The organism is Paenibacillus sp. Y568 (genome assembly GCF_059445545.1).
On sequence record NZ_JCAIUM010000019.1, the window covers coordinates 1 to 57,671 of the forward strand.

The 57,671-nt window shown below is 40.7% G+C and carries 45 protein-coding genes (1 of these 45 running past the window's edge); 18 read left to right on the top strand and 27 right to left on the bottom strand.

The features are described 5' to 3' along the window. Window positions 1–175: 175 nt before the first annotated feature. From AC1D7X_RS21335 to AC1D7X_RS21370, 8 genes are all read left to right on the top strand, one after another. Window positions 176–1,348: a glycoside hydrolase family 130 protein gene (locus AC1D7X_RS21335; protein WP_495456827.1), complete on the top strand. Its 1,173-nt coding sequence runs from the start codon at window positions 176–178 to the stop codon at window positions 1,346–1,348. A gap of 207 nt (window positions 1,349–1,555) precedes the next feature. Next, entirely contained in the window at window positions 1,556–2,398 is an 843-nt protein-coding gene (locus AC1D7X_RS21340) for a GNAT family N-acetyltransferase (RefSeq protein ID WP_495456828.1), read from the top strand. After that, the gene (locus tag AC1D7X_RS21345) at window positions 2,395–2,832 is read left to right on the top strand and encodes a GNAT family N-acetyltransferase (protein WP_495456829.1); all 438 of its coding nucleotides are present in this window, start codon (window positions 2,395–2,397) and stop codon (window positions 2,830–2,832) included. Before AC1D7X_RS21340 ends, AC1D7X_RS21345 begins: the two co-directional genes overlap by 4 nt. 496 nt (window positions 2,833–3,328) lie before the next feature. Continuing rightward, the gene (locus AC1D7X_RS21350; protein WP_495456830.1) at window positions 3,329–3,889 is read left to right on the top strand and encodes a pyridoxamine 5'-phosphate oxidase family protein; all 561 of its coding nucleotides are present in this window, start codon (window positions 3,329–3,331) and stop codon (window positions 3,887–3,889) included. Window positions 3,890–3,955: 66 nt separating this feature from the next. Beyond that, window positions 3,956–4,216: a DUF3953 domain-containing protein gene (locus AC1D7X_RS21355; protein ID WP_495456831.1), complete on the top strand. Its 261-nt coding sequence runs from the start codon at window positions 3,956–3,958 to the stop codon at window positions 4,214–4,216. Window positions 4,217–4,338: 122 nt separating this feature from the next. Next, the gene (locus tag AC1D7X_RS21360; RefSeq protein ID WP_495456832.1) at window positions 4,339–5,277 is read left to right on the top strand and encodes an acetamidase/formamidase family protein; all 939 of its coding nucleotides are present in this window, start codon (window positions 4,339–4,341) and stop codon (window positions 5,275–5,277) included. A gap of 643 nt (window positions 5,278–5,920) precedes the next feature. Then, the gene (locus AC1D7X_RS21365) at window positions 5,921–6,754 is read left to right on the top strand and encodes a YitT family protein (RefSeq protein ID WP_495456833.1); all 834 of its coding nucleotides are present in this window, start codon (window positions 5,921–5,923) and stop codon (window positions 6,752–6,754) included. A gap of 344 nt (window positions 6,755–7,098) precedes the next feature. Further along, window positions 7,099–7,449: a YmaF family protein gene (locus AC1D7X_RS21370; RefSeq protein ID WP_495456834.1), complete on the top strand. Its 351-nt coding sequence runs from the start codon at window positions 7,099–7,101 to the stop codon at window positions 7,447–7,449. Between the two features lie 152 nt (window positions 7,450–7,601). Here the strand turns inward: AC1D7X_RS21370 and AC1D7X_RS21375 are convergent, their stop codons facing one another. After that, window positions 7,602–8,660, bottom strand: coding sequence for a LacI family DNA-binding transcriptional regulator (locus tag AC1D7X_RS21375; protein WP_495456835.1), 1,059 nt, complete (start codon window positions 8,658–8,660; stop codon window positions 7,602–7,604). A gap of 220 nt (window positions 8,661–8,880) precedes the next feature. Between AC1D7X_RS21375 and AC1D7X_RS21380 the strand changes: the two genes are divergently transcribed. The 3 genes from AC1D7X_RS21380 to AC1D7X_RS21390 are packed head-to-tail and all read left to right on the top strand — an operon-like array spanning window position 8,881 to window position 13,023. Continuing rightward, window positions 8,881–9,381: a hypothetical protein gene (locus AC1D7X_RS21380; RefSeq protein WP_495456836.1), complete on the top strand. Its 501-nt coding sequence runs from the start codon at window positions 8,881–8,883 to the stop codon at window positions 9,379–9,381. 11 nt (window positions 9,382–9,392) lie between these two features. Continuing rightward, window positions 9,393–11,174, top strand: a complete 1,782-nt coding sequence (locus AC1D7X_RS21385; protein ID WP_495456837.1) for an ABC transporter ATP-binding protein — start codon at window positions 9,393–9,395, stop codon at window positions 11,172–11,174. A 40-nt stretch (window positions 11,175–11,214) separates the two neighbouring features. Next, the gene (locus AC1D7X_RS21390; RefSeq protein ID WP_495456900.1) at window positions 11,215–13,023 is read left to right on the top strand and encodes an ABC transporter ATP-binding protein; all 1,809 of its coding nucleotides are present in this window, start codon (window positions 11,215–11,217) and stop codon (window positions 13,021–13,023) included. A 203-nt stretch (window positions 13,024–13,226) separates the two neighbouring features. Here AC1D7X_RS21390 and AC1D7X_RS21395 read toward each other — a convergent pair whose 3' ends face one another. Then, window positions 13,227–14,159 carry an alpha/beta hydrolase gene (locus AC1D7X_RS21395; protein WP_495456838.1) on the bottom strand — a complete coding sequence of 311 codons (933 nt, stop codon included), beginning with the start codon at window positions 14,157–14,159 and terminating at the stop codon, window positions 13,227–13,229. Window positions 14,160–14,382: 223 nt separating this feature from the next. On the opposite strand from AC1D7X_RS21395, the gene fumC reads away from it, so the two are divergent. After that, complete coding sequence (gene fumC / locus AC1D7X_RS21400) at window positions 14,383–15,774, top strand: class II fumarate hydratase (protein ID WP_495456839.1); 1,392 nt, start codon at window positions 14,383–14,385, stop codon at window positions 15,772–15,774. 107 nt (window positions 15,775–15,881) lie between these two features. On the opposite strand, the gene cydC is transcribed toward fumC, so the two are convergent. From cydC to AC1D7X_RS21445, 9 genes are all read right to left on the bottom strand, one after another. Continuing rightward, complete coding sequence (cydC, locus tag AC1D7X_RS21405; RefSeq protein WP_495456840.1) at window positions 15,882–17,675, bottom strand: thiol reductant ABC exporter subunit CydC; 1,794 nt, start codon at window positions 17,673–17,675, stop codon at window positions 15,882–15,884. After that, on the bottom strand, window positions 17,672–19,402 hold the full coding sequence (gene cydD / locus AC1D7X_RS21410; RefSeq protein WP_495456841.1) for a thiol reductant ABC exporter subunit CydD: 1,731 nt from the start codon (window positions 19,400–19,402) through the stop codon (window positions 17,672–17,674). Before cydD ends, cydC begins: the two co-directional genes overlap by 4 nt. Beyond that, entirely contained in the window at window positions 19,402–20,418 is a 1,017-nt protein-coding gene (gene cydB, locus AC1D7X_RS21415) for a cytochrome d ubiquinol oxidase subunit II (protein WP_495456901.1), read from the bottom strand. The genes cydD and cydB overlap by 1 nt, the downstream gene beginning before the upstream one ends. Beyond that, complete coding sequence (locus AC1D7X_RS21420; protein WP_495456842.1) at window positions 20,405–21,805, bottom strand: cytochrome ubiquinol oxidase subunit I; 1,401 nt, start codon at window positions 21,803–21,805, stop codon at window positions 20,405–20,407. Before AC1D7X_RS21420 ends, cydB begins: the two co-directional genes overlap by 14 nt. A 567-nt stretch (window positions 21,806–22,372) precedes the next feature. Beyond that, window positions 22,373–22,858: a hypothetical protein gene (locus AC1D7X_RS21425; RefSeq protein WP_495456843.1), complete on the bottom strand. Its 486-nt coding sequence runs from the start codon at window positions 22,856–22,858 to the stop codon at window positions 22,373–22,375. A 113-nt stretch (window positions 22,859–22,971) separates the two neighbouring features. Continuing rightward, window positions 22,972–24,621 carry a hypothetical protein gene (locus tag AC1D7X_RS21430; protein WP_495476092.1) on the bottom strand — a complete coding sequence of 550 codons (1,650 nt, stop codon included), beginning with the start codon at window positions 24,619–24,621 and terminating at the stop codon, window positions 22,972–22,974. 3 nt (window positions 24,622–24,624) lie between these two features. Next, on the bottom strand, window positions 24,625–25,413 hold the full coding sequence (locus tag AC1D7X_RS21435; RefSeq protein WP_495476093.1) for an ABC transporter ATP-binding protein: 789 nt from the start codon (window positions 25,411–25,413) through the stop codon (window positions 24,625–24,627). Between the two features lie 199 nt (window positions 25,414–25,612). Then, window positions 25,613–27,241 (bottom strand): glycoside hydrolase family 9 protein, encoded by a 1,629-nt coding sequence (locus AC1D7X_RS21440; RefSeq protein WP_495456846.1) that lies wholly within the window; start codon window positions 27,239–27,241, stop codon window positions 25,613–25,615. A gap of 125 nt (window positions 27,242–27,366) precedes the next feature. Continuing rightward, window positions 27,367–28,149 (bottom strand): YheC/YheD family protein, encoded by a 783-nt coding sequence (locus AC1D7X_RS21445; protein WP_495456847.1) that lies wholly within the window; start codon window positions 28,147–28,149, stop codon window positions 27,367–27,369. 228 nt (window positions 28,150–28,377) lie between these two features. Between AC1D7X_RS21445 and AC1D7X_RS21450 the strand changes: the two genes are divergently transcribed. Next, entirely contained in the window at window positions 28,378–29,475 is a 1,098-nt protein-coding gene (locus AC1D7X_RS21450; protein ID WP_495456848.1) for a glycosyltransferase family 4 protein, read from the top strand. Between the two features lie 45 nt (window positions 29,476–29,520). Here the strand turns inward: AC1D7X_RS21450 and AC1D7X_RS21455 are convergent, their stop codons facing one another. The 7 genes from AC1D7X_RS21455 to AC1D7X_RS21485 form a co-directional block, all read right to left on the bottom strand. Then, entirely contained in the window at window positions 29,521–33,879 is a 4,359-nt protein-coding gene (locus AC1D7X_RS21455) for an acyl-CoA dehydratase activase-related protein (protein WP_495476094.1), read from the bottom strand. Next, window positions 33,866–34,441, bottom strand: a complete 576-nt coding sequence (locus AC1D7X_RS21460) for a TetR/AcrR family transcriptional regulator (protein WP_495476095.1) — start codon at window positions 34,439–34,441, stop codon at window positions 33,866–33,868. Before AC1D7X_RS21460 ends, AC1D7X_RS21455 begins: the two co-directional genes overlap by 14 nt. Before the next feature lie 208 nt (window positions 34,442–34,649). Next, the gene (locus tag AC1D7X_RS21465; RefSeq protein ID WP_495456852.1) at window positions 34,650–34,901 is read right to left on the bottom strand and encodes a hypothetical protein; all 252 of its coding nucleotides are present in this window, start codon (window positions 34,899–34,901) and stop codon (window positions 34,650–34,652) included. A gap of 63 nt (window positions 34,902–34,964) precedes the next feature. Then, window positions 34,965–35,969 (bottom strand): siderophore ABC transporter substrate-binding protein, encoded by a 1,005-nt coding sequence (locus AC1D7X_RS21470; protein WP_495456853.1) that lies wholly within the window; start codon window positions 35,967–35,969, stop codon window positions 34,965–34,967. Window positions 35,970–36,089: 120 nt separating this feature from the next. Continuing rightward, on the bottom strand, window positions 36,090–36,848 hold the full coding sequence (locus AC1D7X_RS21475) for an iron ABC transporter ATP-binding protein (RefSeq protein WP_495456854.1): 759 nt from the start codon (window positions 36,846–36,848) through the stop codon (window positions 36,090–36,092). Then, a complete protein-coding gene (locus AC1D7X_RS21480; RefSeq protein ID WP_495456855.1) occupies window positions 36,845–37,789 on the bottom strand; it encodes an iron chelate uptake ABC transporter family permease subunit in 945 nt (314 codons plus the stop codon). The genes AC1D7X_RS21475 and AC1D7X_RS21480 overlap by 4 nt, the downstream gene beginning before the upstream one ends. Beyond that, complete coding sequence (locus tag AC1D7X_RS21485) at window positions 37,789–38,739, bottom strand: ABC transporter permease (protein WP_495456856.1); 951 nt, start codon at window positions 38,737–38,739, stop codon at window positions 37,789–37,791. The genes AC1D7X_RS21480 and AC1D7X_RS21485 overlap by 1 nt, the downstream gene beginning before the upstream one ends. 260 nt (window positions 38,740–38,999) lie before the next feature. Between AC1D7X_RS21485 and AC1D7X_RS21490 the strand changes: the two genes are divergently transcribed. The 3 genes from AC1D7X_RS21490 to AC1D7X_RS21500 all read left to right on the top strand — a co-directional run bounded on the left by AC1D7X_RS21490 (window position 39,000) and on the right by AC1D7X_RS21500 (window position 42,336). Beyond that, window positions 39,000–41,087, top strand: coding sequence for a peptidoglycan D,D-transpeptidase FtsI family protein (locus AC1D7X_RS21490; protein ID WP_495456857.1), 2,088 nt, complete (start codon window positions 39,000–39,002; stop codon window positions 41,085–41,087). 123 nt (window positions 41,088–41,210) lie between these two features. Continuing rightward, window positions 41,211–42,104 carry a C40 family peptidase gene (locus tag AC1D7X_RS21495; RefSeq protein ID WP_495456858.1) on the top strand — a complete coding sequence of 298 codons (894 nt, stop codon included), beginning with the start codon at window positions 41,211–41,213 and terminating at the stop codon, window positions 42,102–42,104. Window positions 42,105–42,204: 100 nt separating this feature from the next. Continuing rightward, window positions 42,205–42,336 carry a DUF4023 domain-containing protein gene (locus AC1D7X_RS21500; RefSeq protein WP_495456859.1) on the top strand — a complete coding sequence of 44 codons (132 nt, stop codon included), beginning with the start codon at window positions 42,205–42,207 and terminating at the stop codon, window positions 42,334–42,336. A 57-nt stretch (window positions 42,337–42,393) separates the two neighbouring features. Here AC1D7X_RS21500 and AC1D7X_RS21505 read toward each other — a convergent pair whose 3' ends face one another. The 3 genes from AC1D7X_RS21505 to AC1D7X_RS21515 form a co-directional block, all read right to left on the bottom strand. Next, window positions 42,394–42,630 carry a Spo0E family sporulation regulatory protein-aspartic acid phosphatase gene (locus tag AC1D7X_RS21505; RefSeq protein ID WP_495456860.1) on the bottom strand — a complete coding sequence of 79 codons (237 nt, stop codon included), beginning with the start codon at window positions 42,628–42,630 and terminating at the stop codon, window positions 42,394–42,396. A 251-nt stretch (window positions 42,631–42,881) separates the two neighbouring features. Then, window positions 42,882–44,309 carry an alanine/glycine:cation symporter family protein gene (locus AC1D7X_RS21510; protein WP_495456861.1) on the bottom strand — a complete coding sequence of 476 codons (1,428 nt, stop codon included), beginning with the start codon at window positions 44,307–44,309 and terminating at the stop codon, window positions 42,882–42,884. A 150-nt stretch (window positions 44,310–44,459) separates the two neighbouring features. Beyond that, window positions 44,460–46,148, bottom strand: coding sequence for a PucR family transcriptional regulator (locus AC1D7X_RS21515; RefSeq protein ID WP_495476096.1), 1,689 nt, complete (start codon window positions 46,146–46,148; stop codon window positions 44,460–44,462). A gap of 432 nt (window positions 46,149–46,580) precedes the next feature. Between AC1D7X_RS21515 and ald the strand changes: the two genes are divergently transcribed. Then, on the top strand, window positions 46,581–47,708 hold the full coding sequence (gene ald, locus AC1D7X_RS21520; RefSeq protein ID WP_495476108.1) for an alanine dehydrogenase: 1,128 nt from the start codon (window positions 46,581–46,583) through the stop codon (window positions 47,706–47,708). Window positions 47,709–47,802: 94 nt separating this feature from the next. On the opposite strand, the gene AC1D7X_RS21525 is transcribed toward ald, so the two are convergent. The 6 genes from AC1D7X_RS21525 to AC1D7X_RS21550 form a co-directional block, all read right to left on the bottom strand. Further along, window positions 47,803–48,750, bottom strand: a complete 948-nt coding sequence (locus AC1D7X_RS21525; RefSeq protein ID WP_495476097.1) for a prenyltransferase — start codon at window positions 48,748–48,750, stop codon at window positions 47,803–47,805. Between the two features lie 237 nt (window positions 48,751–48,987). Then, on the bottom strand, window positions 48,988–50,079 hold the full coding sequence (locus tag AC1D7X_RS21530) for a glycoside hydrolase family 88/105 protein (RefSeq protein WP_495456864.1): 1,092 nt from the start codon (window positions 50,077–50,079) through the stop codon (window positions 48,988–48,990). A 60-nt stretch (window positions 50,080–50,139) separates the two neighbouring features. Then, window positions 50,140–51,015 carry a carbohydrate ABC transporter permease gene (locus tag AC1D7X_RS21535; RefSeq protein WP_495476098.1) on the bottom strand — a complete coding sequence of 292 codons (876 nt, stop codon included), beginning with the start codon at window positions 51,013–51,015 and terminating at the stop codon, window positions 50,140–50,142. A gap of 21 nt (window positions 51,016–51,036) precedes the next feature. Further along, the gene (locus AC1D7X_RS21540) at window positions 51,037–52,005 is read right to left on the bottom strand and encodes an ABC transporter permease (RefSeq protein ID WP_495476099.1); all 969 of its coding nucleotides are present in this window, start codon (window positions 52,003–52,005) and stop codon (window positions 51,037–51,039) included. Window positions 52,006–52,135: 130 nt separating this feature from the next. Beyond that, window positions 52,136–53,692: an extracellular solute-binding protein gene (locus tag AC1D7X_RS21545; protein ID WP_495456867.1), complete on the bottom strand. Its 1,557-nt coding sequence runs from the start codon at window positions 53,690–53,692 to the stop codon at window positions 52,136–52,138. A 200-nt stretch (window positions 53,693–53,892) separates the two neighbouring features. Beyond that, the gene (locus tag AC1D7X_RS21550; protein ID WP_495456868.1) at window positions 53,893–55,419 is read right to left on the bottom strand and encodes a type 2 periplasmic-binding domain-containing protein; all 1,527 of its coding nucleotides are present in this window, start codon (window positions 55,417–55,419) and stop codon (window positions 53,893–53,895) included. 162 nt (window positions 55,420–55,581) lie between these two features. Between AC1D7X_RS21550 and AC1D7X_RS21555 the strand changes: the two genes are divergently transcribed. Beyond that, on the top strand, window positions 55,582–57,671 hold the 5' portion of the coding sequence (locus AC1D7X_RS21555) for an AraC family transcriptional regulator (RefSeq protein ID WP_495456869.1). The gene runs 229 nt beyond the window's last position; 2,090 of the gene's 2,319 nt are visible here — the first part of the coding sequence; the start codon lies at window positions 55,582–55,584; its stop codon lies beyond the right edge, outside the window.

Genomic DNA, 57,671 nt, shown 5'->3' on the forward strand with positions numbered 1-57,671 from the left:
TCTGGTTCAAACGAAGACAAAAAAGAATAAAACGTCTGTTTTTTGTCAACTACAAGAATGGATCTCTAGTTTGCCCAGCTATATCAAGGGTTTGTTTAAAGATTTAAGCTGCGAAAGTTGAGTCAATAACTAAAGTAATGCTTCCGATGTAATAAAAATTTTAGGAGGAATACGCATGAATTCATTATTTAATACTCGTAAACAACAGCTAACAGAGCGTTATGAGGCGCTAGTCAATCGTAAGAATGAGAAGGTTCCTTATGGGAATGGGATATATGATCGGTATCAACATCCTGTCCTAACGGCAGAACAGACACCACTGATCTGGAAATATGATTTCAACCCCGAGACTAACCCTTACTTCATGGAACGTTTAGGTATTAACTGTGTGTTTAACGCAGGAGCTATCCATCTCAACAATAAGTTCTATCTTGTTGCACGTGTGGAAGGATTAGATCGTAAGTCATTCTTTGCTATTGCTGAAAGTGACAACGGTGTAGATGGCTTCCGCTTCTGGGATCACCCTGTTGTGCTACCTGAGACAGAAGATCCGGACATCAATGTCTATGATATGCGTCTCGTACAACATGAAGATGGTTGGATCTACGGTCTCTTCTGCACAGAACGTAAGGATCCAGTTGCACCAAGAGGAGACCTCTCTAGTGCTACTGCTCAGTGTGGAATTGTACGTACCAAGGATCTCATTTCTTGGGAGCGCCTAGCTGATCTTAAGACAGCTTCGGCTCAACAACGAAACGTCGTATTACATCCTGAGTTTGTTGAAGGTAAATATGCCTTCTACACTCGTCCGCAAGATGGATTTATTGACACAGGTTCAGGCGGTGGAATTGGCTTCGGATTATCCAGTACGATTGAGAATGCAGTCGTTGACCAAGAAATTATTATCGACGAAAGACATTATCATACGATTAAGGAAGTTAAGAATGGTCAAGGACCCGCTCCAATTAAGACAGATAAGGGCTGGTTGCATATTGCACACGGTGTAAGAAATACTGCAGCAGGCTTACGTTATGTACTCTATGTTTTCTTATCTGAATTAGATAACCCACAAGTCGTTACACACCGTCCAGGCGGACATTTCATTGCCCCTGAAGGCATCGAACGGATCGGTGACGTATCGAACGTAGTCTTCTCCAATGGTGTCATCGCTCTAGACAATGGGGAAGTATATATCTACTATGCGTCATCAGACACAAGACTCCATGTTGCTACAACAACTGTTGATCAATTGTTGGATTACGCTATGAATACGCCAGAAGATCCACTGCGCTCCTATGCTTGTGTTCAACAACGGATCGACTTAGTGAATCGGAATCTGAACTTATAATTTCTTCTTAATAAATATTATGAACTCTCAATGAAGAGGTGATTGCATATCCTGTATGACAGGATATGCAATCACCTTTTTGTTTTCCTAGGACTAGTAAGCGGAATGACATTAATCACAGTTTTATTTGAACCAAAGACCAATACTTATATAAATCATCTAACAACGATTAGGCGAACTATATAACTATTTGGGGAGAAGATATAGATGGAAGAACTATTTAAGAAGACTACGGATTTCAAGTACAGTTCACTGAAATATTTGAATCTTGAAGAGTTTCAAACCATTTTACCTGAAGATATTATTATTGATAAACCAGGGGTTTTTGCCCTATGTAGATTCATTGATCATCGTCACAATATCTTCTGGGCCGCTGATTCTGAACAGGCATTTATGAATACGTTATTAGACTTAATAACTAGGCTTAATCAATTGCATACGGATGGATTAGAGACAATATATATCGAGTTTATACATCCGGATTTCATTCCTGCAATGGAGGCTGTTGGATTTACTGTTGTTAGTGAGTTTATTGACTTTTGGAATAAGGATATATCAACATGTGTTACTAGCGCGAGCGTGGTGGGATCATCAATATCCATTAGGAAGATTGAGCCTCATGAATACAAACAGGCTAGTCTGATAACACAAGCATGCAAGGATGTTTCAAGGGGTTTTTACGGTGAAGAGTTGGAATTCATACAAGAATGGAATGAAGCGGACCATTCCTGCGTTCTTGTAGCAGAGCTACATAAGGAAGTTGTTGGCGTATGTTTATTAAATATTTACGGATTCGAAAGTGAGAATGGCCCAATCCTATGGCTAAGGCAATTAGCTGTAGATCCCAATTATCACAATAAGGGTATCGGTACCCTTTTATTTACGGAGGGCCTACGCTGGGGTGTAACTAACGGTGCGAAGCGAAGTTTCCTAGCAGTAGATAAAGAAAATAAGAACGCAATAAAAATTTACATTAAATCAGGCTACACGTATAACGATACCTTGGGACAGATCAATATGGCTTTCGTCCAGAAAGTAGGATTGCATTGATCACTATAAAACCCATTAGTTACGATGATCTTTCACAATTATGCCATCTATATGATGGTCTTGCGGATAGGAAGACAAATCCCACAAAGCTAATGGAAGTTTATCAGGCTATTAAGGATAATGATCATTATGTTATCCTCGGTGCATTTCATGATCATGTATTAGTGGGCTCACTTATGGGGATCATTTGTCACGATCTTGCAGGCGAATGTAAACCTTTTATGGTCATCGAGAATGTCATTGTCTCCCATCGTGTCAGAAGACAGGGAATTGGAAAAGATCTTATGCTTACCATTGAAAAGATCGCTAAAGATTGCGGGTGTTACTACATCATTTTTGTCTCAGGAGAGCAACGCAAGGAAGCACATCTATTCTATGAGAAGCTAGGATTTAAGGATGAGAATGTTCAAGGATATCGCAAACATTTTTATTGAGAATACCTTACATGATGTATTACCTATATAATGCACTCACTCTCCCCTTTTTGTCGCATGCCCAGCATTACTGAGCATGCGACTTTTATTTTACTACATCGTCCAATTGATCGCTTTCATAACTTCTCGCCAACATTCTAGTGATAAACAAAAATGAAATATAATACCAACTAAGTCGAATGATCGTTTATAATGTGATTACCATTGCAAAATCAAATATAACGATACTTATCGGAAAGAAGGTTATTTAACATGGATTTCAACCCTTCGTATGCTATCTTTTCCATTCTCCCCATCCTCATGTCCTTCATCTATTTATTACTTACTGGTCTCGGCATTTATTGTTTAATTTTGTTTATTAAGCTTGCTCGTCGAGGAATCAAAGCACTCGATATTTACATTAATGAGAAAAAGAATGGACCATTATAAATGAACTCACCTTATCTATTAGTTGAAATTCAGTGAGAATATACAGATAACAACGGAGGAGATCTCAATGGCTACTAATTATGAAAGCTTATTACCACAGCATGAAACGTTTATTAAAGAGCAGCATATGTTCTTCGTTGGAACAGCTGCGTCGGATGGCCATGTGAATATATCACCTAAGGGACATGATGTATTTAGAATATTATCCCCCAACAAAGTGGCTTATCTGGATCTGACTGGAAGTGGTAATGAGACGAGCGCCCACATCTCTGAAAATAATCGAATGACCTATATGTTTGTTTCTTTTCAAGGTAAACCCTTAATCCTACGACTTTATGGCAATGGAAGAGTTATATTACCAAGTTCAGATGAATGGAATGAATATGCGGGGCTTTTTACAACTTATGTTGGATATAGGCAAATCATCATCTCTGATATTGACCTTGTGAAGACTTCGTGCGGATATAGCGTTCCATTATACAACTATGAAGGTGATCGAGACGTACTCCTGAATTGGGCCACTAATAAAGGTGAGGACAAATTAGTCGAGTACAGACAAGAGAAGAATTCAACCAGTATGGACGGAATACTTACACCGATTGGCAAAGAATTTATTAATAAAGAATAATGGCCTAACTCGTAATCATATTCTAAAACTGAATTAACTATGGCGTCATAGGAAGGAAGACTTTATATGTCGAGGAAGTTAAATGTTTTTCGAATTATTTCGTTCTTATTCGCGATCATTACCATCATCTTCGCAAGTTATAATCTATTAAATCCAGATAGCACTAAATTAACACCACGCTCTACTCAACTTTTTCTAGGGTGTATGGTGTTCTTCTCGAGTCTGTCGAGCTTCAAAGAGAAACAAAAGCTACAGGGGATCATCAGCCTATTAGTCTCCTTATTTGTATTCACCGTTTTGACTTGGACACTTATACAGCACAACTAGGAAGAGCATCTTCATTAACTGAACTTTTCTACGAAAATAGCAACCATCCCGGATCACTTCTCGTAATAACGAATACACACTATATTCAGTGTGAATCCATTAAATATTCGGAGGGGATTTCCATGACCATTCATCAAATCAGCCTTTCACAAGAAACGCTTATTGGTTCTTTCAGTACAGAGGTTAAACCCATACTAACAATAGATTCAGGTGACACCATACGTTTCCAGACCCTAGATGCTGGCTGGGCGTTGGGACCGACCAATGCTGGTCGTGTGAAGCCCTTCCCAAGAAGGGACAATCCTCTAGATCAAGGTCATGCTTTGATCGGACCTATTGCTATACAGAATGCCAAACAAGGAATGACACTAGAAATACATATTAATGATATTATCCCAGGAACTTATGGCTGGACAGCAGCTGGTAAATATCCCAATTGGCAGAACCTGATGCTTCACTTAACTGATGAAAAAGAAATCATACTCGATTGGACACTTGATCCAATCACCATGGATGGATCTTGTGAGATCAACGGAAGTACATATACCGTTTCTTTACGCCCCTTTATGGGCGTCATGGGCATGCCTCCTGAAGTAGGCGGCGTACACTCGACTTGGCCTCCTCGTTTCTGTGGGGGAAACATTGACTGCAAGGAACTCGTGAAAGGCAGCATATTATACTTACCCATTCCCGTAGATGGTGGATATTTCACAGTCGGCGATGGACATGCAACACAGGGTGATGGCGAGGTTAGCTGTCAGGCCATCGAATGTCCTATGGACTTAGTGGATTTAACGTTACATTTAAGAGAGGATATGACGTTATCTACGCCTAGAGCCAACACCCCTTCTGGATGGCTTACTTTCGGGTTTGACGAGGATCTAAATGTAGCTACGATTCAAGCCTTAGATGCAATGTTAACTTTGATGGGCGAACTATATGGATTAGATCGTGTCGAATCCATTGCATTAGGTAGCACCGTCATAGACTTAAGAATCACACAAATCGTCAACGGCGTGAAAGGTGTCCATGCCTGTCTGCCTCACGGGGCGATTAGATAAGCGAGTAGAAAACGATAACGCATCATTTTATTAAATGACTTAAACCAGAAAGGAGATTACCTAATTGACCATTGTTTGGGGAATATTTTTATATCACTCATTCCTATCGCCTTAGTAATATTATTCTTTTTTAGCCTATATAAATTTGCTCGACGAATGATGATACACACTCAGACAACCGAGGAAATCTTAAGGACGTTAGTACGGATAGAGAATAAGTTAGATTCGGACACTATAAGGATGAATCAGGATTGAACTATCTCGAGTGTTTTTTTGGGGACAATTATGTGATAACTGGAATTTTTCCTGTTATACGTGCGATATCCGAAAATTGTTGATGGAGCTTCGTTTATTTATAGAATTATGTATTTATTAGCCATAACGTGTCTTGCCTTAGATGGATATGACTTCATAGAAATTGCTGATCTTCCTAGAGAGACAATTACGACTTTAAAAACCTCTCATATACATGTCTATTTGTTAAATATGTGTGAAAATTTGTCTTATTTTGTATCCAACTGAGGATAGTATTTACTATTTACTATTTATTACTTTCAAAGATGTGCTAAAATTAAGCGCGTCTTTTATTTTGCCTATTTTTATTTATATATATTATACCAACTCATTATGAGGAGTCTTGAAATTGAAGAAAGCTTGGCACGTATTTGTAATTATTTTTGGTTCATTACTTATTTCTATGGGGTACAATTTGTTTCTAGTAGCCCACGGATTGTTGTCTGGAGGGGTAACTAGTCTTGCATTGATCCTGAATTACTTAACCAGTGTAAATATGCTTATATTTTACTTAGGTATCAATATTCCACTATTAATTGTAGGTTGGTTCATGCTAGGACGAAGATTTATTAGCTATAGTATTTTATCCGTCGTAGCTACCACTCTATTCCTACACTATATACCTGTGGTAACATCAGCAACCGACCCTTTACTAGCCGCTATATATGCAGGGGTGCTGACTGGAGCTGGTAGTGGCATCTGTCTGAAGGTCGGTGGCTCCTCTGGGGGATTTGATATTTTAGCAGCAATCATAAGTCGGTTTAAGGACGTGTCCATCGGTAATATACTAACGATATTAAATGCATTAATTGTATTTCTATTAGGGTATACTTCTAACGACTGGAATATCGCCTTAGCATCTGCATTAAGTTTATTTATTTCCGGTAGGGTCCTGAACTTCATACACACGGAGCACGAGAAGGTTACGGTATACATCATTACTAGCAAACCTACAGAGATCATTGCTGAGTTATTTAAAGTGCATAGAAGAGGGATTACCAAGCTATCCTATGAGGGTGCCTATTCTTCTGCTCAGGGTGTAATGTTAATGACTGTAGTAACTCGCTATGAACTTATTGAGGTTAAGGATGCTATTAAAAAAATAGATGATCATTCCTTTGTTAATGTCACTCAAACACTCGAAATTATGGGTAACTTTCATAAAAGATCACACGTAAGTTAAGTAATCTAGTATCTAACAAGCACCGGGGCATACTATGACCTCGGTGCTTTTTTCATTCGATTATCTACTTTAGAGCATGAACCTCCTTCTCACTAAACACCTCCTGCATAAGGTCGGAGAATCCATTCATATCAATATGATGTTCCTCAAATTCAGGGCAAGCGTTTCTGAAACCTTGAACTTTAACGACTTCCTTCACTTCACCCGATCTAAGCTACTCAATGCCTGCAAGGCGTGCACACTAAAAATGATCATTCATTAACATACCAGGATAATCGCCTAGCACATTTTTCTCAATAGCGAAATAAGATACCTTTGTTAACACTCAGAGGAGGCATATACCTATGAATAAAAAGCTTACAAGAAAAAGTAAAATAACAAGACCACAAACGCATGTGCATGAATTTGAAGGTAGCACTAAATTAGCAGAGGAAGGGGCGGATCGACACAATCATCGCTTCGCTGGTGTTACCGGTCAAGCGATCCGGGTAGGGAACAGTCATATTCATGAAATTGATCTCACACATACCGACTTCTTGAATCATTTTCATAATCTCAAAAAAATTAGAACCGGACGTGCAATTCCAGTTGGAAATGGAAAACACGTTCACTTCGTAACAGGATCAACTACACTTAATGACGGTCATGTACATCAATTCAATTTCGCTACATTAATTCAGCAACCTCTAGTTTAGACTTTAAAATAACCATACAAATAGAAACGGCAATGCCGTCCTTTCTCAAAGACGGCACTCGTTTCAGCGGAAATATAAAACAGCTCTGCCACATTCATGAGTGTCAGAGCCATTCTCTTTGTTCACATACATATATATTCTAACTACTTAACTTATTTCATCTTAATCCCAGCCGTTGAATCACGAAATACAACATCCCCTGATAGCATAATCTTCTCCAATGGTGTATCTTCTTTGATTAATCGCTCAAGTAACTTCTCTACCGCACGACGTCCCATGGCTTCTTTAGGTACATGAACAGTAGTCAGCGCAGGTAGTTCTCCGATATTACCCTCTAAATTATCAAACCCTGTAACGGATACGTCATTTGGAACATCCAACCCCACTTCAATCAAAGCTCTCATCGCAGTCTGGGCTATCAAATCATTCGCACACACAAGGACTGTTGGTATAGTAGCCTTCTTCTTCATCTGGAGCAACCAACTTCTTATTTCCCCTGTGAAATCTTCCGTCTCTAATTCATGGAGATTGTACATGGCATGTCCATCATTATGTACTTCAAGTCCATGCTCTTCCATAGCGGAGCGGAAACCGATAAATCTATCCCTGAAACTTCTAGAGAATCGCAAGTTACCTACAAATTGAAGTTGTCGATGCCCAGTACCAATTAAGTGATTCGTTAACCGAGCCATAATATCTACATTGTTTACAAAAATCGAATCTGAAGGAATTAACGGATCCTCATGATCTACTAGAACGATTGGAAGCCCGATACGATGAATCTCTAGTAATAGAGGAGTAGAAATCTGCCCCACGCCGATCAGACCCAGGATTCCGTCTGGATTCAATATATTAATAAAGCTATCGACACTCTGCTCCGATATGATGATCATTCCGAGTCCCTCTTCTTCCAACTGCAATGAGATCCCTTCCATAATCTTGCCCCAATAGAGTGATTCTCGATTCTGTGAACGAATATTCGGCATAAGCACGATGACAGATTGGTTGCTGTTAGAGTGTGTTGCCTTCCGATCAGGTTTCTTTACATAAGCATTTTTTTGAGAGAAATAACCTAATTGGGATGCAGCCTCTATAACTCGTTCTTTCGTCGATTCATTCACTCCACCCTTACCAGATAACGCTTTAGAGACAACAAATTTTGACACACCCAAATGTTCAGCAATTTGCTGCATTGTAATTTTTTTAGCCATAAAATGATTCCACCTCTTAGGAATTACTTATTAAATAAAAAATAATATTATGTTTTTGTTATTGTATAAGCATAACAAGTATAACAAATATACCTCATGGATTATATAAATTTGTTCATCCAATTCATGTATTGACAATAGTCTTTCACACGTATACATTTGTATACATAGATCAACGTATACAAATGTATACATCAATATAAGAATAGGAGTGTTGAATTTGCGACGTCGTATAACATCTCTCGAAGGATCCTCACAAGGTGAACATTCTCCATCCTCACGAACCAACAATAAACGTAGAGAAATCAGCAGTCTCGATCGTGCAGCTACAGATAGAATTCCCAACTCGGGTGACCGTGGACGATCACAAGGCCGTCACAAGATGGAGCATGATCATCATCAAGGTTCCAAGGCTCACGGAGATCGAAACCGCCCTTCCACACTGGACGATAAAGAAGACTTATCAACTCCACGCCATGGACATTGGGATGACAAGAACATCCAAAGCGCGAAGACCTTTCGACGCGGACGCATCCTTATTTTTCTGAAACAACTACAAGTGAAGCGTTCAACCTTAATACAACAACTACAACAACCTGAATTCAAATCCATTGAGCAAGTCATCAGTGGTGAGTTAAAAGCCGTGGATGAAATCATTCAACAGTTCACACATTTATTTGAGCTACGCGAGATTGAATCCGATGATCCTACGAATCTGTGAGGTAGACCTTTATGTGGAAATTAAAATCGTATTTAAAGCCTTACTGGGTGTCCAGTTTATTAGCTCCTCTATGTATGGTCCTTGAGGTATGGATGGATCTATTACAGCCTGTCATGATGGCAAGCATTATTAATGATGGGATTATGACGGGTGACCTAACACATATCCAAAAGACAGGACTCACGATGCTTGGAGTAGCACTTATAGGTGCAATCGGCGGGATAGGATGTTCCGTGTTCTCAAGTATTGCGTCTCAGAACTTTGGCAGAGATCTACGGAACAATGTATTCGAGAAAGTTCAAGCCTTCTCCTTCCGCAATCTAGATCAGATCAAGCCAGGTTCACTTATTACTCGATTAACGAATGACGTCATGCAGATGCAGAATTTTGTACAACAGATCATGCGTGGTTTTATTCGCTCGCCGCTCCTATTGGTCGGAAGCTTTATTATGGCCGTAACCATTAGTCCCAAATTAACCCTTATTCTAGCTGTATCTGTCCCACTGCTATTTATCATGCTTGTCGTCCTGATCCGTAAATCATTCCCTCTATTCTCCAAAGTTCAGTCCAAGCTTGATACCGTTAATAGCGTACTTCAGGAGAATCTATCTGGAATTAGGGTCGTAAAGGCATTCGTTAGAGCAAATCATGAACGTAAGCGGTTCGGTAAAGCCAATGAAGACTATACGCATATTGCCATCAAAGCAGCAAGATTAATGGCTGTGAACATGCCCATCATGACACTTATTCTAAACGTCAGTGTAGTTGCGGTATTGTGGTATGGTGGAGGACTTACTCGGAATGGTTCTCTAGCAACAGGAGATTTAATTGCGTTCATTAACTATGTAACCCAATTACTTTTTGCCATGCTGATGTTTAGTAATCTACTTCCTTTTGTCTCCCGTGCCAAAGTGTCTGCTGAGCGTATTAATGAGGTGTTGGATACTGTGACAGACATGGCAGAAGTTACAGGAAAAGTAATCAACCCTACAGATTCTACATATACAATATCGAAAAAAGCATCCATTCAATCTGGACAGATTGAGTTTAGAAATGTGTCTTTCGCCTATGATACAGCTCAGGAAGAGCTAGTTCTTCAGAACATATCCTTCCGTGCAGAAGCAGGTCAGACACTAGCCATTCTTGGCGCAACTGGATCCGGTAAGTCGACATTAGTCAGTCTCATCCCTCGCTTATACGATGTGACTAGTGGTAGCATTCTGATTGATGGGACAGATGTAAAGGATATCCCTTTCAATGACCTAAGAGCTCAGATTGGTATGGCTTTACAGCAATCGATTCTATTCACAGGTACAATTCGAGACAATATTCGATTTGGTAAAGCAGATTCTGAACAAGATGAGATTGAAGCTGCGGCCAGAGCTGCAGAAGCACACGACTTTATTCTAAATATGCCTGATGGATATAATACCATTCTCGGTCAAAAGGGTGTAAACCTATCCGGTGGACAGAAGCAACGTATCTCTATAGCGAGAGCGTTACTCGTTCGCCCTACTATTTTAATCCTGGACGATAGTACAAGCGCCGTAGACTTAGGAACGGAATCCCGAATACAGAAAGCACTCAGAGAACTTATGAGCCATACGACTACCATTATCATTGCTCAGCGAATCTCCTCCGTCATCGATGCAGACCTCATTATAGTCCTTGATGATAATGGAACCATTGCTGCTGAAGGAACCCATGAAGATCTTATTCAGAATAGTTCCATTTACCAAGATATTTACCGATCTCAACGGAAGGAGGAACAAGAGCATGTCAGAACCAACTAATCGAAGCTCTAATCAATCCTTCAAACCAATGGGGGCTGGTATGGGAATGGGTATGGGAGGCAGAGGTCCTGGAGGCCCCGGGGGACCAGGTGGTATGCCAAAAGTACGTCCTAAGAATACTCTCGCTACAATCAAAAAACTTTGGAGCTACCTACGACGCCAACGGATGGGACTTATCATCGTCTACATTTCCACATTTCTAAGTTCGGTGATTTCCCTCATTGGTCCTTACTTGATCGGTAAAGCCATTGATAAGTACATCATGCCTAGAGACTACAATGGCCTGTTATGGCTATGTTTAATGATGTTAGGTATTTATATTTTGGGCAGTGTTGTTTCGTGGGTACAATCTTATGTAATGAGTGGGGTATCCCAGCGAACGGTGCTTGAACTTCGACATGATCTTTTTGAAAAGTATCAATCCCTTCCTCTAAAATTCTTTGATACTCATAATACAGGGGAACTCATGAGTCGAACGACCAATGATATTGAGAATGTATCTAATTCACTTAATCAGAGTGTGATTCAATTATTAACAAGTCTTATCACCCTCTCGGGTTCACTCGTCATCATGTTAAGCTTAAATTTGCCTTTAACGCTAGTCAGCTTAATTACGATACCCCTTGTCCTATTCGCGACTCGTAAGATATCTACACTGACAAGAAGATACTTTAAAGGTCAGCAGCAACATCTTGGAGAACTGAATGGATTTATTGAAGAAACTATCCAAGGACAAAAGGTTGTTAAGCTCTATCGACGTGAGGCTACTGAAATCAAGCGATTCAAAGAAATCAATCAACAATTAAACACCATAGGTACAAAAGCGCAAATCGTATCCGGTTTCGTTGGCCCTGTTATGAATGCTGTAAATAACTTAAACTTTGCGTTAATCGCGGCCGTTGGGGGCTGGATGGTATTTAAAGACTTAACTTCAGTAGGTATCATCGTCAGTTTCCTGAACTATTCCAAGCAGTTCGGACGTCCAATCACAGAGCTTGCGAATCAATATAATATGATCCAATCCGCTGTAGCTGGTGCGGAGCGCGTATTTGAAATTATGGAACTAGAGTCGGAGTATACAGAGGATCAAGGTGTGCCTCTCTCCCATAACATGCGTGGTGAAGTTCAATTTGAGCAGGTATCCTTCAGTTACCGACCAGATGCACCCATCCTCCAGCAGGTCTCCTTTGTAGCTAATCCTGGTGAGAAAATCGCACTTGTCGGGCCAACGGGAGCTGGGAAAACAACGATCGTCAATTTGTTGACCCGTTTCTATGATATTAATGAAGGTCGTATCACCATTGATGGTACAGACATTCGGCAATTAGATAAGAACAACCTTCGCACGGAAGTAGGTATGGTCCTTCAAGATGCCTATGTATTCTCTGGTAGCATTCGCGATAACATCCGCTTCGGACGCTTAGATGCTACGGATGAAGAGATTGTAGCAGCAGCGAAACTGGCGAATGCCGATGGATTTATATCAAGGCTTCCACATGGCTACGATATGATCTTACAAGCGGAAGGCAGCAACCTAAGTCACGGTCAACGCCAGCTCCTGACGATTGCCAGAGCGATTCTTGCTAACCCTTCAATCCTCATTCTGGATGAAGCAACAAGTAGCGTAGACACTCGTACAGAGATGCATATCCAGGAAGCCATGAAGAACTTGATGAAGGGGCGAACGAGCTTCGTGATCGCCCATCGATTAAGCACCATTCAAGATGCAGACAAGATATTAGTGATGAACGGTGGCCGAATCATTGAACAAGGTACCCATGAGCAACTTCTTGCGGCCAAAGGATTTTATTATGAACTCTATTCGAGTCAATTCAGGAAGGTAGTTTAAAATCTTAACTATCACAACCATTCCTCTCCACCACTTAGCACATGCTTAATATTTACTTAAAGTACAAAACAGTAATAGCCAATTCTTTTTTCAAAGAATTGGCTATTACTGTTTTTAGCTTTTAAATAACTCAACCTGAAAAGTAGCGCAGGGGACGGAATTGACCTGAAGAAGCGTAGCGGTCAAACCTACTAACCTACTTTTCAGACCACATACCGACTCACAAACGACGTCAACTTATTCCCATACCCCTCTTTATCCGCAAAATAGGCGTTACCATGCTGGGCATTAGGCACTGATAATAGTTCCTTCTCGCTCCCTGCTGCTTCATATAATCGATGTACCATATCGTATGGAACAAACTTGTCCTCATCGCCATGAATGAATAGAATCGGTAGTTTCGACCGACTCACTTGTGTTAACGCAGAAGCCTCTCCAAAGAAATATCCTGCCTTCATTCTGCATATCAGACTCGTTATAGGAATTAACGGGAATGCGGGTAACTTATACATGGATTTCAATTGATACGTCAATATATCTTTTACGGAAGTATATGCACAGTCTGACACGATACACTTCACTTGATCAGGCAATGGTTCACCACTCGCCATAAGCACCGTAGCTCCACCCATGGATATCCCATGAAGAATGATCTGTGAATGAGTGCCCTCACTTTGGATAATATAATCAATCCATCTCAAGTAGTCCTTGCGATCATGCCAACCGAACCCGATGTAATTCCCTTCGCTCTGACCATGTCCCCTGTCATCAGGCATTAACACATGATATCCCAAGTCTTGATACAATTTTGCGAAGTTAGACATGTCTCTACCTTGTCCTGAATATCCATGGGCTAGAATAACAACCTTATTACTATCTATCTGTGCTGGGACAAAATAACCCGTTAACTGCAGTCCATCATCCGATTGAATCTGAACAGTCTTCATTGGTTGCTCATGCAACCAATCCGTTGCAGCTTCCCATGGATGGTTTGTTTTTTTGAGGTTAGGATCATCGTTCATGAAATCCTTTTTACTTCGTAGAATACTTACGTTGTATAAATAAAGGCTCGTTGCTATAAGAACTAATACAATCATAACTATGACAGTGGTCAGAACAATAACTGCAGTCTCCATGGGGTGAATAATCTCCTTTATCTATATCAAGAATGCTCCTATATCCTACAGCAAGCTCTTGCTTGATCATATTGTTTTCATATTAACTTAGATTTCACATTTTTGATATGATGTCCATTCTTGCGTACCTTCATCCGATTAAAAAACCATTTTTCAGTTTATCCCCAAATTATGATATATTTCCTAGTGTAGGATGATTATTATGGAGGAGGACGACGCGCAGATGGAGTACAGAATCGAGAAGGATACAATTGGGGAAATTCAAGTGCCTGCGGACAAGCTATGGGCGGCTCAGACCCAGCGTAGCTTTGAGAACTTTCAGATTGGTACTGAGAAAATGCCTCTGGATCTAATCCGGGTATTTGCTATTCTAAAGAAAAGCGCAGCACTAGCCAATGGCAAACTTGGTAAGATGGACTCAGTCAAAGTGGAGGCTATCGTTGCAGCTGCTGACGAAATTATCGAAGGTAAGCTCGATGAACACTTTCCGCTCGCCGTCTGGCAAACAGGCAGTGGTACGCAGTCCAACATGAACGTTAACGAAGTTATTGCAAACCGTGCGAATCAACTTTTGACTCAGCAAAATAGTTCCGTTCGCATTCATCCAAATGATGATGTGAACAAATCACAAAGTTCGAATGATACATTTCCAACCGCAATGCATATGGCTGCACTCATAGCCATCGAAGATCAGTTACTACCTTCTCTTGCACAACTCAAGGAAACATTCCGTCTCAAAGTGGAACAATTCCAAGACATTATCAAGATTGGAAGAACACATTTGCAAGATGCTACTCCTATGACCTTAGGTCAAGAGGTTAGTGGTTGGTATCGCATGCTTGAGAAAACAGAATCGATGATCCAACATAGTGTCGAGTATGTTCGTGAACTCGCCATTGGGGGTACCGCAGTCGGAACCGGTATTAATGCCCATCCGAAATTTGGAGACATGGTGGCTGAGGAGATCAGTACCCTAACGGGCAAAACCTTCACTTCAGCATTGAACAAATTCCATTCTCTCACGAGCCATGATGAACTCGTCTATGTTCACGGCGCACTGAAAGCGCTTGCCACTGATCTTATGAAGATTGCAAATGATGTGAGATGGTTAGCTAGTGGTCCAAGATGCGGTATTGGTGAATTGATAATTCCAGCAAATGAACCTGGAAGCTCCATCATGCCAGGTAAAGTAAACCCAACGCAAAGTGAAGCGTTAACGATGGTCGTATGCCAAGTCATGGGTAACGATGCTGCTATCGGTTTTGCTGCCAGCCAAGGGAACTTTGAACTAAATGTGTTCAAGCCTGTTATCATCTATAATTTCCTTCAATCAGCAGGACTATTGGCAGATGCTATGCGCTCCTTTAACGATAATTGCGCTGTAGGAATCGAGCCTAATCATGCCGTTATTCAACGTAATCTAGAACAATCCTTGATGCTAGTTACAGCTCTCAATCCTCATATTGGATACGAGAATGCAGCTGCTGTAGCTAAGCTAGCCCATAAAGAAGGTTTGACTCTCAAAGAGGCAGCCTTACGCAGTAATCTTTTAACGGAAGAACAGTTCGATGAGATTGTTCGTCCAGAACACATGATCCATCCGAAAGAAGACTAATCCACGTAAACGGATTCTAAACCTAGATTTAAGAAGAAGACCACCCGGCAGGAATGCTGGATGGTCTTCTTTTTTGTGCCATATTCATATAACATCATTCAGCGCCCTTAGGTGAAAAAAGCCTCCGGTCGATCGAGATGATACAGATTACGGTAACGTGGATAGTTCTTCATGAGCTCCGCATGGGAACCTCTCATTTCAATTTTTCCATTTTCCATAAAAATAATCTCATCCATATGCTCCGCACCAACGAGATGATGGGTCACCCATATGAGCGATTTACCTTCAAGCGTCTCAAAGATCGTCGAGAGCAGTTCATTCTCTGTCCGAGGGTCAAGTCCCACGGTTGGTTCATCCAGAATGACGACGGGTGTATCTTGCAACAGAACACGCGCTAAGGCAATCCGTTGCCGTTCACCACCAGAGAAACGTTGTCCTGTCTCATGCATGGCAGTCTTATATCCTTTAGGAAGCGATTCGATCAGACGATCCATTCTGACTTTTCGAGCGACTTCACTAATCTCATCATCGGAAGCGTCCAATTTCCCTAGCCGTATATTATTCGTAACGGATGTATCGAATAGATGCGGACTTTGGTTCAATACGGAAATGAGATTAGGAATATGTTCTCCAAATTGACTGGCATCTGTACCTTTTATAGTGGCACTACCCTGTTCAGGTGCAACCGCACCTTGGATTAATTTCAACAACGTTGATTTCCCTGCGCCACTTCGTCCCATGATAGCAACTTTCTTCCCTTGGGGAATATCTAACGTAATGTCTTGGAAGGACCATGTACCCTCAGCATCATAGCGATACGAGGCATGATCAATCTTGATATGTGCATCACGTCTAGCCTTATCTACAAGTTCATCACTAACGGTCTCCATCTTAGAGGATTCACCCGTTAGAGAACCATCCTTTTGAACTGTTCCTTTTACCTGTATACCTACATCTTCAATTTCACGTAGTCTAGCAAAAGAACCCTGATAACGCGGTATCTTCTCCACAGCTTCAGAAATAGGTAGGAAGGCATCCATCAGTGGAAAAACAACGAGTACAAACGCAGCAATCATCGTCGAAGCAATCGCCCCATCAGCATACTGCTGACCTGCCCAGTACAACATAATGACTACTGCTACCCCCACAGTCGCTTGACCAATGAGTTGTCTCCATCTCGCCCAAGTACTTAATTTACGATCAATCGCTGTGACTTCTTGTTCATCACTTTCATAGAGCTCAACAAACTGTGCTGGTCTACCACTGATCACCCAATCACTCATACCCAACACAGCATCTGTTAGCGTCTGATACAACCGACCACGTTTCTGTTGAGACTGCTTATTCTTCGTCTTCGTAAGCCACAAAGAGATCCACGGCAATACGAAGATAAGGATAAGAAGATACAAGGCCATGAACAGTGCAAATTGTACATCAAACTGTCCTAATGCCGTTATGGATATGGCATATAACAACAAGGCTACTAAGCTTGGGAAAATCGTACGTAAATACACATCCTGCAGCTTCTCAATATCTTCTGCCAGAATACCAAGGATATCTCCTGTACGGAACCGAGATGAAATAAATAACGCTTGAGGTTCTAGAATACGATACATCTGAACACGCATCTTCGATAGAATCCGCAGAATCGTATCATGCCCGACAAGACGTTCGACGTAATGAACAACAGATCTACTGGTTCCAAACGTTCTTACGATAACAATCTGCACATACACCATCAGGATATTCTCTGGCCGAAGAGCAGACTTAGAGATCAGATAACCTGATGAGAACATAAGACTACTTGCCGTAAATACCGTCAGGGCACCAAGCGCAACAATCACTACGAAGCGCCAAAAGTATGAAGTGATATAAGGCCGCAGCCATTGTTCCCGTCTCATAGCACACCCTCCAGTTGTGATCTAATTAATTCATAATACACACCTTTGCAGGCGAGTAACTCCTCATGGGTACCAATCTCTGCAATCTTCCCTTGATCCATGACAATGATCTGATCCATATCTGGCATCCAGTGTAGTCGGTGTGTCGCTAGAAACACTAACTTCCCTTCAAATAGAGAGCGCATCGTCTCCTTTAACTCATACTCCGTCTCAATATCCAAATGCGCTGTTGGTTCATCTAATAGTATAACGGGGCGATCACTAAGGAATGCTCTTGCAAGAGCCACTCTTTGCGCTTGTCCACCACTGAGTGTACGACCTCCACCACCAATGATCTCGTCATATCCATTAGGTAAACTATTCACAAGATCGGATAATCCAGCACTCTTAACTGCTTGCTCAACTTCTTCCTGGCTTGCGCTCGGCGTGTAGAACTTTACATTGTCAGCAAGACTGCTACTGAAGAGATACGGACTCTGAGGAATATATGTCATCTGATTCTGCCATGCTTCATCTGTTAAAGCAGGCAGCCGTTGCCCATTCAGCGAGATATCACCTGAAGAAGGTCGTAAGAAGCCACTTAGAACATCAATCAAGGTGGATTTACCTGCTCCACTTTCACCAATAATCCCAATCTTACGTTTACCTTGAATATGCACGGTCACATCTTCTAAAGAATGTGGGCCTTCTTCTTCATGACGCACATTTACATGAGATAACGTTAGTTCACTATTCGAATTCCAAGAATATGAGAATCCTTCAGGTAAAGTGACATCCACCTTGGGGATTGGCATGTCTATGATAGCTTGGATCGATTCTCCTGCCTCTTTCCCATTCAAGGTTGCGTGATAATCGGCACCCACCATACGAACAGGTAAGAAGTACTCAGGAGCTAGTATAAGGATCGTCAATGCCGTAACAAGCATCATATCACCATTCACTAGACGAAGCCCCAGACCCACCGCTACAGTTGCTACAGACAACATCGTAAAGAAATCTAGAGCGAATGAAGACAGGAAAGCAACCCGTAAAGTACGCATCGTTGCCTTTCTATACTTATCACTAACTTTTCCAATCGTCTGACTATGCGACTTGCTTCGTCCTAAATACTTCAATGTCTCAAGTCCACGTAAGGAGTCTACGAAGTGATTCGCTAAATTGCGGTAAGATACCATTTGGCTATCTATTTTCTTCCCAGAATACATACCAATTAGGATCATAAAGGCAATGAGAATTGGCATCGTAACTAACAAAATAATCGCGGATTGAACATCCTGTGTACATACATAAATGAAAAGAACAGCAGGTATAATGACAGTTGCCACCATACGCGGAATGATTAATTCTAAATACACCTTGAATTTCGATACACCGTCTAGAACGATTGTTACTAGTTTCCCTGTTCCTTCCGTCTTCGCGAACCGAGGTCCAAGTTGGAACAATTTATCCATCAACTGTTTACGCAATAACGCACCGGTATGCTCAGCATAGCGGTACGTTATTTTTTGTTGAAGGAAATTCGTAAGATGTCTAACCAGGAAAGCGGCTAGAAATTGAAATATATTTTCTTTCTGTTCTTGCAAAGCCCCTCCTGCGAAGAGGGCGGAGACAACTTCCGATAACGATCTAGCCATCCATAGAATGGATACACTTTGCACTAAGGTCAGCAGTGCCACCGCCGCAAGGACGGGTTTAATTCCTTTGAATCCTAAAAGATCGCGGCCCATTAGTATTCCAAATGATCTTTCGCGTTCACGCGTTTATGGAATACGAAGTAACTCCATACTTGGTATCCTAGTACAAAAGGAAGCAACGTAAGTGCGACGATGGACATGACCTTTAATGAATAGTGACCTGATGCAGCATTCGTGATCGTCAAGCTAAAGGCATCACTAACGGAGCTAATCATGACTCTTGGGAACAACCCGATAAAGATTGAAGCGACGGACACAGCAATAACTGCTCCTGTCATCCCGAAAGCCCAAGCATCTTTTTTTCGTGAAATGAAATACGCAGCTAGGAAGTACACAATGACTCCTACAACAGCAACTATGCTTAGAATCGTACCCCGAACTTCGAATACATCTGTGTTAAAGTACGTCATCACAGCAAAACCAACCAACAGAATAGCCAGAGGAATCAGAAGTTTCTTAGCCATTGTACGCGCTCTGTCCTGTAAATCCCCCAATACTCTTAGGGTAGTAAACATCAGACCATGTACTAAGCACAGAACAACTACCGTAATACCTCCAAGTAAGGTGTACACATTCACTACATCAAAGAATCCTGCATTCATATTCATATCTTCACCAATTGGAACCCCTTGGATCAGACAAGCAAATACAACACCGAACAGAAGTGGTGGAAGTAAGCTGCCTAAGAAAATAACGACATCCCACGTTTTCTTCCATACCTGAGACGCTACTTTACCTCTGAATTCAAAAGCAACACCACGTCCAATCAGAGCCAATAGAACAAACACCAGTGGAATATAGAACCCACTAAATAATGTGGCATACCAATGCGGGAAAGCAGCGAACATGGCACCACCAGCTGTAATTAGCCACACTTCATTTGCATCCCAGAAGGGACCAATCGAATTTATTAACACACGGCGCTCTGTATCGTTCTTGGCTAGAATCGATGTAGACATACCTACTCCGAAGTCAAAGCCTTCTAAGAAGAAAAACCCTACAAATAGTACAGCAATCAATAAGAACCACAACTCATTAAGAGACATGATTACCCTCCTTATCAAATGGGTCGTGAGACTCTTCATCATGGGAATCCAAATCATTTGGCCCCTTCTTGATCACACGAACAAATAAGTAAACTAATACAAATGCTAACACAGTATAAGCAAGTGAGAAGGTAATTAACGAGAATAACATGGAACCCGCTGATACGTTAGGCGAGATACTATCTTCTGTCTTCATTAAACCAAAGACGGTCCATGGTTGGCGCCCAATCTCAGTCATAATCCAACCTGCCCAGTTCGCGATAAATGGCAATGAGATCGCCCAGATCATCATACGCATAAACCATTTGTTACTCTGTTCCAATTTCTTACGGGCAACGAGATACACACCATACATACTAAGAAGAATAAGCGCTGATCCAGCTGCTACCATGATGCGGAAACTCCAGAACGTCGTACGTACAGGAGGAATATAATCACCAGGACCATATTTCTGTTCATACTCTGCTTGCAACTGATTCATCCCAACGACTTCACCAGAGAACTGGCTATAAGACAAGAAACTGAGTAGGTACGGAATCTTAAAGGTGAACCCGTTCTCTTTTTTCTCAGGATCTATGCTCGCTATAACAGTCCATGGCGCTGGATCGGGACTTGTATCCCATAGTCCTTCTGAGGCTGCCATCTTCATCGGTTGAGTATCAACTAGATATTGTGCTTGACTATGTCCAACGAGTGCGACACCAATCGAAGATACAAGCCCTATAATGATAGCAATAATGAAGGATTTCTTGAAAAACTGAACGTCTTTGCCCTTCAAGAGTTTAAATGCGCTGACCCCAGTAACCAAGAATGCACCCGTCATAAATGCAGCTAATATGGTATGCGGGAACTCAAGAAGCACCTGTCCATTGGTGATCAAAGCTAAGAAATCATTCATCTCGGCTCGACCATTATTTATCTCAAACCCTACAGGTCTTTGCATAAAAGAATTCGCAACTAGAATCCAGAAAGCAGATAATACTGTACCAAAAGCTACTAACCAGATACACATAGCATGGAGCTTCTTAGATAGACGATCCCATCCGAAAATCCATAATCCAAGGAATGTAGACTCCAAGAAAAATGCAAGTAAAGCTTCAACAGCTAGCGGAGCTCCGAATACGTCCCCTACAAATCTCGAATAATCTGACCAGTTCATACCGAACTGGAATTCTTGTAAAATCCCTGTTACAACACCAACGGCAAAGTTAATGAGGAATAGCTTACCCCAGAATTTAGCCATCTTTTTGTATTCTTCTTTACCCTTGATAACATACATTGTTTCCATAATTGCAATCAGCAATGCTAAACCAATAGATAATGGAACAAAAATAAAGTGAAACAAAGTTGTTGACGCAAATTGGATGCGTGAGAGCATAACCGGATCCATCAATTCAATCCCTCTTCCTTGTTTAAGTTTCCAATTCCTTATTCTTTCAGAACAAGGATAATAAATATCTTATATTTCACATTCTGTCAGAGACTCGGCTAAACAATGTGTGATATTTATCACACTTTTCGCTAAAATCACCCAACATTGTGAAGTTTGTCACACAATATTTAAAATTAGAACGAATTTTTATTGAAAAAAATCCAATTTATTTAAATTTATCTATCACAAAACCAATAACGCTGCTGTGATCTAAAACATAGATTTAAAGTTACATACTAACGAATAATACTAAAGTATTTCAATCAACCGGATATGGACCTATATAAAGACAATGATTCTAGTGTAATCAACGTCGATACCCTCTTATCTACCAGCGTTCATCGTATAGCTGAAGGTGATCTAACTCAGAAGCCTTTAGAGTTCAAAAGTAAAGACAAGTAGGCAAGTTAGCAACAGATATTAATATCATGATGGTTAATCTACAGAATCTCCGAAAGTGCTGATATGCATAAAGGAACAGCCCATCGAATAATCGATGGGCTGTTCCTTTATGCAGACATTATTCTAAGAATCTCGTTCCACAAAGTACTTGTTCGTCATATACCAAGCATCACCTTTATCGGTAGGAACCTTCCCTTTTTTCTTATCCATAAATACGATTTCTTTGCACTTTGAACAGAACCATTTGGTTGTGTAGTATTGCGAGAAAGTCGTATAGGTTGTACCACATTTGCAGTCAACCTTAAAGAATACAAGGTTTTCTTCATAAGCCTGAGAAAGTTGGTCTGTTTTCTCTTGCTCTATTCCGGCTGAAATAGGTTTAATGATATCCACATAGCTTGAGAAACGATTCTGTACCTTGAAATCAGCCACTAATTCTGGATTCAATCCAAAGAACTCTTTTCCGATTGTAGTAATAAACTTCAAGTTCGATTTATAGCTCTCTAACCATTCTTGAATTTGCTTATTAGATAAAGGTACTGTTCCCTTAATACCGCTATTCAAGGTATATGTCATGATGGATAAATTCTCGTTGTCTTCATAATACATTAATTCGTAAACCTCCTTAATGATATCTTTATTAATGTACTACTTCTTCAAGAGATAATCAAAAGGATGAATCAGGGAACGCTTCCTATCCTAGGTAAGCATTCACCAACGACTTATGAAGCCATATTACCCCATGAGGTCCGAAAGGCCTGTCTCCAACTAACAATATTCACAATAATAAGAATGACCATATACATGTATACCCCATAACTGACAAAAGTACTTAGGAAGTGAATGCCTGCGAATGCAGCCATGATAGCCATGAGAACAAATAATAGCATCCCTTCGCCTTTTCCAGAGACTAGATAGGGTTCTGAGAAAGGTATTGCCTTTCTTAACATACAAAATGAAATAACGGTATATACACATACGCTTAATAGAAACACGATAATATCAGGAATAATCCTCCATCCAAATACAATGGTAAAGACAATGCTTACTAATAGGAAAATGGGTAGAAATAATCTAACTAGTAGCGCTTTAAGACTACCTTTTAGAATAGGTGTTACATCTTGAACCGGCATAACCTTGTAGATCCATGCCCCTTTGTAACTATCGGAGAATTTCAACATCATAATCACAGATGGAACAAATAAGGCTGCAGCATAGATGAGTAAATAACTTTTACTTGACGATACCTCGCCCCATTCTTGAGTCTGTAAAAAGTTAAATAAAAATATAAATGGAAATACAAGTGAAAAACCTAAAGATGGATACACCTTCAGCTTGAAATTTCGGTCATTATGTATCATATCTGAGGTAAAACGGAAGAATACCCTTTCTTCCTGAGTGGAACATAGGAATCTCGATATTCCTGTTCCTTTAGTACGAAATTCCTCCTTTCTCGTCACACTATTATTTGATAGTTTCAGTAAATTCCTCTCAAATAAGGGCATGCACTTGACATAGATAAATATAGATACTAAAGGTACTAGTACAGCCATAAGAGAGAAAATAATAAAGACATTCGTCTTATTCCCATGAATAAAAAATTCAAATGGAGCAGCGAACCATACCGGAACAATAAAATACTGCCACCACTTTCCATCAAATACATAATTGAAGTCTACAATACTAAATAATCTTGATACGAATTGGTACCCGACCGTCATAATCAACGTTAAGCCAATCTGCACATAATTAATCATATCCTTTAGCTTCTCTCCATCAAAAAACTGAAGGACAACGAGGTATAACAGGGCTGTTAAGACCACAATAAAGATATCTATAAGCACGAGCTCAAAGAGAAAGAGCAATAAGAAAACAATGCCGTGACGGATCGTTCCTCCAATAAGCGGAGCAATAGAAAGTGATGCCGTTATAAAGAAAAGGTAAATACTGATGTGTATGATTTTGGCAGCTTGAATTGTTCTTGCATCTACAGGTTTTGAATCCAGAATCGTCTTATCTCGAATGTCTAGGAGAACCGATGAGAAGTCGGAAATTAAAGAGGTCAACACCATAAAGATCACAATTCCAAATACCGTACTCATTGTAAATATGAAGTTATCACTCATCATAACGACAGGTGCTAAGGCTAATGTACCTAACAACAGATATATCCACATTGATCGCAGAAACTTATTCTGGTCTTCATTCTCCGGCTTCTGGTGAGACGAATTCCCAATAACTGTAGGCACTCTTCTGCCATCCAACGTTAATTTGATCTGGATAATCCTTCTCATGATCACATAGTTAATTCCTAACTTCTCAAATAGAATCTGAAAACGATCCAATATCCTTAAGGCTCTGAACTCATTCATAATTTACACCTCATGCACAATAGAGACGATTCGTTCTGCTATCATTTTATGGTCATGAGATCCGGTGAGTTGGTTGAATACTTGCTCTAGAGACCCTTCCTTAGATTGTTGCTGAAGTTCGTGAAAGGTACCATCTGCTACGATCTTTCCATCATCTAATAAAATAATTCGATTGCTAATCTTCTCTACCACATCCATGATGTGAGAGGAATAGAAAATCGTCTTTCCTTGTGCAGCTAAACAAGCTAGTAATTCTTTCACAACCATGACGCTATTGGCATCTAGCCCGCTGAGTGGTTCATCTAAGAATAGAATCTCAGGATTATGTATAAGACTTGAGATTAACAACACTTTCTGCTTCATTCCCTTTGAGAAGGAGGAAATGCGCGATTGATACATGTGTTTTAATTCAAAAGTATTCATCAACTGTTGTGCTTTGTGGTCTGCCTTCTTATAGTCGATTCCGTAAAGTTGCCCAATAAACGTTAAATATTCTTGTGCTGTAAGGCTATCGTAGATATCCGCTACCTCCGGTACATACCCAATCTTTCGCTTGTATTCAACGTTTCCATCCGAGATATCCCTACCTAGAATCTTCACCTCACCCTTGTATCCTTCGATGAGACCAAGTAGAATCTTCACCGTAGTGCTCTTTCCCGCTCCATTGGGTCCAATATATCCGATGATCTGTCCCTTAAATACATCTAGATTAATCCACCGTAGAATGGGCTTATCTCCGTAACTCAAGACTAAATCACGAATAGATATGATGGGTTCTTCCGTAAACTCCAATGCTATTCACTCCTCTCCTTCACACGATAATTGCAATTGTAAGTATATAATTTCTATACATGTTATAAATATCCTTTTTAAATCCAGATTAATTAATATTAATTTAAAACAATATGGCTCTTATACTTAAATTAAAAGGTACTCGTAAGAGCACCTTTTATTTATGATATTCTTTCAGCGATGGATCTGAGTATTACACCTACTGACGATTAAAGTGTGACACCAAGAATACGGCAGGTGAATTCCAGTAGATCGTTACTTCATTGGTAGAATAACTATCTTCATGGTCAGCGAAACATTGAGCTGCAGGTTTACCTTGCAAATGTTCCCTTACATAATCATCATGAAGCCCTTGATCGGGACCGCCGGCAACCATACCTGGTACGGGAGCCAACGCATCGTCACCTACGGATGGACGATGATGCGGATTCATCACAGGATGATCTCCAAATCCGGTAACATAACTTATATCTAGCACATTACGTCCCATTAAGTAATGAAGATGATTCAATGCACACACCTCATAGGCCGGGTCTTCGTGTAGGCCATAAGCAATAAGCAACACCATCGCATTGTTCAGAACCAACATATTGCTACCCCATATGTAATCTTCGGATCGAAGCGAAATAAGATATCCATCTTGATTCCCCTGTTGTACTAGTCGATTGGCTTCCTTCAGCCACTCTTCCTTTAATTCGGTGTACAAGCTCTCATTCACTTGTTCTACACCATGTAGTAAATAAGAAATGGTTCCATAGCCGCCCATATCTGCCCAGCCTAATTGAATCTTTGAGAATGTTTCCTTCGAGAGCGCTTGAAAGGCACGGTGGTAAGACTCATCTCCTGTTGAACGGAATAGTTCAGCAGCCGCCCAATAACGCTCATCCAAATCCTGCTCATCACCATACTCTCCCGTCGTAATATCCGACGGATTCTTAAATCCAGGTACTGTAGGATTTGCCTCTAACCAATTCCAAGCCACTATGGCTGCTTTCAAACAGCTTTCGGCAAAATCAGAATCGAATGGCATATAAATACGTGCTGCCATCGCCATCACACCTGCGAAACACCCCGTTGCGGTAGCAGAGATTGGTGAGAAATATAAATCAGAATCGTCGTCTTCTGGCATCACATCTAAGGCAGGAAAGTTCAATGTGGTCAGCTTGTGGAACACGCCACCGGTTTGCGTCTCTTGCATTTTCATTAACCATTCCAGTTCAACGCGACACTCATGCAATACATCCGGCGTGTGAGTGTCACTCTCTGGTAATGGAACAGGTTCACTGAATGACTCAGGATACAACTCATAGGCAAGTAATAAGTCAGCAACTGCTTTTGCACCCGGACCTGAATATTTACCATAATCCCCTGCATCATGCCAACCGCCACAACCATCTAGCAAGGTGTTAGGTTCCCCATAGACTATTCCCCTTGTTAAATGACATGCTTTATGATTCCAACGCTCTGCGAATTCCTCTTCTAACTCTACACCACAGCGGAAATAATAGAATGCTTTCAAGAGTCCCTTGTGAAGCTGCTGATAAGGTCGATCTACAATCATGAAGGAACCTGATGAACCTCGACCATCCTGCTCAATATGATATTGTCCTGGCTCCTGTATAAGTGAGAAATCTCCTATATGAACGGTAACCCCACTTGCATCATCCTTACGTGGTTCTCCTGTATGTCCATGAAACACAACCTCTTTGGTTGTATTGTTCACGACTCGAAACTCTCCACCTCGTCCCTTAAATATGGCTATCTTCTTGCTATGGATTGGATATCCAATCTGATTTATCGTAATGCTACGGATTCCACTTTCACTCATCTTTGTTTCCTCCCTCTCACTCCAAATCCAAAATACACGTATAATATATCTTACAATGCAGTAATTGTATATTAGATCCTCAAAAATACCTGATGAGATTCCATCAGGTATTTCAAAGGGACATCTTATTTTTTCCTTTTCACAAGACGAACGGGTGAACTTAATTTTCTATACCGCATGACTTTGCGATACACTGATTTATCAGCCAACTTGTTAAAGATATAAGGATCCGGGTTAGAATTCACCTCGATAATCCACGGACTCATCGATTGATCAAGTCCTACATCTACACCAACTTGCCGATAATTAGGATACTTCTTCTTTAATTGCTTAGCGATCGTAACACCTAATCTACTCATTTTATCTATGAGGGCTTGTTGTCCACTTAATGACAGATGAGAAGATAACAATCTCTCGATGGATACCAATTTACCCCCACTATGATAATTCGTTACTATTTTCCCCGGGTGGGCAACTCTACCAATGATTCCGGTTGTTTCCCAGACCCCCTTAGGATTCAGTTGAACCATGACCCTAATGTCAAATCTACGCTTTTGATATTTCAGTAAATGAATGCCCATCTGTACCAGATAACTTCGTTTCTTCGTAACCTTTTTTAACGATTGATAAAAGGAATAATAGTCTTTAAAGGTTCTCTTACTCATTTCAATCTGATATTGATACTTGTACATTCCTTGTGGCAATATCTCTGCACGTATAACTCCATTACCGTACGTACCACGTTCAGGCTTAATATATACCATCCCATACCTTGCTAACATGGCTGATAGGTTATCCATCGTCAATCTCTGTGTCTCGGGAATATACTTGCTAATTTCGCCGTGACTCAGTAATGCGTTGGTCTTAAGCCATTTACTTGTTATCGTGCTCATCCGCTTACCCTTCATACCTAACCTCTCTCCCTATGAATGAAATGAACTGCATTGGTCATGGCATCCTTAATCCCAAAATCAATACATTCTATTCATCCATCTGCTTCCTTGTATAGTTCATATATATGATCTTTGTGGAAATAGAAGATATTAAGGTACCGACCATAAGACCATACTTTTTCTACAGAGGTAGCATATCCTAGAGAAATAACTAAGTTGTTCCTGACGGATAGGAGAGAAGCTATGCGCATTCTTATCGTTGCCCCAGAACGGATACCCGTTCCAGGAAGTGGTTCTGTAGAAATATGTATTCTCGCAATAGCTAGGCAACTCGCCACTAATCATCAAGTCACCATTATCAGTAGACGCACCCCTTCTTTGCCGCATCAGACTCAGATGGGGAATATTACTATTGTCAGAGTACCCTCAAAGAATACTTCAACCTATATCTCCGCTGTGATCCGTTACATTAGACAGGGAACAATCTATGACTTCATTCAAGTCGATAATCGCCCGCAATATATGGCTCTCATTAAGCAGACATTCCCAGAAATACCAATCTCCTTATTTCTTCATTCTTTAACATTTGTTCCTCCACAACCAGTCATTTCACGATACTTAAAAAAAGCAGATCTCATCATCGCTAATAGCCATTCGTTACAACAGAAACTAGCTTCGCAATTTCCACAATCGGCAAAGAACATCCATACGGTAGAGTTAGGTGTAGATATTTCCCGTTTCCGTTCAGCTACAGAAATAGAGAAGAGAACTAGCAGGAAACGTTATGGTATCGGCAATGCTTTTACTATTCTTTTTGTAGGTAGAATCATTCCACAAAAGGGTGTTTCTATACTGCTTCAAGCCGCACACCTCGTGCGAAAATATACACCTGTGCAAATCGTTATCGTAGGCAGAGTTCGGCCTTCCTACATGAGACGCCTTAAGAGCCAGGCTCGAACTTTAGGCGTGCCTATTACTTATCTAGGGGAATTTGCTCATGCCAAGATTCATAAAATATACCGTCTAGCTGATTGCTTCGTATGTCCATCTCAGACCCATGAGGCCTTCGGTCTTGTCAATATAGAAGCTATGGCTTCAGGGGTACCTGTCATCGCTTCTCGAAATGGTGGCATTCAAGAAATCGTCATTCATGGACACAACGGTTACCTTGTGAATCAATACCGTAAACCACAAGGATTCGCTGATTATATACTTAGATTGGCTAATAGTATCAGTCTTCGAGATCGTATGGGTGCGAATGGTCGTAATGATGTCCTTGAACAGTTCACATGGGATCAGACTGCAAGTAAGCTTACGAATCTATACAGACTTGAACTATAACAAAGAACGACACCCCCACGAAGAGGCGCCGTTCTTTATGAAACGCTAGAGTGATGTGAATACGTTAGGACTACCCTCATCTCCTACAAAAGAAGGTCCATCCTCTGTGGAGACAGCTGGAGGTTGTTGCGTGATCGTAACTTGGTTCTGCTTCATTTCTAAATTCTTAAATGCTATAGCCAACATAAGCTTTATTCGATTAATCTGATTCACTTCACTCACACCCGGATCATAATCAATATACGTTATATTAGCCTGTGGATATTCAGACTTCAGCCCTTTAGCAACACCTTTGCCCGTCACATGATTAGGCAAACAAGCAAACGGCTGTATACATACAATATTATCAGTACCCGATTCGATTAAATCCATCATTTCAGCTGTGAGAAACCAACCCTCTCCCGTATGATTACCAGGTGAGATAATCTTCTCTGCCCTTTCAGCCAATTCATAAATAGAATGTGGCTTAGAGAACTTAGCATATTTACCAAGCACTGATTTCATCACTCGTCGGTAATACTCAATACCCGCAATTGCCGCATTACCAACGAGATAACCTTTCAAGCTTCCTTCAAGGAGCTTATATGCTGTATCACTTCCATAGGCACAGTAGAGAAAGAAGTCCAGCAGATCGGGAACAGCAACCTCCACCCCTTCCTTCTCCAATAACTGGACGATGTTATTATTCGCCTGTGGGTGGTATTTCACAAGAATCTCTCCAACCACTCCCACCTTAGGTTTCCGAACAAGCTCAATATCCAGATCATCAAAATCAGCTACGATTTGCTTAATGTTCCGACGGAACGTTGTATGGTTCCCATCCCGAACTGACATCTTGCAACGTTCTACCCACTTCTCATATAGAGCATTCGTAGCTCCTCTTGCCTTCTCATAGGGCCTTACTCGATACAATAATCGCATGAGCAAATCACCATACACGATCCCGAGCAGTCCTTTATTCATTAACCCTCGTGTCACCTTGAATCCTGGATTCTCCTCAAGTCCGCTACCTACATTTAACGAGATGACAGGAATGTGAGCCATACCCGCATCCTTCAAAGCTTTCCTTAAAAAGCTAATATAGTTCGTCGCTCGACATCCTCCGCCCGTCTGTGTGATCAAGAGTGCGGTTCGATCCAAGTCATATTGACCCGATTTCAGGGCATGAATCATCTGACCCACAACAATAATCGTTGGATAACAGGCGTCATTATTAACGTAGCGTAACCCTTCCTCAATCGTCTCTGCATTGACGTAAGGTAGAACTTCAAATCGATATCCCTCAGCACGAAAGGCTTCCTGCACAAATTGAAAATGTATAGGAGCCATCTGTGGAGCTAGAATCGTATGCGTATCCTTCATTTCCTTCGTAAACATCACCCGATCCTGTGATGCCTGTTCTTCTGTAGCATATGCTACTTCCTCGCATCTGGAGCCGCAAGGCTGTTGACTTCGTTCCTTCATGGCAGCCTTTAAGGAGCGTAGGCGTATCCTCGCTGCCCCGAGGTTATTCCCTTCATCTATTTTGAGACAGGTATAAATCTTACTACGGCTCGCCAGTATTTCCTCAATCTGATCTGCTGTAACCGCATCTAACCCACAACCAAATGAATTCAATTGAACATATTCCAACTGGCTTGAATGCCCGGCGACATCCGCAGCCGCATAGAGACGAGAATGATACACCCATTGGTTCATCACTCTTAGCTTCATGTTAGGATCACGCAAATGAGCTATGGAATCTTCACTCAGTACGGCCATGCCAATCTGCGTAATCATCTCAGGGATGCCATGATGAATTTCAGGGTCGATATGATAAGGTCTTCCCCCTAGAACGATGGCTTTTTCTCCAGTTTCCTCAAGACAGGCAAGAACTTCCTCCCCTTTTGTGCGAATATCTTGCTTTACTAGCTCATCCTCTAGCCAGGCAAGTTGAACGGCTTCGGCGATTTCTTTTCGCGAAATTTGGAAGCATTTCAATTCCTCCGTTAATCGCTGAATGAGTTTTCTCTTGTCTTTGTAAGGTAAGAAGGGATTCATAAAGGTCACATGCTGTTCCTCCAGAACCTCCATATTGATCTTAATAACTTCCGAATACGATGTCACAATCGGACAGTTATAATCGTGATCCGCCTCTTCAAGCTTATCTTTCTCATTCGGAATAGCTGGATAGAAAATAAACTTCACCCCGCGATTCACCAGATCCATGACATGCCCATGGGCTAGCTTCGCAGGATAACAAGCTGATTCGGATGGAATAGATTCTATCCCAAGCTCATATGTGGCCTTCGATGAATGGCTAGAAAGCTCAACTCTAAATTTTAAATGGGTGAAGAAGGTGAACCAGAACGGATAATTCTCATACATATTTAACACTCGAGCGAGCCCTACAACTCCCCGCTCAGCATTCTCTGGAGGCAATGGTTCATAATCAAAAATGCGCTTATATTTATAATCATAAAGATTCGGAAGATGTTGATTAGTTAATTTCTTACCTTCCCCACGACTACAACGATTACCTGAGAAGAAGGTTGATCCACTTGAGAATTTGTTAATCGTCATTTGACAACTATTGCTACAACGATTACATCGTGTAAGCTGTGTCTTCATCTCGAAACCTCTCATTGCCTCTTCGGATAACAGGGTGCTCTGCCCTATCTGTTCTCGTTCCTTCGCGATTAATGCAGCACCAAATGCCCCCATCAAGCCGGCGATAGTAGGTCGGACAACCTCACGACCGATGATCATTTCAAATGCTCGCAATACAGCATCGTTATAGAACGTGCCGCCCTGTACCACGATACGCTGTCCTAGCTGCTCTGGTGTACGAATCTTTATCACTTTATAGAGTGCATTCTTTATCACAGAGTACGATAGGCCTGCTGACAGATCAGCTACCGTCGCACCTTCCTTCTGAGCCTGTTTCACCCGTGAATTCATGAACACGGTACAACGCGAACCTAGCTCAACCGGTTGTTGAGACAATAAGGCAACACGTGCAAACTCTTGGATATCCATGCCGAGGGTCTGAGCATATGTCTCTAAGAAAGAGCCACACCCTGCCGAACAAGCTTCATTCAGAATGATACTGTCAATGACACCATTATGAATTCGCATGCACTTCATGTCCTGACCACCGATATCCAATATAAAGTCGACATCGGGATAAAAGAACTGTGCCGCCTTGAAGTGAGCCATGGTCTCAATCTCACCTTCATCGATATGAAGTGCTGCTTTAATTAAATGCTCTCCGTACCCCGTAACCGTCGTATTAGCAATGACTGCACCATCAGATAATTGAGTATAGATGTCCGTTACAATCTGAAGTGCCGTCTTCACTGGATTCCCTTCATTACTGCCATACCAGGAATATAACATGGCTCCTTCTTCATCAATCAACACAGCCTTGGTTGTTGTGGAACCTGCATCAATTCCTAGATAACAGCGCCCTATATAACCCTCAATCTCCTGTGTAGGTACAGTATGTTGTTGATGTTGAGCCCGAAATTGCTCAATCTCCTGTTCATCCTTGAATAAAGGGACAAGTCGCTCCACATTCTCATCCGCAAAGGTGGTTAGTCCATCTACTGCATTCATGAACGTTGAGAATTGAATGACCGCTTCCTTCCGCGCCTCAAGGGCTGCACCGATTGCAACCATAAGATGAGAATTTTCCGGAAAAATAACTTTATTCTCACGCAAATGAAGCGTCGCAACAAACCGTTTACGAAGCTCTGAAAGATAAGTCAATGGCCCTCCTATAAAGGCTACATTGCCTTTGATCGGCTTCCCACAAGCTAGACCACTTATCGTCTGTGTAACCACGGCCTGAAAAATAGACACTGCAATATCTTCTTTAGCTACTCCCTCATTAATTAACGGTTGAACGTCTGTCTTAGCGAATACACCACATCTTGCTGCAATAGGATAAATACGCTTATAATTCTTGGCCAACTCATTTAGACCTTGCGCATCTGTTCGTAACAAGACAGCCATCTGATCGATAAATGCACCCGTCCCCCCAGCGCAAGAACCGTTCATGCGTTGTTCTGTACCACCTCGAAAGTAGGTGATCTTCGAATCCTCTCCACCAAGCTCGATAATAACATCCGTTTGCGGCATCAAATGCTGAGTCGCATTCATACCTGCAATGACCTCTTGAATAAAAGTAACCTGAATCCATTCCGAGATCGATAATCCACCTGAACCTGTAATGGCAACAGCAATATCTGTATCTCCTATATGTAGGTGTGCCTCGTGTATTAATGTAATGAATGTATTCCTAATGTCCGAATTATGTCTTCTATAGTTACTATAGATCAATTCCGTATTCTCGTTAATGATAGCCATCTTAATCGTCGTTGAACCAATATCAATACCAAGATACATCCTATCGCTCTTCATCCTTATATGCCTCCCCATCCCCACTTGTTAAAAAAAGTAACGATTCCAATAATGTGTTCTTATCACTCTCTTGAAGAGATGGCATGCCAAATAAAGCATTAAATTTCAGACCGTCGATCGTAAGCCGAATCATCATCGCCGATTTAGGGTGAATACCATCATGCTCCATGTTGTCCTTCCACAATTCGTAATGTTCATGAAAGGGTCTTAGCATTTCAGGATGCGTCGAAATAGCGGCCAACAACCCTGCATTCGTCTGGTCAAGTTCATCAAATTGTGCAAATACCTCTTCTATATAAGCGCGACACCATTTACCCCGAGGGTTAGGATCATCGGACACCCGTTTCATCATTCCCTCGGTTACACGATCCATAATATCCGTAACCAACGCTTCAAACAGTGCGTCCTTACTTGGAAAGTGATATAACAATCCACCTTTACTTATCCCCGTCTCTTTGGCGATCGCATCCAAAGTCACGTTAGAGACACCCTTGCTACAAATAAGGTAAGATGCTGAATGTAAAATGTCCTGACGTTTGGACAATCTTGAAGTGATTCTCACGGACCTTCACCAACCTTTTCACCGTCTGGACGGTATAGTATGGTTAGAAAATATCCTATTTCCCTAAAAATAAATATGATCGAATTCATATTTATCACCTATCTATGCCTACCATCGTCCCCTCCAAGCGTTTATTCACATCAAATTTGGTTCCAAAAGAAAAACTGCCAAGATCAGGATCTCGGCAGTAAATAGGTTAGCATTTGAATTAGAAATATCTTCTTCTAGTTGAACCCACCAGTATGATTGCAAGTAAATCGAACAGTACTAATGGGAGAATGAATGGTGCAAAAGAGGTATGAACTTTCTTATCGCTCTTAACGGAAGAAACTTTTAAAAACATTTTCGTAGGACTAACTTTCACAATCTCTCCGTAAAAGGTACTTCCATACTTCGTTTTCACCTTCACAAATTTATGAAGATGTTTCCTCGCTGTAACATAATGGGATTTAGGTGACATAATTGATGTCCCTCCCTTCCATCCCACTATATGAATGGGATAGAGAGGCGGTGTGGGCGCATCTTATTGAATTGCTGCACCAATTTCATTGATCATCTCTACCATCGATACAAGCCCTCCACCGGATAGATACCAATAATTAGGATTAAGATATACGATATGTCCTTCTTTGAACGCGTTCGTATTCTTCACTAAATCATTCTCAATCGTGTCCTTAGCGGAAGTCGCCTCTGCACCTTCTGCAGCAACCACAGTGCTTCGATCCACTACAAATAGGAAGTCTGGGTTCTTCTCTTGGATGAACTCGGAAGTAATGCTTTGTCCATGAGTGGACACTTCGATAGTAGCATCTGTAGGTTTGAATCCAAGTACGTCATGAATGATTCCAAATCTTGAACCAGCTCCATAAGCACTTAATTTACCTTCATTAGCAAGAACAATGAGTCCATTCTTACCTGTTGCAGTCGCTTTATCGTGAATATCTTTGATCGATGCGTCAATCTTAGCTAGTTCTTCATCAATTTGTGCTTGTTTATCAAAGATTTGACCTAACGTGTTCATATTTTCTTTGAATGACTCTACTAATTTCGTGTTATCTACTCCTAAGAAAATCGTAGGAGCAATCTTCGTCAATTCCTCATAAGCTTCCTGTTGTCTTCCCGATATAATGATGAGATCAGGATCAAGAGCATTGATTTTTTCAAAATCAGGCTCTTTCAAGCTTCCCACGTTGGCATATTTCTTATCTTCATATTTAGAAAGGTACGGAGGAATGTTGGCTTGCGGTACACCCGCTACTTCAACAGCTAACTTATCTAGTGAATCCAATATTCCGAAATCAAACACAACGACTTTCTCAGGGTTCGTCTGTAACTTAGTCTCACCCAACTTATGTTTAATCGTTATTTCTTTACTTTCTACGGGTTCTGTAGGTGCTGCTGCATTCGTCGTATTCCCTGCAGAGTCCGTCGTTGTATTCTTTGCCTCTTTCGTATTATTATTGCCGCACGCAGCTACCACGATAGCCATCATTACAGTCATTATGATCATGAGTACACTTTTCTTCAATTGAATCACTCCTAAATTTTTATAGTTATACTATTAAAATCATTGATGCTCATTACACCATACTGGCGCCTTTACGCATGGCATATGCACATCATAATTTACGAAACAAAGAGTTACCTTTTAAGCAAAGTAGACACATATTTTGTTATCATGAATGTTCTCAATATGGATATCCATACCATACACTTCCTGTAGAACAGTGCGATCAATAATATCGTTTGTTGCTCCTTCTTTAATGATTCTTCCATCCTTAAGGGCAACGATATAATCGGAGTAGACGGATGCAAAATTGATATCATGAATGACGATAATGACCGTCTTACCCAATTCATCAACCATTCGTCTTAGCACTTTCATAATCTGTACAGAGTGTTTCATATCTAAGTTATTTAAAGGCTCATCTAGCAAAATATAATCTGTGTTCTGGGCAATAACCATGGCGATATACGCACGTTGGTTCTGACCTCCACTTAACTCATCTAAGTACTTATCTTGAAGGTCTTCAAGGTCCATATACTGAATCGCTTCATTTACATACTTCCAGTCTTCAGGAGTCAACTTCCCTTGAGAATAAGGAAACCTTCCAAAACTAACAAGTTCCTTAATCGTCAATCGAATATTAATATGGTTCGACTGTTTCAGAATTGAAATTTGCTTGGCGAGGTCATTACTCTTAACCTTGCTAATTTCCTGTCCTTCAATTAAGACCTCACCTTGATCCTTGGTTGTGAGGCGACTAATCATCGAGAGAAGTGTACTTTTTCCAGCACCGTTAGGTCCTATAAAAGAAGTAATGGTGCCCTTAGTAATCTTAAGGGAAACCTGATCAACGACATGTTTATCTGCATACTTTTTGGAAACATTTCTTACCTCTATCATGACTTATTCTCCTTTAGCAGAAGATATATGAAGTACGATCCCCCAATAAAGTTAATAATGACACTTAATGTGGTGGAGAATGTAAATACCTTCTCAACAATGAACTGCCCTCCGATTAATGCGATAACGCTAATAAGAACAGATCCAAAGATTAAATATTTATGTTGATATGTTTTGAGGAACTGATGTGCAACATTCGCAACTAGAAGTCCTAAGAAAGTGATTGGACCCACTAAAGCTGTGGCGATCGACATCAGAATGGCTATGACTACGAGCAATCTTTTGACAACATAATCGTAATTGACACCTAGATTAACAGCCTGATCTCTTCCTAACGAGATAACATCTAGATATTTAACGAACCTCATGAAATAAATAGTCACGCCAAGAATCCCAATGATTGATATAACCAACAAATCGGTATTCACATTGTTGAAGCTAGCGAACATCTTGTCCTGTAGCATCATAAACTCATTGGGGTCAATGAGTACCTCCATAAAGGAAGATACACTTCCAAAGAATGTTCCTAGTATCATTCCAATCAATAACAGAAAGTAAATGTTCCTCTGTCCATCTTTTCGAAATAGAATCTTGTAGAACACACCCGAGAATCCCACCATTAATCCAACGGAGATTATAAAGTTAACATTTCGGTCAACCGAAGTTACATGGTTCGATCCAAAGACGTAAATGACAAAGGTCTGAAACAACATATATAGCGAATCCAACCCTAGAATGCTAGGTGTCAGAATGCGGTTGTTCGTGATCGTCTGGAACACAATCGTAGAAAAGGCAATTGCACCACCGGTAAGGACCATGGCTAGAATCTTCTTCCCTCTTCTAGGAAGGACATAATCCCAGTGACCACCTACGTCATACAACAAGAACAAAGCGATAAGTGCCATCACAATAACAAATAAAATACTGAGCTTTACCTTCATTATGCATATGCCTTTCTTCTAATAAGTAAGTATATAAAAATACCGCTTCCTATCACGCCAACAGTGAGACCAATAGGTATCTCATATGGAAATATAATCAGCCTTCCTAGGATGTCACAGAACAGAAGGAATACCGCTCCTAATAATGCCGTATGAGAGAGACTTTTTTTAAGATTATCTCCTTGATAGATGGTCACGATATTCGGAACAATTAACCCCAAGAAGGGAATCATACCAACCGTTAATATCACAATAGAAGATACGGCAGCTACAATGATAAGGCCAATATTTACGATTTGCTTATAATTTAGGCCCAGGTTCTTAGCGAAATCCTCACCCATACCGGCAATCGTGAACCGATTAGCAAATAAGTAAGCTACAATGACCAGCGGAATGCTTATGTATAACATTTCATAGCGGCCCTTTAAGATCACTGAGAAATCACCCTGCAGCCATGAAGCCATATTCTGAATGAGGTCATTCTTATAGGCAAAAAATGTTGTAATCGAACCCACCACACTCCCGAACATAATCCCAACTAACGGGATGAAGATGGCATCCTTGTATTTCACTTTGTCTAGAATTTTCATAAAGATAAAGGTACCTAGAAGTGCAAAGATGAACGCGACTAACATTTTCTGAAGTGATGTCGCATTGGAGAATATCATCATAGCGACGAGGATTCCGAACCTTGCCGAATCCATGGTTCCAGCTGTCGTCGGTGATACGAACTTGTTACGGGTTAACTGTTGCATAATTAGACCGACAATACTCATACTCATACCGGCTATAATAATGCTAATAAGACGTGGAACCCGACTAATCGTTAATGTTTGAAGTTGTTGATCTGTTAAGTGGAAGATATCCAACGGAGAGATGTCTTTAACCCCGATGAAGATCGAAATAAATGAAAAAACCACAAGTGTAATGAGTAAATATCTCTTTTTCATAGCTCTTTCCTTACTCTTCCTGAAATATAGGGTTAATGAACTCTAATTAATAATGATATTCATTATCAATTGAATGATATTTTAATTATACTGTCTTACTGGGTATTGTCAATGGAACATCTGAATTAATAATATGTATCCAATACTTTCGATTTATATCTTCTATGGAATATAATGGTTATAATAAAATAGATAAACCATTTTCATATTTTTATCCCATATTTCTTATAACAACTCACTTTTGAGATTGGAGTGTACTTATGTTAGATCCTTATCAGGCTAAGAGCAAAGATAAACGAAGAGAATTTTTCACGCTAAGAGTAAATACTTTCTTTTTTTGTACCTTTATTATTTTCTGCATCATTATTGTTAGATTAGCTATTCTTCAATTTGTTGAAGGGCCTACTCTGAAGGAGGAAGAAACCAATGGGTTAATGAAAACGATCGCCCTTCCCCCGATTCGAGGTACCATTTATGATGATACGCATACGAAACTTGCCTATTCTACGCCTATTCAATCTCTTTTTATCACATTGAGAGAAGATTATAGCTTAGCAAAAGAACAGATTCTAATTAAGAGAAAGAAATCGCTCGTTAGGCACAAAGCCTTTCAACTAGCCGAGGATATTGAGAAAGCCTTGAATAGATTAGATCCTGATGATAAGAATTTTACCAAACAAGATATCATCGATGCCATGGATTTGGAATTCATGAAGGGTTCAGGTTATGAGCCTCGGCGGATCAAGACTGACCTTAACAAAGAGGAAGTCGCCTTTTTCTCAGAAAATAAGGCATTTTTTCCCGGCATAGAAATTGTAGAAGAAGGTATTCGCCATTATAATCCGGATACGATAGCCGTCCAAACGGTAGGATATATTAAATATTACAAAAGTTCGAAGGAATTATATACGAAGATGGATGCACTTCAGAAGGATAGAGAAGGCACAAGAAACCCTGGTCTAACCTATACAGAGGATGAAGTTGTCGGATATGACGGGATAGAGTATGCCTTTCAGGATGAGCTTAGAGGAGAGAATGGCTACAAGGACGTTTCCGTCACAGCCCAGAATATGCCGATAGCCGTAGAACAAGTGGTTCCTCCTCAGAAAGGTCATGATATCTATTTGACGATAAATAAAAATGTCCAACTGAAGACTGAGCAAGCTATCACAGATCAGTTGAATTGGCTTCACACCAATACGGTCTCTGGAAAGACTCATCCAAATGCCATTACGGGCTATGCAGTAGCCATGGAAGTAGATACGGGAAAAGTAATTGCGATGGCAAGCATGCCCGATTATAACACGAACGTATGGAAATCATCAGGAAGTAAGAACATTTCTACCGAAGATTATGAACGGATCAAAAACAATTACCAGAATGGGACGATCTCTCCAATAAGTTCTGGCAAATCCGCTAATGGGCTGGATTCTCTCTTACTGTTAGGTTCTACTATTAAACCTCTCAGCGTATTGGTTGGGTTAAACGAGAATCTATTCAGAACTACCGATCGCTATCAAGATCGCGGAATAACCTACATTGGGAAAGAGGGCTCTGAGCAGCCTATCCGAAATTCCTCTGGTCATGTCCTTGGCTCCATTAAACCTACCATGGCTATTCAGGAGTCATCCAATACCTTTATGGTCGATATGGTAGGTAAGAGATTGAACTCCAAATATCCAGGAGAAAAAGGTATCGATATTTGGGATCGATATATGAAGCAATTCGGACTCGGTGTTTCTACGGGTGTAGATCTACCCAAAGAATATTTAGGTATACTTGAATACAAGAACACCAAACAAGCTGGGAGTAATTTAGCAGCCTTAGCCTATGCCTCCTTTGGACAACAAGGCAAGTACACAACCTTACAACTTGCTCAATATGCCAGCACACTAGCAAATGAAGGCATACGAATGAAGCCACAGCTAGTGAATGAGATTAAAGATCAGGATGGAACCATTGTTAAGAAGTTCGGTCCCGAAATTCTAAATGATGAAGAAAATGAAATCAAGATAGATAAAAGCTTCTGGCGCGAAATCAAACAAGGTATGAATACGAGTGTAAGTGCTTTTGAAGGATTCCCTTATGATTTCGCAAGAAAAACAGGGACATCTGAGCAAGATGCCAAAGGTAAAACAAGGGATAACGGAATATTCATTGCCTTCGCCCCTCGTGATAACCCTAAGCTTGCTATCGCTGTTGTCGTTCCCGAAGGTGGATTCGGCGCTCAGAGTGCAGCTCCCATTGCACGTAAGATCTTTGATGCATATGATCAAGAATACGGACTGGACGGCACTCCCAAAAAGTCTCTCCCGACATCACAAGACACCCCTGTAACTGTTCATTAATAAAAAGCCGGCAATTTACACACATTATACTTAAATGCTACCTCGGCATTAAGGATGAGGAGACGACAACCTTCTCATGCTTGGTTCCGAGGTTATCCTATTTGAATAATGGAGTGTGTGTACATGCTAAAGCTAACCCTACGCAAAAAAAGAGCCATCCTGATATGGATCACCTGTATCGTTATGTTATTATGTGTATCCTGCAGTAATACTGCCAAAGAAAAGGACGCCCCCTCTTCTCCTACTACTGCTGGGATGTTTACGGATCAAGTCTTATACACCGACTATTCGGGCAAGACCTGGGTTCCGTTAAAGAATGCCGTTCAATCCCTTGGTCTTCGTATGAAGGATTCTGGAAAAGATGTACAGATTGGATATACCGATCCCATGTACCATGCCTACCTAGGGCAAAAACAAGCTTCCTCATTAGGATCATCTATTCAATTAAAAGAAGCCCCTATTCGACAAAATGGCCAATTATTTCTAACCCTTGGTTCTCTTTCAACGCTACTCCATACGGATGTCAAATGGAACCAGAGATATCACAGAGTAGAGATTTCGCCTTTGCATGATGTAGACTCGCCAAATAAAATTCAAGCTAAATCCTTAAAGACTGCGAGTACAACAACAGACCAGAATAAGCTCGTCTCATTTGCTAAAAAATATCTTGGAGTCCCCTACGAATTCGGTGCGGAACCCTACACCCAATCAAAGACCTTTGACTGTTCCTCATTTACTCAATACGTGTTCGATCAAATCAATAAGGATCTACCTAGACTAGCCAGAGATCAAGCAAAGGAAGGAGTTGAAGTTACACGTAACGATTTAAAACCTGGGGATTTAATATTCTTCACCGTTCCTGACCGTTTTGAGAGCAACACGATTCCAGGTCATGTGGGGATTTATATAGGAGAAGGTAAGTTCATTCATACTTGGGGAGACCCAGGGGTTCAGATCAGTAGTCTTGATACGGGTTACTGGAGTAACGTTATTCTGTCTATGCGACGTGTCGTATAGCTTAGCCTCCAGATGATCTGTAATGGATCAAACCCCGACTCATGAATTTAGTCGTTCATGGAGATAGTATAAATAGTAACTATACAAGGAGGCTAAACACATGGATAATACGCACGAGTTTGTAGAGAAATTACATGATACACAGGCTAAGCAGGAACTAAATAAAGAGCATCATGGCAAGGGAACCCCAAGCGATAAATTACCTAACAAGCAACACGGCACCAAAAAATAACTATATCTAACCGGTATCGTTTCCCAAAAGAGACGATGCCGTTGTATTATTATCCATCTATATCCTTGCGAACTCTTTGGTACAACTTATGTAGTCAGTTTGTTTACTGTAGTTATCGTCTGTATGTCGATGAGGTAACTGTTGAAGTCTCTTGTGGATATACATATTTATTATCCGATCAAGCTGTACCGATTTAATCATGACCCGTTGATCTTTAATACCATATATACTTACAAGCGTATTTAATTCATTCCTCCTACACTCTATCAATTTATAGACTGTAACAATATTCACTATTCTCCCTCCTTATATTTCCTATATATATTACAACAAGTTACCAAATTGTAACTTAACACCTTTTCGATTTCTTAACGATTTCTTAATGATTTCTTAACGATTTCTTAATCCCCCCCTTACTTATCTCTTACCTATATATCACATGCTATATATCCATATAAATATATTAAATCACACAAACAAGAGCCTACTTGTCAATGAGTAGGCTCTTACATTTATTTATTATTCGTTCTTTTCATATACAGAATCTATTCTGCTTTATCTGGTATTAACGGAGAATCCCAACATTCAATGTTATGAGAATTATCCAACATATGCAGACTATCTCTCGTAAATACGGGGTCCTTGCCCATTTTCCTCTGCTTCATATAATCTTTCAATGCGGCAAAGGCTACTCTAGATAACATTGTAATGGCAATCAGATTGACGATGACCATGAATCCCATAAATAAGTCGGCCAGATCCCATACTAACTTAACCTTGGCCACCGATCCGAAAATAATCATAGCTAATACACTACATCTGTATATAACGATCCATATCTTATTTGACTTCAAAAACGCAATATTGGTCTCTCCATAGTAATAATTCCCGATCAGCGTACTGAACGCGAACAACAACACCATAATGGCTAAGAAACCAGATGCCCAAGAACCGATGTGCACACTTAATGCCGCTTGAGTTAATTCAATTCCACCTAGCCCAGATTGCGTATATACGCCGGACAATAGAATGATCATAGCAGTACTTGTACAAATTACTAATGTATCGACTAGTACGCCTAATGCTTGAATTAACCCTTGCTTAACCGGATGACTTGTCGTTGCAGTTGCTGCAGCATTGGGCGCACTCCCCATACCCGCTTCATTCGAGAATAATCCACGTTTCACACCCTGCATGAGTGCTGCCCCCAGAGAACCCCCTGCGACTTGTTCAATACCAAAGGCATTCTTCACAATCAGGGAAAGTACTGCCGGAACTTGTCCAATGTTAGCTAACACGATATACACGGCAATCCCGATATATAATACAGCTAGAACAATAACGATATATTCGGACATCTTTGCAATACGTTTCACACCACCGAATATGATGATTGCGAATACCGCCGCCATGATTAAACCTATTGCTAGACGATTTGTGCCAAAAGCATTCTCAAATGCTAAGGTAATGGTGTTTGACTGAACCGCATTAAATACGAGTCCGAACGATAAGGTGATCAGGATAGCAAACAAGGCGCCCATCCACCGCTTCTTTAGTCCTCGTTCCATATAATAGGCTGGTCCACCTCGGAATCCATCTTTATCTTTGACTTTATACACTTGCGCTAGTGTGCTCTCAATAAAGCTGGATGCTGACCCAATAATGGCAATAACCCACATCCAGAACACAGCACCCGGACCACCAAGTGCGATAGCGATCGCAATCCCCGTAATATTACCCGTCCCTACTCGCGCCGCCATGCTAATACAGAAAGCCTGAAACGGAGAGATCGTATCACGAGAACCGCTCGTGGATTCTCTTAATACGCGAAACATTTCTTTCAAGAGACGGAATTGTAAAAAATTAGTTTTAACACTGAAATACAAACCACAAACAATAAGCATGATGATAAGTAATTTAGACCACATCATACTGTTTATAACATCAATCATATCTTGTAAAATTTGTAACATGAATACGACTCCTATCTAGTTGAGGTATATAGTTTTTGATGTCCGTGTTGAGGAGACACATTAGTATAACAAATTTCGCTTTTAAAAATATACATGTTTTAATTTGGAATATATCGAACGTTATATATCTAAATGGTTATTCTGATGTGTTTACTCCCACCCTAATGTACTGGGACTCTCGGACCATGTCAGCATGCCATGCACGAGTAAGGCCATCTCCAGACATGTTCTTTTATCTGAATCGAGGAAATTGTCGCCTAGGATCTCCGTCATTTTATCCAAGCGGTTGTATAACGTCTGTCTGTGAATATATAATTGTTCCGCTGTATCTTTCTTAGAACCCATACATTTTAGATACACCTCTAACGTCTGAATCAACTGTAAGTGATGTTCTTGATCATACGCAATAAGAGCACCTAAATGGTCCCGAACGAATGCTCGAAGAAAGGACTGATCTGGGATGGCTTTTAACAGCTGATATATTCCTAGATTCTCGTAAAATAACGAGGTTTGCCCTGTCGGCCTGATTCGTGCCATCTCAATCACTTGAATGGCTTCTTTGAAGTCAAGATACATATCCGCGATGACGGATCGAATTTTTCCAAAGCCCGCAACCAAGGTAAGCGAGTTAGAAGTACTCATACTAGACGCTCGGAGTTGTTCTACGACTTTCGCAATGCCTTTTCTCAGTAGATCCGTGGGATCTCCACTCGTTACATCCTTGGCACATATCACATATATTCGAGTATCCTTCATCATTAACAAATGATGTATTCCATGCTTCTTAAGAAGTGCCCGTAAAAGTACCAGTATATCCTGATGGTCGATATGTATTCGTTCTTGGCTCAATTGCCACATATCATGCTTCATCTCTATGATTCCACCCATAAAGAAGTCCCTCTCCCCATGGCCTTTAGGTCGCAGACCCATCCGAGTACGAGCTACCTCTTCATCTTCGATCTTATGATCCATAATGTCTTGGATGAGTTGATTCTGATCTCGCATCATCTTTTCTTCTAGAAATAGACTTCTAATCAATAGAGTCGCAATCGACTTGGCCGTATAATCCAAGAGTAGAATGAGTGTCTCCGTTGAATTATTATTCGGAAGAATGATACCCACATAGGAGAGCGTCTGACCTAGACAAATAACAGGCTGGGATAACAGTATCTGATCATCATTCATTCTGAAAAAAGCCGTCTCCTGTGCTGCCCCTTCATCATTCTCAACCTGTTTTTTATAAAAAGCAGACATTTGATTTGTCATCTCGGAAGGTAGTGATGGAACAAATTTATTCGATTCTACCGTAGAATGGTACACAATTTGCTGATTAGTGTATTCATATAATAAATGGAGTACCGCATGCACATCCGTACTTTGAAGTGTCATCTGTTGCAACTTACGTGAAAAAGCCTCCAGATCTTTAAGGATCTGATGTTGTTGATTAATCAGTAGCCCATGGATATCCTGTGTTATTGCAACGAAACGGACGGGGTGTTCAAATATAATCAAGGGAAAATCATGTGCATTCGCTAGATCTATTATTTTATCGGGGATTCGTTCGATTGCGGTACCGAATTCAATACACAGACCCGCCGCCTCTTGATGAATGAGTTGCTCCATATAGGCAAGCTGTTCCTCCTCTATTTGATTAAGCCAAAGACCCGTCGTAAGAATGAAATCATTTTTACTGATAAAAGGAGCAATTTGAGTAATTTCTATCACGTGAACCCAGCCTACTTCTCGGTCTAAACCACGATTGCCTGCTATCAACTTGGCCTTCTGGAATACGGAACGTTTCAATACATCTTTAATGTAAAGTGTAAATCCCTTTATCATATAGTTTCACGCTCCTGCGTTAATATTCATAACACAAATCACTTGTCTGTTCGTTGATTGCGGGCTAGTTTTGGTCAAGTCCCATGTTAGTTCATTAAATCACACACTTTATGTGTTATATAATATTACACCATAAACATTTTGTCTTCCTATTATCTTATATTTCTAGACATGGCGTACGATGATAAAGTTTCCATTCACTTGTACACTTTAATTATAGAGGTGGTTCAAAAAGTCATCTTTTGATCACGAAGTATATCAAGAGGCTTATTCGACATCGAATATTGAATTCAGCCGGTCCTTCCGGTGCTCACGTAGGTACTGCCTACGCTCCGCTCCTCACTCCCTTGCTTCATCCAATCTTCTTGGTGCTGAAAATCTGACTTTTTGAACACGCACTTATAAGATTATTAAATCTAAGAGGTGATTATGATGAGAATTGGAATCCCAAAGGAAATCAAAAATAATGAACATCGTGTAGCGATCACCCCTTCAGGCGTAGAAGAATTCCTTCAACATGGACATACCGTATATGTTGAACATCAAGCAGGAGCAGAAAGTGGGTTCCCTGATCATGAATATACTGCTGCTGGTGCAATAATCGTAGAAGAAGCTCAAGAATTATGGAGTCAATCGGATATGATTATGAAGGTTAAGGAACCTTTATCTAGTGAATATGTGTACTTTAGAAAGGGGTTAATCCTCTTTACGTATTTGCATCTAGCCGCTGAGCCTTCACTTGCAAAGGCTTTAGTTGATTCAGGTGTAACCGCCATTGCTTATGAGACAGTTACTACTCATGGTACACTCCCGCTACTAACACCCATGAGTGAAGTGGCTGGTCGAATGGCAGCTCAGATCGGGGCGCAATTACTAGAAAGACCCCAGGGTGGTAAAGGGATACTATTATCGGGTGTTCCAGGCGTAGCACGTGGGAAGGTGACGATCATTGGTGGAGGAGTCGTTGGGACGAATGCTGCAAAGGTTGCTATCGGTCTCGGAGCACATGTCACCTTATTAGATCTAAATGTAGGTCGATTACGCCAATTAGATGATATATTTGGTCACCAGATGACCACATTAGTCTCTAGTCCGTCCAACATTGCTAAAGCTGTTGCAGAAGCAGATCTATTAATTGGTGCTGTTCTGATCCCTGGAGCCAAAGCTCCCAAGTTAGTGACCGAAGAAGTTGTGAAATCAATGAGTCCAGGTTCTGTTATTGTAGATGTTGCTATTGACCAAGGGGGAATCGTAGAGACGATTGACCATATCACGACACATGATCATCCAACCTATGTGAAGCATGGCGTAATTCATTATGCTGTAGCGAACATGCCGGGTGCCGTACCGCAAACGTCAACGGTAGCCTTAACAAATGCAACTATACCATTTGCGTTAAAGTTAGCTAATCAGGATATTCAAGAACTTATTCTTAGCAATCCAGCGATTGCAAGTGGAGCTAATGTCATCAATGGCTGCGTCACATATGCAGCGGTGGCTCGTGATCTTGGATTTGAATATGTCCCTGCAGATAAGGCCCTTTCCCGAGTTACCGTTTAATTTTCTCATATCACAAGTGAATATAAAAGAAAAAGGATATGCATCTAATGCATATCCTTTTTCGTTATGATACTTCCCCGTATACCCACTATAATCACACTGCCATCACAATCGCCACACTCAAGGCTAAGATCCGAGCCATATTGGTAATCATGAAATTCTGTACAGCTAAACCAAAGGTGTGTTGTTTGGTCTGCTTCTTCATAAACAAGTTAATATTCTTCCTAACGGGGATCAAAGTGAGTAGAACCAGCACAACGATGAGCGGATTTACTTTCAAGAATAACAATACAATCAGATCCAAGAAAGAAGCATAGTAAATGAATCTGAACAAGATTAAGGCATGCGATTTGCCGATATACACCGGAAGGGTGTATCTTTTATTCTCAACATCTTCATCCATATCACATATGTTATTGGCTAGCATAATATTAGCGATCCCAAGAATAGCAGGGATCGAAATGAGGAAGATCAATAATACTTCGACCATGTCGATATGAACGCTCAGATTCTGTTGGTTAAAAGCTAAAGTAACGAGTTGATCACCTACATGAATAAATGTGGAGACAAATATAATGACGAACCCCATAAATAAACCGGAGAACAACTCACCTAATGGCATTCTAGAGATAGGAATGGGACCGAACGAATACAATATCCCCACGCAAAAGGATAGCCCTCCTATAAGGAATACAACCATTCCCGTACTCATAACCAGCCATATCCCCGTACCCACTGCTGTCACAAAAAGACTAATAATCAGCGTCACAACCGTCGATTCTTTCAGTCCGAACTTCACAATGGCGTTATGTTCTTGGTAACCATAACCCTCTTTCTTACTTGCCTTTTTGAAATCATAGTAATTATTCATTGCCGTTGTAAACATATCAAACGAAAGTAAGGATATCAGCATCAGTAGGAAATGTGTAACTTGAAACTCATGGAATCGGAACACCACATATACCGATCCTATAAAGAAGGGAATCATGCTGGCGAGTTTCGTTCTAATCTCCACTAAACTCAGGAAACTTTTGAATGTCATCTGTTGTCACCCTTTAAATTTTATTGTTATCACGGAATGCCAAGTCAAGTGTGACAGAGACTGACCATGTATTATACAAAATGATGATATCTTAATTTTTAAGTTTATTCAGCTAGAAACCTCCTTGACAATAGAGAAAAAGCCGCACCGAATACCGTGCGACTTCATTCCTTTACCTGCTATGTCTTCGTTCACCTTCTACTATGTTGGTCATCTACATTCAGCATTCATAGTCAGTTAGCGTAATGCTTGCATCTCAACGCAAGCCATCACAAATGCGCCAACGCCGTGTAGATCATTCTTACTCGTAGGACGAGTTACATAATTCTCATAATCTCCAGCCGAAGTACCAATACAAATATTCGGTAGAATTAAGCCCTCATTCTCGTCCCACTCTAATATGTTGATTAACCCTTCATACCCCTTCTTAGCTGCTTCTACATATTCTTTCCCAACGATGCCGTGCTTCACAGCCTTCGCAATGGTATAGACGAATAAGCAACTACACGATGTCTCCAACCAGTTATCCGACAAATGCCCCTTATCTACAACTTGATACCAAAGGCCACTTTCCTTGTCTTGATAACGAACCAGTGCCTGCACGAAGTTCCCCAATTCCAATAATAGTTCTGCGTGTCCTGGGTCGCTCTCTGGTAGATAATCAAGAAATTGTGCTAATGCCAGGCCATACCATCCAAGTGATCTCCCCCAGAATTCAGGAGAGCAGCCACTCTCAGGATCAGACCATGGCATATGTCGACTCTCATCCCACGCGTGATACAGTAATCCTGTATCCTCATCCTTCATGTGTTTGCGCATCAAGCGCTCCTGATGAAGGACTGTTTCCCTCAGGGATGGCTCCCCATAGGCTTCCGCATATTTCAAGGAGAATACCCCCGCCATATATAGCCCATCGAGCCACATTTGATTAGCGTATTTATCCTTATGCCAGAATCCTCCCTCCGAGGTTAAATTAAGCGTCAGTAATAAACTTCTCAGTTTGGTAGCAGCCACACGATATTTATCCTTACCTGTCCGTTCATGAAGATTAAATAATAGAAGCCCTGCCTGAATGGCATCTAACTCATCACGAGCGAAATAGAAATTACCATGATCATCTATGAGATCATCCACATAACTTTGAATATAGTCCACATAGCGATCCTCTTGTACCGTTTCCCACAAGAGTTCCATTCCACATAGAAATACACCTTGGTGGTAATGCCACCGATGTGCAGGAGGAAGTTCTCCTGCAGCGTAAGTGTTCATCAGAGAATCACAAGCCTTTTTAGCCCATTCTAGCGGTGTTCTCGTCAACATTTGAGTCATGTGTAGTCTCCTCTCATTATCAGAACAATATCTATTCATCAGATTTCAAACGTTAATTTTCTAACCTTTCATAGACCCCAACATGGCACCTTTAGCAAAATGCTTCTGTAAGAACGGATATAACATTAGAATTGGCAGTGTTGCAACGACAATAACCGCCATCTTAATCGTCTGATCTGGGGGAGGTACAGCCGCATCCAGCGTAGAACTGTAATCCATCCCACTTGCAAGAACTACAATCTGTCGCAATAGCACTTGAATCGGCCATTTAGCACTATCGTCCAAATATAGAATTGCCGTCATGTACGTATTCCAATAGGTTACCGCGTAGAATAGAGAGATGGTTGCTATAGCTGGCATAGATAACGGAAGTACGATCCGAAATAATATTCCGAAATCCGTGCAACCGTCGATCTTAGCGGACTCTTCCAACCCCTCCGGTATATTTTGAAAGAAATTCTTAAGAATGATCATATTAAATGCGCTAATGGCTGAAGGAAGAATGAGTGCCCAATAAGAGTCGATTAACCCCAGTTCCTTTACAACTAAGAATGTCGGGATCATTCCACCATGAAACAACATCGTGAAGACGACCATGAAATTGATAGCCGTACGTCCATCTAGATCCTTGCGAGAAAGACCATATGCCATGAGCGCAGTCACAAACATACTGAACAATGTTCCTACCAGTGTAACTCCAACGGAGACACCCATCGCTTTGAAGATCGTACCCGTAGAGAATATAAACTTGTAAGCATCCAAGCTCCACACTTTGGGAATGAGCACAAACTTGTTAGCTGCCATCTCAGCACTTGTCGTAAAGGAGCCTGCAACTACGTGAATAAACGGAAGAACCGTGACTAAAGCAATGATGGCTAGTAACGTAAAGTTAACTGCAGCAAAAATCCTTCCACCGATGGATCGATCTTCTACCATTCTAATCCCTCCCACAACATATCAATACACGCCTTCTTCTCCCATTTTCTTGGAGAATTTATTCACAGACATGACCATAATCAAACCAATAATAGATTTAAAGAATCCGATCGCTGTACTGTAACTGAATTGCCCCTGTCTCAAACCGGCTGTATATACGTACGTATCAATAATTTCCGCAACCTCTCGGTTCATCGAATTGAGCAATAAATAGACATGTTCAAATCCAAGATCGAGTACGGAACCAATTTTCAAAATAAATAATGTAATAATGACGCCTCTTATGGCTGGAAGTGTAATATGCCAGATTTGTCTCAGACGTCCTGCACCATCTATACGAGCTGCTTCATACAATCCAGGATCAATGGCAGCAATAGAGGCTAGATAGATGATCGTACCCCAACCCGCTTCTCTCCAGATAACCTGAAGGATATACATCGGTCTGAACCATCCGGGGTTGAGCAAGAAATTGATCTTTTCGAACCCGAAAAACGATATAACTTCGTTAATAATTCCTCCATCCATCGTTACCATTACGAAGGTGATCGAGACCACGATAACCCATGACATAAAGTGAGGTAAGTAGACCAGCGTCTGAAAGAACCTTTTAAAGAACGTCCCTCTAAGCTCATTCAACATAAGTGCCAGAATAATAGGTATTGGAAAATAGATAAGAATGTTTAATCCGAATAAAATAAGCGTGTTCATCAGAATGTTTATGAAATCAGGCTCTGTAAATAACCTTTGGAAATGCTTCATACCCACCCATTCACTGCCAGCAATTCCTTTGTAGGGTTTGTAATCCTGAAATGAGATAATTAATCCGTACATCGGTAGATATTTAAATATGAGAAAATAGAGTACTCCCGGTGTTAACATGACATAGAGCCATTTATTTCTCCACAGTCGCTTTTTGAGCTCACTGCTACTCTTGTTGCTTTTACGCTTGGGCTGAGGGGATGTAGTCGGTTGAACGGCAACTTCCTGCATGAGATTCTCCCTTTCTATATAGTTATTCAAAATGCAATTTCCAACACTTTAAAGGGAACAGAAAGGACTGTTGAAATCGATCATCAACAGCCCTCTAAGCCCAACTTTTCAGCCAGTGGCCATTGTAAGACTATTTCTTATACTCTGCGTTATACTCTTCGATGATTTTGGCGCCACCACGACTCTTCCAGTCCTCAACCTCTTTTTCGAATCCCGCTTTATCCAGCTGTCCATAGATATACTTGTAGGTAGCATCTGTGATGATCTGCTGAAGTTCAACACCTTTTTCCGTATACGTAGCTGAATCTAGTGCAGCCGTAGGATCTGCCACCCCAAACTTCACATTCTCGAGGACTAACTCCTCTGCGTGAATTCTACCAGGCAATAGGTTCAAGCTTTCATACATGCCATTTGTCTCGGATTCACCGATCACACTATCCTTGAACCCTTTCACTTCACGTTCGATCAATTCTTTGTCATCTGCTGGTTTGGCTTTACCATCAACAACGGTATAATGCGTACCTTCAATTCCCCAGAACATTAAGTTGGCAACTTCAGGTGTCATCATTTGATCAAAGAAGGCCAGGATCTTCTTGAGCTCTGCTTCGTCCTTCACAGCAGATTTAGGGAACAAGACCACATTGTTATATCCCGGAATCATCCACTGAGCGAACTTACCGTCAGGACCCGCAACCATACTGTGTGTATCGAGAACTGCATCTGGGAAGTTCTTAATTAGATCTTTGTTCAATGTATCGATATCTTGCATGGATCCACCAATATAAAGACCTGCTTTACCACTTGTAAACATATTTACGGCATCTGTTTTACTAGTTGCAGCGAAATCCTGGTTCATATACCCTGCATCACGTAGCTTTTTGAAGAAATCTAATGTGTCAATATACTGTGGGAATGTAAACTCTGGTGCCAATTGTCCGTCTTTCTCACCCCACGTATTAGGTGTTCCGAACCAAGAAGAGACCGTCTTGAAAGCACCATAGGTTAACTCATTTCGGTCAGCAATACCTGTGGTGTCTTTCTGTCCGTTACCATCTGGATCCTGCTCTGTAAACGCCTTCGCCATGGCGAACAACTCATCCAGATTGGCTGGAGCACTAATTCCAAGCTTATCTGCCCAATCCTTACGGTAGATAATTCCTTGACGTGCAAGCGGTCTACCAATATAAAGCGTATACAACTTGCCGCCTACTTTGGTGTTATTAAGAATTTCAGGTTTTAGCTTGTTCAAATTCGGAAATTCATTCATGAATGGACCAATTTCCCAGAATTGATCTTCCTTAATTGCCTCTTTCATCTGGACGAATGTTGTCTGATTCTTCAAGTACGTTACTTGAGGTAAGGACCCTGTAGCAAATGATGAATTTAATTTCTCTTCATATGAATCTGCAGGAAAGAATTGATATGTTAATTTCGTGTTGGTTAACTTTTCAACCTCATTCTTAATCGTATCTGGTGGTGTTCCTGTTGTGTTCAGCGGAAGCATAATCTTAATCTCTGTCGGTTCCGCATCTTTCGCTGGTTCTTCCGTCTTCGCTGTGGTATTTCCCCCATTTGGTTCAGTTGCTTCCGGAGACGTTGTTCCATTGTTACCATTCGAGCATGCAGACAGCATGACACTGAATGTTAGCAGCGCAGTAAGCAACAAGGAAAAGGATTTTTTCTTCATACCTTCGTGACCTCCATTTAACTTTTTAATTGATTACAGAACCCACATTACAGGCTAACGTAAGTTACGAATACAATCATTTACTCACAAAAGCACCTCGTTATCATCATCTGTTCTAATGATTATCTAGATCATTTATCTAAACCTAGACACAAAAATCCACTGCGCCTACTCCGCAGTGGATAGATAGAACCTATTCTCTATGGGTTAACCAATTCTTTAGCTACCTTATATTCCTCTGAAATCCGCTTACCACCATTTCGCTTCCATCGTTCAACCTCTTGTTCGAATCCCACCTCCGTCAGATTACCTAGAATATAATTGTATGTAGCATCTGTAATGATCGTTGATAACTCCATGCTTTTCTCATCATACGTCTGAGAACTTAGATGAGCGGTTGGATCATCAACAAGAAAAAGCTCATTGTCCTTACTTAACTGATCTGCAAGAGCTGTCATCGACTCCTTCTCAACCACTTCAAGGATATTTTGATTGCTAGAGCTTGCAATAATCATCGTGTTAAGAGGATTTACTTCGTTCACCCGTAATTGGGAAGTTTCCTCGGGCAGTATCACCTTATTATCTTGTACGCTATAGTGCCTTCCTTCCACGCCATACATCATCAGATTAACAACATCTTTATCCATTGTGCGGTCAAAGAATCCAAGGGTTGTTTTTAAATCAGCTTCCGACTTGATGGCTTTCTTAGAAAAAACATAAAGACCGTTATAATTAGGAATGGACCAAATCTTATATCCACTTGGGCCCTCAATACGATTGACTAACGTTAATGTAGCTTTCGGATTAACAGCTTTAGCCTCATTAGATAACCTTTGTACATCTGTCATACTTCCAATAAATACGCCAGCCTCACCACGAATGAAGCGATCCCGTTGAACTTCCTTACTTGTAAGTGCGAAATCCTGATTTAAAATCTTCTCATGATACAACTTTTTCATAAAGTCCATGGTATTCCTATACTCAGCTGTCTCAAATTCAGGAATAAATTGATTATCCTCATACATCCAGTTGTTTGGTGTTCCGAAATAAGAACTAAGTGTCTTGAACACACCATAGACTAAATCGTTACGATCTACTAACCCTATTGTATCGTTCTTTCCATTCTGATCTGGATCATTATAGGTGAACTGTTTCATTACGTTATACAATTCATCCAACGTACCTGGCTTATTTAGATGAAGATGCTCAAGCCAATCCTGCCGAATGATGATTCCCTGTCTTGATGATGGTCGTTCCGTATAAAGTCCATATATTTTCCCATCAACCGCAGCTTGCTCCAGATAACTCGAGTTCAGATACTTGAGGTTAGGGAACTCTTTCAAATAAGACCCAATCTCCCAGAAGGCTTCAGATCTAATCGCATTCTTCACTAAACTGTAGTCTGTGTATTTTACAAAGGTCACTTTTTTTAGAGAGTTGGTCGTTAATGTCGTGTTCATCTTATCCGTGTAGATCCCCTCAGGGACCCAACCGATATCAAGGTTCGTATCCGTTAACTTCTCAAGTTCTTGAATAATTTCTTGCGTGGGTGGATGCGGGAAATGGAGAGGTACCATGATCGAAATATTGGGTATATCATTCTCTTTATGATGTATATGTTCGGAGCTCTCTCCATTCGTACAAGCAACCATAAAAAGGAATAGCAATAGGAACAATAGCCATCGACAAGAACTCACGAACCTTTTACCCAGAAACTTAATGAACATGCCCATCCCCCTTGATCAATTCCCATAATTTAGTCATAATTAAAGTGAAAGCAACCAATCTCAAAGATAATGATTATCCTGATTCTAGATGATTATTGTTCTCCCCATACCTTTTCCTTAAAATTAATATGTGTCTACTTCTTCTGATGGGTGTTGAATTTCGTGAGACCATTAAGTTTCTTAAGTAAGTTGACTATCTTTGCTTGTATATTAAGTACGCTTCCCGTCATATTTATCGGCTCCTTCTCTTATTTCACATCTTCAAATGAAATCCAGAAAAATGTAAATAAGGGGAAAATGGAGCTTATCTCGCAAATCAACTCCAATGTAGAGCATAAGTTAACGACTGTCAACCATACTTTAAATCAAGTTGTTAACTCCTCTGTGTTGAAACAAGCTTTAACTACATCGTTAAATGTAAACGATTTCAAATTGTATAATGATTTACGCAACGAGATTCGCAATATGCAATCGTTCGATACCAAATTAGAGGATGTCATTTTATTTAACGAGTACGAGAATTGGATGATTAAAAATTCAGGTCTGTATCGATTAGACCAATATGAGAATTATGATAATCTAATCCGTTTGATGGATACACCAGACAATACGTCATGGATCATTAATCCATCCGAATGGTTCTATAGCGAAGAGAATACAAGTATTACAGACTGCAATTACACCATCAGCCTGATCAAGAAGTTACCTACCTCTGATCTGGAGAAATACGGACTGGCCATAGCCAATATTCCTGCTTGTAATCTTCAGGATTTCATTAAATCAGAAGTTAATCCGTCAGAAAACACGATTATTGCGGATGAGAACAATATCATTCTATTTCACCCAGACCATTCATTGATTGGTAATCCGCTGAGCACCAGTGGAATTCAAGATTCAACACTATTATCCGACGAGGCTAAACCCTCAGGTCAATTTGCAACGACGATACAAGATAAGCCATATTCCATTACTTATCTTCATTCAGAGCTTAATGGGTGGGTCTATTTATCCGTCACCTCCATTGAAAGCTTAACGAAGAAATCAAATAAAATTGGCACATATACTTTGTGGGTGTGTACGTTCATGCTACTGTTGTCGATTCTGCTGGCTTGGATTGGATCCAAACGTATGTATACCCCAATCGAACGTCTACTTAATCAGATGGGGCAACGTCTAACGGATGTTCGGGCTAAACATACGAATGAATTTCAAGTTATTGGTGAACAGGTTCACCATTTGTTTCAGTCTAAATCACAATTGGAAAAAGAAGTCCAACAGCATATTCAGCAGGTTCGTACTTTTTTCCTCATTCGATCATTCCAAGGAGATATAAAACAGAGCGAGTTATTATACGAACTTGAGCAGTTCGGTTATCAGACTCAACTTCAAGAATGGAAGACGATGGCTGTCATGACATTATCCATCGACTTCTCCGAAGGATCACGTTATGACAAGAAGGATTTAAACCTTCTTCTATTCGCTGTACATAACATTATTGAGGAAGTCATATCACCGCCACAACGGCTTGCTCCCGTAATCATGGATCATACTGTTGTTGCCATAGTGGGTACGTCTGACTCCGATCTTGGAATCTTCCATCGCTCATTATATTCATTAACAGAGAATCTCCAACAAGAGATTACCCGTTACCTTAACCTGAAAGTCAGCATTGGATTGAGCTTGCCGTTCCATTCCTTTCATAAGATATCCATGGCTTACCGAGAAGGTCTAGAAGCACTCAAACACCGTATCAAACTTGGCAAAGGGATCATCATTCAATATGAGAACATCAACTCTGGGAATCATTATTTGAAATTAAACTACCCTATTCATACGGAGAACGATCTGATCGACGCGATCAAGCTAGCTGAGACAGCTAAAGCGAAAGAACTACTCAATCAATTTTTCAATAGTATCTTCTCTTTAGAATTATCTCCACAGGAATATCAAATTCCGTTGACACGTCTATTAAACAATTTACTGATCGTGATGCAGGAGTCAGGAATTAATCTAACTCAGATTTATCATGTCAATGGCTCGCTACTTGAGGAATTAATCGACTTACACATTGTGGCTGAAATTGAGGATTGGTTCTGGAGTACGGTTATTTATCCGTTAATCAAAATTTTCATAGATAGACAGGATGCACAATATCATAATATTTCCGAGAAAATAATTGACTTAGTTCAACATTATTACGACACGGATCTAACGTTAGAGGATTGTGCTTCGAGGCTACATTATAATGCGAA

Bases quoted from the DNA above. Each gene is read 5' to 3' on its own strand.
- AC1D7X_RS21335 (WP_495456827.1), top strand. From the start codon at position 176: ATGAATTCATTATTTAATACTCGTAAACAACAGCTAACAGAGCGTTAT.
- AC1D7X_RS21340 (WP_495456828.1), top strand. From the start codon at position 1,556: ATGGAAGAACTATTTAAGAAGACTACGGATTTCAAGTACAGTTCACTG.
- AC1D7X_RS21350 (WP_495456830.1), top strand. From the start codon at position 3,329: ATGGCTACTAATTATGAAAGCTTATTACCACAGCATGAAACGTTTATT.
- AC1D7X_RS21355 (WP_495456831.1), top strand. From the start codon at position 3,956: ATGTCGAGGAAGTTAAATGTTTTTCGAATTATTTCGTTCTTATTCGCG.
- AC1D7X_RS21360 (WP_495456832.1), top strand. From the start codon at position 4,339: ATGACCATTCATCAAATCAGCCTTTCACAAGAAACGCTTATTGGTTCT.
- AC1D7X_RS21370 (WP_495456834.1), top strand. From the start codon at position 7,099: ATGAATAAAAAGCTTACAAGAAAAAGTAAAATAACAAGACCACAAACG.
- AC1D7X_RS21375 (WP_495456835.1), bottom strand. From the start codon at position 8,660: ATGGCTAAAAAAATTACAATGCAGCAAATTGCTGAACATTTGGGTGTG.
- AC1D7X_RS21385 (WP_495456837.1), top strand. From the start codon at position 9,393: ATGTGGAAATTAAAATCGTATTTAAAGCCTTACTGGGTGTCCAGTTTA.
- AC1D7X_RS21390 (WP_495456900.1), top strand. From the start codon at position 11,215: ATGGGAATGGGTATGGGAGGCAGAGGTCCTGGAGGCCCCGGGGGACCA.
- AC1D7X_RS21395 (WP_495456838.1), bottom strand. From the start codon at position 14,159: ATGGAGACTGCAGTTATTGTTCTGACCACTGTCATAGTTATGATTGTA.
- fumC (WP_495456839.1), top strand. From the start codon at position 14,383: ATGGAGTACAGAATCGAGAAGGATACAATTGGGGAAATTCAAGTGCCT.
- cydC (WP_495456840.1), bottom strand. From the start codon at position 17,675: ATGAGACGGGAACAATGGCTGCGGCCTTATATCACTTCATACTTTTGG.
- cydD (WP_495456841.1), bottom strand. From the start codon at position 19,402: ATGGGCCGCGATCTTTTAGGATTCAAAGGAATTAAACCCGTCCTTGCG.
- AC1D7X_RS21420 (WP_495456842.1), bottom strand. From the start codon at position 21,805: ATGGATCCGGTTATGCTCTCACGCATCCAATTTGCGTCAACAACTTTG.
- AC1D7X_RS21425 (WP_495456843.1), bottom strand. From the start codon at position 22,858: ATGTATTATGAAGACAACGAGAATTTATCCATCATGACATATACCTTG.
- AC1D7X_RS21430 (WP_495476092.1), bottom strand. From the start codon at position 24,621: ATGAATGAGTTCAGAGCCTTAAGGATATTGGATCGTTTTCAGATTCTA.
- AC1D7X_RS21440 (WP_495456846.1), bottom strand. From the start codon at position 27,241: ATGAGTGAAAGTGGAATCCGTAGCATTACGATAAATCAGATTGGATAT.
- AC1D7X_RS21445 (WP_495456847.1), bottom strand. From the start codon at position 28,149: ATGAAGGGTAAGCGGATGAGCACGATAACAAGTAAATGGCTTAAGACC.
- AC1D7X_RS21450 (WP_495456848.1), top strand. From the start codon at position 28,378: ATGCGCATTCTTATCGTTGCCCCAGAACGGATACCCGTTCCAGGAAGT.
- AC1D7X_RS21455 (WP_495476094.1), bottom strand. From the start codon at position 33,879: ATGAAGAGCGATAGGATGTATCTTGGTATTGATATTGGTTCAACGACG.
- AC1D7X_RS21465 (WP_495456852.1), bottom strand. From the start codon at position 34,901: ATGTCACCTAAATCCCATTATGTTACAGCGAGGAAACATCTTCATAAA.
- AC1D7X_RS21475 (WP_495456854.1), bottom strand. From the start codon at position 36,848: ATGATAGAGGTAAGAAATGTTTCCAAAAAGTATGCAGATAAACATGTC.
- AC1D7X_RS21480 (WP_495456855.1), bottom strand. From the start codon at position 37,789: ATGAAGGTAAAGCTCAGTATTTTATTTGTTATTGTGATGGCACTTATC.
- AC1D7X_RS21485 (WP_495456856.1), bottom strand. From the start codon at position 38,739: ATGAAAAAGAGATATTTACTCATTACACTTGTGGTTTTTTCATTTATT.
- AC1D7X_RS21490 (WP_495456857.1), top strand. From the start codon at position 39,000: ATGTTAGATCCTTATCAGGCTAAGAGCAAAGATAAACGAAGAGAATTT.
- AC1D7X_RS21495 (WP_495456858.1), top strand. From the start codon at position 41,211: ATGCTAAAGCTAACCCTACGCAAAAAAAGAGCCATCCTGATATGGATC.
- AC1D7X_RS21500 (WP_495456859.1), top strand. From the start codon at position 42,205: ATGGATAATACGCACGAGTTTGTAGAGAAATTACATGATACACAGGCT.
- AC1D7X_RS21510 (WP_495456861.1), bottom strand. From the start codon at position 44,309: ATGTTACAAATTTTACAAGATATGATTGATGTTATAAACAGTATGATG.
- AC1D7X_RS21515 (WP_495476096.1), bottom strand. From the start codon at position 46,148: ATGATAAAGGGATTTACACTTTACATTAAAGATGTATTGAAACGTTCC.
- ald (WP_495476108.1), top strand. From the start codon at position 46,581: ATGAGAATTGGAATCCCAAAGGAAATCAAAAATAATGAACATCGTGTA.
- AC1D7X_RS21525 (WP_495476097.1), bottom strand. From the start codon at position 48,750: ATGACATTCAAAAGTTTCCTGAGTTTAGTGGAGATTAGAACGAAACTC.
- AC1D7X_RS21530 (WP_495456864.1), bottom strand. From the start codon at position 50,079: ATGACTCAAATGTTGACGAGAACACCGCTAGAATGGGCTAAAAAGGCT.
- AC1D7X_RS21535 (WP_495476098.1), bottom strand. From the start codon at position 51,015: ATGGTAGAAGATCGATCCATCGGTGGAAGGATTTTTGCTGCAGTTAAC.
- AC1D7X_RS21540 (WP_495476099.1), bottom strand. From the start codon at position 52,005: ATGCAGGAAGTTGCCGTTCAACCGACTACATCCCCTCAGCCCAAGCGT.
- AC1D7X_RS21545 (WP_495456867.1), bottom strand. From the start codon at position 53,692: ATGAAGAAAAAATCCTTTTCCTTGTTGCTTACTGCGCTGCTAACATTC.
- AC1D7X_RS21550 (WP_495456868.1), bottom strand. From the start codon at position 55,419: ATGTTCATTAAGTTTCTGGGTAAAAGGTTCGTGAGTTCTTGTCGATGG.